The 55,626-nt window shown below is 72.7% G+C and carries 54 protein-coding genes and 1 pseudogene (2 of these 55 only partly in view); 21 read left to right on the forward strand and 34 right to left on the reverse strand.

The window, feature by feature from the left end; all coding sequences use genetic code 11:
• Positions 1–1,826, forward strand: the 3' portion of a protein-coding gene (locus ACWEPF_RS18240) for an Hsp70 family protein (protein WP_452173373.1). It extends 229 nt beyond the left edge of the window; the window shows 1,826 of its 2,055 coding nt (coding positions 230–2,055); the start codon falls outside the window, past its left edge; its stop codon occupies positions 1,824–1,826.
• 498 nt (positions 1,827–2,324) lie between these two features.
• On the forward strand, positions 2,325–2,639 hold the full coding sequence (locus ACWEPF_RS18245; RefSeq protein ID WP_452173374.1) for a DUF3040 domain-containing protein: 315 nt from the start codon (positions 2,325–2,327) through the stop codon (positions 2,637–2,639).
• Between the two features lie 23 nt (positions 2,640–2,662).
• Here ACWEPF_RS18245 and ACWEPF_RS18250 read toward each other — a convergent pair whose 3' ends face one another.
• Entirely contained in the window at positions 2,663–3,466 is an 804-nt protein-coding gene (locus ACWEPF_RS18250; protein ID WP_452173375.1) for a SigB/SigF/SigG family RNA polymerase sigma factor, read from the reverse strand.
• Positions 3,467–3,704: 238 nt separating this feature from the next.
• Between ACWEPF_RS18250 and ACWEPF_RS18255 the strand changes: the two genes are divergently transcribed.
• Both ACWEPF_RS18255 and ACWEPF_RS18260 read left to right on the forward strand, forming a co-directional pair.
• Positions 3,705–4,118 carry an ATP-binding protein gene (locus ACWEPF_RS18255; protein WP_452173376.1) on the forward strand — a complete coding sequence of 138 codons (414 nt, stop codon included), beginning with the start codon at positions 3,705–3,707 and terminating at the stop codon, positions 4,116–4,118.
• Positions 4,119–4,125: 7 nt separating this feature from the next.
• Entirely contained in the window at positions 4,126–4,614 is a 489-nt protein-coding gene (locus ACWEPF_RS18260) for a DUF6328 family protein (RefSeq protein ID WP_452173377.1), read from the forward strand.
• A gap of 18 nt (positions 4,615–4,632) precedes the next feature.
• Here ACWEPF_RS18260 and ACWEPF_RS18265 read toward each other — a convergent pair whose 3' ends face one another.
• Positions 4,633–5,826 (reverse strand): carboxylate-amine ligase, encoded by a 1,194-nt coding sequence (locus tag ACWEPF_RS18265; RefSeq protein ID WP_452173378.1) that lies wholly within the window; start codon positions 5,824–5,826, stop codon positions 4,633–4,635.
• Positions 5,827–6,415: 589 nt separating this feature from the next.
• Between ACWEPF_RS18265 and ACWEPF_RS18270 the strand changes: the two genes are divergently transcribed.
• Positions 6,416–6,643, forward strand: coding sequence for a DUF6296 family protein (locus ACWEPF_RS18270; protein ID WP_452173379.1), 228 nt, complete (start codon positions 6,416–6,418; stop codon positions 6,641–6,643).
• Positions 6,644–6,703: 60 nt separating this feature from the next.
• Positions 6,704–6,859: a DUF6131 family protein gene (locus tag ACWEPF_RS18275; RefSeq protein ID WP_452173380.1), complete on the forward strand. Its 156-nt coding sequence runs from the start codon at positions 6,704–6,706 to the stop codon at positions 6,857–6,859.
• A gap of 87 nt (positions 6,860–6,946) precedes the next feature.
• On the opposite strand, the gene ACWEPF_RS18280 is transcribed toward ACWEPF_RS18275, so the two are convergent.
• Positions 6,947–7,129 carry a DUF6479 family protein gene (locus tag ACWEPF_RS18280; protein WP_345290305.1) on the reverse strand — a complete coding sequence of 61 codons (183 nt, stop codon included), beginning with the start codon at positions 7,127–7,129 and terminating at the stop codon, positions 6,947–6,949.
• A 151-nt stretch (positions 7,130–7,280) separates the two neighbouring features.
• Between ACWEPF_RS18280 and ACWEPF_RS18285 the strand changes: the two are divergent.
• From ACWEPF_RS18285 to ACWEPF_RS18295, 3 genes and pseudogenes are all read left to right on the forward strand, one after another.
• A pseudogene (locus tag ACWEPF_RS18285) lies at positions 7,281–7,612 on the forward strand (SDR family oxidoreductase); the annotation flags it as partial.
• Positions 7,613–7,762: 150 nt separating this feature from the next.
• On the forward strand, positions 7,763–7,918 hold the full coding sequence (locus tag ACWEPF_RS18290) for a hypothetical protein (protein WP_452173381.1): 156 nt from the start codon (positions 7,763–7,765) through the stop codon (positions 7,916–7,918).
• Between the two features lie 56 nt (positions 7,919–7,974).
• Complete coding sequence (locus ACWEPF_RS18295) at positions 7,975–8,298, forward strand: plasmid stabilization protein (protein ID WP_345280470.1); 324 nt, start codon at positions 7,975–7,977, stop codon at positions 8,296–8,298.
• A gap of 203 nt (positions 8,299–8,501) precedes the next feature.
• Here ACWEPF_RS18295 and ACWEPF_RS18300 read toward each other — a convergent pair whose 3' ends face one another.
• The 4 genes from ACWEPF_RS18300 to ACWEPF_RS18315 form a co-directional block, all read right to left on the reverse strand.
• Positions 8,502–8,900 (reverse strand): STAS domain-containing protein, encoded by a 399-nt coding sequence (locus ACWEPF_RS18300; RefSeq protein ID WP_452173382.1) that lies wholly within the window; start codon positions 8,898–8,900, stop codon positions 8,502–8,504.
• A 111-nt stretch (positions 8,901–9,011) separates the two neighbouring features.
• Positions 9,012–9,386 (reverse strand): helix-turn-helix transcriptional regulator, encoded by a 375-nt coding sequence (locus ACWEPF_RS18305; protein WP_452173383.1) that lies wholly within the window; start codon positions 9,384–9,386, stop codon positions 9,012–9,014.
• Between the two features lie 146 nt (positions 9,387–9,532).
• Positions 9,533–9,706, reverse strand: coding sequence for a CsbD family protein (locus ACWEPF_RS18310; RefSeq protein WP_452173384.1), 174 nt, complete (start codon positions 9,704–9,706; stop codon positions 9,533–9,535).
• Between the two features lie 65 nt (positions 9,707–9,771).
• Positions 9,772–10,137 (reverse strand): PRC-barrel domain-containing protein, encoded by a 366-nt coding sequence (locus ACWEPF_RS18315; RefSeq protein ID WP_345290309.1) that lies wholly within the window; start codon positions 10,135–10,137, stop codon positions 9,772–9,774.
• A gap of 283 nt (positions 10,138–10,420) precedes the next feature.
• Between ACWEPF_RS18315 and ACWEPF_RS18320 the strand changes: the two genes are divergently transcribed.
• Positions 10,421–11,635, forward strand: a complete 1,215-nt coding sequence (locus ACWEPF_RS18320) for a PP2C family protein-serine/threonine phosphatase (RefSeq protein ID WP_452173385.1) — start codon at positions 10,421–10,423, stop codon at positions 11,633–11,635.
• 58 nt (positions 11,636–11,693) lie between these two features.
• Here ACWEPF_RS18320 and ACWEPF_RS18325 read toward each other — a convergent pair whose 3' ends face one another.
• Together ACWEPF_RS18325 and fusA are read right to left on the reverse strand one after the other, a co-directional pair.
• A complete protein-coding gene (locus ACWEPF_RS18325; RefSeq protein ID WP_345290311.1) occupies positions 11,694–12,290 on the reverse strand; it encodes a TetR/AcrR family transcriptional regulator in 597 nt (198 codons plus the stop codon).
• Positions 12,291–12,434: 144 nt separating this feature from the next.
• Positions 12,435–14,567 carry an elongation factor G gene (gene fusA / locus ACWEPF_RS18330; RefSeq protein ID WP_452173386.1) on the reverse strand — a complete coding sequence of 711 codons (2,133 nt, stop codon included), beginning with the start codon at positions 14,565–14,567 and terminating at the stop codon, positions 12,435–12,437.
• A 234-nt stretch (positions 14,568–14,801) separates the two neighbouring features.
• On the opposite strand from fusA, the gene ACWEPF_RS18335 reads away from it, so the two are divergent.
• Positions 14,802–15,305: an FBP domain-containing protein gene (locus ACWEPF_RS18335; protein WP_452173387.1), complete on the forward strand. Its 504-nt coding sequence runs from the start codon at positions 14,802–14,804 to the stop codon at positions 15,303–15,305.
• A 53-nt stretch (positions 15,306–15,358) separates the two neighbouring features.
• Here ACWEPF_RS18335 and ACWEPF_RS18340 read toward each other — a convergent pair whose 3' ends face one another.
• The 11 genes from ACWEPF_RS18340 to ACWEPF_RS18390 all read right to left on the reverse strand — a co-directional run bounded on the left by ACWEPF_RS18340 (position 15,359) and on the right by ACWEPF_RS18390 (position 26,588).
• Complete coding sequence (locus tag ACWEPF_RS18340) at positions 15,359–16,402, reverse strand: PEP/pyruvate-binding domain-containing protein (protein ID WP_452173388.1); 1,044 nt, start codon at positions 16,400–16,402, stop codon at positions 15,359–15,361.
• Between the two features lie 136 nt (positions 16,403–16,538).
• Complete coding sequence (locus ACWEPF_RS18345) at positions 16,539–17,315, reverse strand: class I SAM-dependent methyltransferase (RefSeq protein WP_452173389.1); 777 nt, start codon at positions 17,313–17,315, stop codon at positions 16,539–16,541.
• A 62-nt stretch (positions 17,316–17,377) separates the two neighbouring features.
• Entirely contained in the window at positions 17,378–18,364 is a 987-nt protein-coding gene (locus ACWEPF_RS18350; RefSeq protein ID WP_452173390.1) for an aldo/keto reductase, read from the reverse strand.
• On the reverse strand, positions 18,361–19,992 hold the full coding sequence (locus ACWEPF_RS18355) for a GMC oxidoreductase (protein WP_452173391.1): 1,632 nt from the start codon (positions 19,990–19,992) through the stop codon (positions 18,361–18,363). Before ACWEPF_RS18355 ends, ACWEPF_RS18350 begins: the two co-directional genes overlap by 4 nt.
• A 17-nt stretch (positions 19,993–20,009) precedes the next feature.
• Positions 20,010–21,182: an acyl-CoA dehydrogenase family protein gene (locus tag ACWEPF_RS18360; protein ID WP_452173392.1), complete on the reverse strand. Its 1,173-nt coding sequence runs from the start codon at positions 21,180–21,182 to the stop codon at positions 20,010–20,012.
• Positions 21,179–21,913, reverse strand: a complete 735-nt coding sequence (locus tag ACWEPF_RS18365; protein WP_452173393.1) for a 4'-phosphopantetheinyl transferase family protein — start codon at positions 21,911–21,913, stop codon at positions 21,179–21,181. Before ACWEPF_RS18365 ends, ACWEPF_RS18360 begins: the two co-directional genes overlap by 4 nt.
• Positions 21,910–22,644 (reverse strand): class II aldolase/adducin family protein, encoded by a 735-nt coding sequence (locus ACWEPF_RS18370; RefSeq protein WP_452173394.1) that lies wholly within the window; start codon positions 22,642–22,644, stop codon positions 21,910–21,912. The genes ACWEPF_RS18365 and ACWEPF_RS18370 overlap by 4 nt, the downstream gene beginning before the upstream one ends.
• On the reverse strand, positions 22,641–23,390 hold the full coding sequence (locus ACWEPF_RS18375) for a dihydrodipicolinate reductase C-terminal domain-containing protein (RefSeq protein ID WP_452173395.1): 750 nt from the start codon (positions 23,388–23,390) through the stop codon (positions 22,641–22,643). The genes ACWEPF_RS18370 and ACWEPF_RS18375 overlap by 4 nt, the downstream gene beginning before the upstream one ends.
• Positions 23,383–23,652, reverse strand: coding sequence for a hypothetical protein (locus tag ACWEPF_RS18380; protein ID WP_452173396.1), 270 nt, complete (start codon positions 23,650–23,652; stop codon positions 23,383–23,385). Before ACWEPF_RS18380 ends, ACWEPF_RS18375 begins: the two co-directional genes overlap by 8 nt.
• Positions 23,653–23,675: 23 nt before the next feature.
• The gene (locus ACWEPF_RS18385) at positions 23,676–25,112 is read right to left on the reverse strand and encodes a class I adenylate-forming enzyme family protein (RefSeq protein ID WP_452173397.1); all 1,437 of its coding nucleotides are present in this window, start codon (positions 25,110–25,112) and stop codon (positions 23,676–23,678) included.
• 3 nt (positions 25,113–25,115) lie between these two features.
• Entirely contained in the window at positions 25,116–26,588 is a 1,473-nt protein-coding gene (locus ACWEPF_RS18390) for a nitroreductase family protein (protein WP_452173398.1), read from the reverse strand.
• Between the two features lie 285 nt (positions 26,589–26,873).
• Here ACWEPF_RS18390 and ACWEPF_RS18395 point away from each other — a divergent pair, with 285 nt between their 5' ends.
• Both ACWEPF_RS18395 and ACWEPF_RS18400 read left to right on the forward strand, forming a co-directional pair.
• The gene (locus ACWEPF_RS18395; protein ID WP_452173399.1) at positions 26,874–27,698 is read left to right on the forward strand and encodes a helix-turn-helix transcriptional regulator; all 825 of its coding nucleotides are present in this window, start codon (positions 26,874–26,876) and stop codon (positions 27,696–27,698) included.
• Between the two features lie 286 nt (positions 27,699–27,984).
• Entirely contained in the window at positions 27,985–29,352 is a 1,368-nt protein-coding gene (locus ACWEPF_RS18400; protein ID WP_452173400.1) for an aminotransferase class V-fold PLP-dependent enzyme, read from the forward strand.
• A gap of 199 nt (positions 29,353–29,551) precedes the next feature.
• Here ACWEPF_RS18400 and ACWEPF_RS18405 read toward each other — a convergent pair whose 3' ends face one another.
• From ACWEPF_RS18405 to rfbB, 9 genes are all read right to left on the reverse strand, one after another.
• The gene (locus tag ACWEPF_RS18405) at positions 29,552–30,691 is read right to left on the reverse strand and encodes a ThiF family adenylyltransferase (protein ID WP_452173401.1); all 1,140 of its coding nucleotides are present in this window, start codon (positions 30,689–30,691) and stop codon (positions 29,552–29,554) included.
• Positions 30,692–30,723: 32 nt separating this feature from the next.
• Positions 30,724–31,770, reverse strand: a complete 1,047-nt coding sequence (locus tag ACWEPF_RS18410) for a ketoacyl-ACP synthase III family protein (RefSeq protein WP_452173402.1) — start codon at positions 31,768–31,770, stop codon at positions 30,724–30,726.
• Between the two features lie 57 nt (positions 31,771–31,827).
• On the reverse strand, positions 31,828–32,595 hold the full coding sequence (locus tag ACWEPF_RS18415; RefSeq protein ID WP_452173403.1) for an SDR family NAD(P)-dependent oxidoreductase: 768 nt from the start codon (positions 32,593–32,595) through the stop codon (positions 31,828–31,830).
• Between the two features lie 73 nt (positions 32,596–32,668).
• On the reverse strand, positions 32,669–34,396 hold the full coding sequence (locus ACWEPF_RS18420; protein WP_452173404.1) for an FAD-dependent monooxygenase: 1,728 nt from the start codon (positions 34,394–34,396) through the stop codon (positions 32,669–32,671).
• Between the two features lie 108 nt (positions 34,397–34,504).
• Entirely contained in the window at positions 34,505–34,942 is a 438-nt protein-coding gene (locus ACWEPF_RS18425) for a VOC family protein (protein ID WP_345290330.1), read from the reverse strand.
• A 4-nt stretch (positions 34,943–34,946) separates the two neighbouring features.
• A complete protein-coding gene (locus tag ACWEPF_RS18430) occupies positions 34,947–36,071 on the reverse strand; it encodes a nucleotide disphospho-sugar-binding domain-containing protein (protein ID WP_452173405.1) in 1,125 nt (374 codons plus the stop codon).
• Positions 36,072–36,136: 65 nt separating this feature from the next.
• A complete protein-coding gene (locus ACWEPF_RS18435; RefSeq protein ID WP_452173406.1) occupies positions 36,137–37,297 on the reverse strand; it encodes an acyltransferase family protein in 1,161 nt (386 codons plus the stop codon).
• Between the two features lie 126 nt (positions 37,298–37,423).
• Entirely contained in the window at positions 37,424–38,293 is an 870-nt protein-coding gene (rfbA, locus tag ACWEPF_RS18440) for a glucose-1-phosphate thymidylyltransferase RfbA (protein ID WP_452173407.1), read from the reverse strand.
• Between the two features lie 64 nt (positions 38,294–38,357).
• Positions 38,358–39,422 (reverse strand): dTDP-glucose 4,6-dehydratase, encoded by a 1,065-nt coding sequence (rfbB, locus tag ACWEPF_RS18445; RefSeq protein ID WP_452173408.1) that lies wholly within the window; start codon positions 39,420–39,422, stop codon positions 38,358–38,360.
• Between the two features lie 724 nt (positions 39,423–40,146).
• Between rfbB and ACWEPF_RS18450 the strand changes: the two genes are divergently transcribed.
• The 5 genes from ACWEPF_RS18450 to ACWEPF_RS18470 all read left to right on the forward strand — a co-directional run bounded on the left by ACWEPF_RS18450 (position 40,147) and on the right by ACWEPF_RS18470 (position 46,392).
• Positions 40,147–40,899: a 2,3-dihydro-2,3-dihydroxybenzoate dehydrogenase gene (locus tag ACWEPF_RS18450; RefSeq protein ID WP_452173409.1), complete on the forward strand. Its 753-nt coding sequence runs from the start codon at positions 40,147–40,149 to the stop codon at positions 40,897–40,899.
• A gap of 73 nt (positions 40,900–40,972) precedes the next feature.
• Positions 40,973–41,632, forward strand: a complete 660-nt coding sequence (locus ACWEPF_RS18455; protein WP_452173410.1) for an isochorismatase family protein — start codon at positions 40,973–40,975, stop codon at positions 41,630–41,632.
• A gap of 3 nt (positions 41,633–41,635) precedes the next feature.
• On the forward strand, positions 41,636–43,615 hold the full coding sequence (locus tag ACWEPF_RS18460) for an anthranilate synthase family protein (RefSeq protein WP_452173411.1): 1,980 nt from the start codon (positions 41,636–41,638) through the stop codon (positions 43,613–43,615).
• Between the two features lie 70 nt (positions 43,616–43,685).
• Complete coding sequence (locus ACWEPF_RS18465) at positions 43,686–44,885, forward strand: FAD-dependent monooxygenase (RefSeq protein ID WP_452173412.1); 1,200 nt, start codon at positions 43,686–43,688, stop codon at positions 44,883–44,885.
• A 52-nt stretch (positions 44,886–44,937) separates the two neighbouring features.
• Positions 44,938–46,392, forward strand: coding sequence for an NDP-hexose 2,3-dehydratase family protein (locus tag ACWEPF_RS18470; RefSeq protein WP_452173413.1), 1,455 nt, complete (start codon positions 44,938–44,940; stop codon positions 46,390–46,392).
• Between the two features lie 70 nt (positions 46,393–46,462).
• Here ACWEPF_RS18470 and ACWEPF_RS18475 read toward each other — a convergent pair whose 3' ends face one another.
• From ACWEPF_RS18475 to ACWEPF_RS18485, 3 genes are read right to left on the reverse strand one after another with little or no spacing between them, the layout of a single operon-like run.
• A complete protein-coding gene (locus tag ACWEPF_RS18475) occupies positions 46,463–47,122 on the reverse strand; it encodes a dTDP-4-dehydrorhamnose 3,5-epimerase family protein (protein WP_452173414.1) in 660 nt (219 codons plus the stop codon).
• Positions 47,123–47,129: 7 nt separating this feature from the next.
• Positions 47,130–48,404 (reverse strand): activator-dependent family glycosyltransferase, encoded by a 1,275-nt coding sequence (locus ACWEPF_RS18480; RefSeq protein ID WP_452173415.1) that lies wholly within the window; start codon positions 48,402–48,404, stop codon positions 47,130–47,132.
• A gap of 13 nt (positions 48,405–48,417) precedes the next feature.
• Positions 48,418–49,596, reverse strand: a complete 1,179-nt coding sequence (locus ACWEPF_RS18485; protein ID WP_452173416.1) for a cytochrome P450 — start codon at positions 49,594–49,596, stop codon at positions 48,418–48,420.
• Between the two features lie 459 nt (positions 49,597–50,055).
• On the opposite strand from ACWEPF_RS18485, the gene ACWEPF_RS18490 reads away from it, so the two are divergent.
• Both ACWEPF_RS18490 and ACWEPF_RS18495 read left to right on the forward strand, forming a co-directional pair.
• On the forward strand, positions 50,056–51,000 hold the full coding sequence (locus ACWEPF_RS18490; RefSeq protein ID WP_452173417.1) for a thiamine pyrophosphate-dependent dehydrogenase E1 component subunit alpha: 945 nt from the start codon (positions 50,056–50,058) through the stop codon (positions 50,998–51,000).
• A 35-nt stretch (positions 51,001–51,035) separates the two neighbouring features.
• Positions 51,036–52,073: an alpha-ketoacid dehydrogenase subunit beta gene (locus ACWEPF_RS18495; protein ID WP_452173418.1), complete on the forward strand. Its 1,038-nt coding sequence runs from the start codon at positions 51,036–51,038 to the stop codon at positions 52,071–52,073.
• Between the two features lie 120 nt (positions 52,074–52,193).
• Here ACWEPF_RS18495 and ACWEPF_RS18500 read toward each other — a convergent pair whose 3' ends face one another.
• The gene (locus ACWEPF_RS18500; RefSeq protein ID WP_452173419.1) at positions 52,194–53,054 is read right to left on the reverse strand and encodes an AfsR/SARP family transcriptional regulator; all 861 of its coding nucleotides are present in this window, start codon (positions 53,052–53,054) and stop codon (positions 52,194–52,196) included.
• Between the two features lie 320 nt (positions 53,055–53,374).
• Here ACWEPF_RS18500 and ACWEPF_RS18505 point away from each other — a divergent pair, with 320 nt between their 5' ends.
• A complete protein-coding gene (locus ACWEPF_RS18505; RefSeq protein ID WP_452173420.1) occupies positions 53,375–54,817 on the forward strand; it encodes a DHA2 family efflux MFS transporter permease subunit in 1,443 nt (480 codons plus the stop codon).
• Positions 54,818–54,905: 88 nt separating this feature from the next.
• Here ACWEPF_RS18505 and ACWEPF_RS18510 read toward each other — a convergent pair whose 3' ends face one another.
• Positions 54,906–55,626, reverse strand: the 3' portion of a protein-coding gene (locus ACWEPF_RS18510; protein ID WP_452173429.1) for an aldo/keto reductase. 53 nt of this gene lie beyond the right edge of the window; the window shows 721 of its 774 coding nt (coding positions 54–774); the start codon falls outside the window, past its right edge — the gene reads right to left on this strand; the stop codon is at positions 54,906–54,908.

A 55,626-nucleotide genomic window follows, 5' to 3' on the forward strand; every position in this document is an offset into this window, starting at 1 on the left:
GAATGCTCGCGTCCCGCCCTCGCGGCCAGGACGGGGAGCAGCGCATGGCAGGGGTGCTCACGGAGGAGCACGAGGTCTGGCTCGGCGATGAGCCGTTCCGCAGCACCGCCGTGGCTGCCGCCCTCTTCGATCAGATGCGTGTCGGCGTCAGGCGGAACCTGCGCGAGATGGATGATGCGGTCGTCACCGTGCCAGCCAACGCCACTGGGGCGGCCCGCTACCGGACCCGTGCCGCTGCACGCCTTTCGGGCATCAAGGTGAAGGCGTTGATCAACGAGCCGACTGCGGCCGCGATCAGCTACGCGCACGAATACCCCGGTGAGGGTTGCTTCCTGGTTTTCGACTGGGGCGGCGGCACCATCGACGTCACCATCCTCGAGCACTATGACGGCATCTTCGACGAGATCGCCTCGCGGGGTATCACGGCGCTGGGTGGCCTGGAGTTTGACGAGGAACTCGCCAAACTGGTGCTGACCAAGCTCGGCACCGACCCCGGACGTCTGACCAGAGCCGATGCTCGTCGGTGGCGCCGACACGTCGAGCTCACGAAGATTGCTCTTTCGCAGCCCGGCGTCGAGGAGGTCCTGTTCGACCCTCCAGGCACTCTGCCGCCAGTTGTCATTCACCGGGAGGAGTTCGAGCAGGCCGTCCAGCACCTGGTCCGCCGAGCCTTGCGACCGTTGCGTGAATGCATGGCCGATGTCGGCTTGCAGCCCGACATGCTGGACGCGGTCCTGATGATCGGTGGCACCTCGCAGATTCCTCTGGTCCGTCAGGAGGTTGAACGCACGCTGGGACGTGCTGTGGTGGATCCGGCACTATGCCACCCCATGACCGCCGTCGCCCGAGGTGCTGCTATCACCGCTGCGGAGATCGACGGGTTGGTGCCCGAGACCACGATCTCCGTCGCCACCAGCCACGACCTCGGTCTGGCTTTCGAGGCTGGCGGTCGACGAGGCTTCGCGACCGTGATACCCCGGTACTCGACGCTTCCGGCGCGCGGCAGTCGCAGTGCTCTGCCCTCGGTCCGTGGAGCTTCCAAGGTCGTCCTGGAGATCATCGAGGGTGACGGCCAGCGCGTCGCCGATGACGAGCGCACATTCCTCCTCGCGCGCCTTGAGCTACCGGTCCCGCAGCCCCGGGCCGACCCGACCGACAACGTCTTTGACGTCGACTACCGATACGACCGGGACGGCATTCTCAAGGTCAGCGCCATTGCCCGCCACAGTGGCCAGAAGATCTTCGACAGCGAACTGGATTGCTTCGGACCGGATGGCACTCCGATCGCGCAGGGCTTGGATCGGGAGCTGGAACGGCTGCAGCGCCGAGTCACCGAACCTCTGGCGACCGCTACGGCCTCAGCGCCGCGCGGCACCAGCTTGCCAGTTCATCCGTCGACGCCGCTTGATGCAGAGTCAGAGATCAACTCGCCCCGGCTGACAATCGTCGTCGATGGGCGGGGGATCATGACGGCTCACCGTGGTTCGGGGCAACGCGCACCGAGCTTCCGTCAGTTGGGCACCGCCTTGGCCGCGATCCGGAAGCGGTTCCCCGACCGTCGGACGGTGACGGTGGTCGGGACTGACATTGTTGATGCTGTTGATTACCAGGAACGTGACCTCTTGGACCGAGCGATCGAGGACGGTACCGTGATCTCCGCGACCTCGACCTCACCACACGCGGTGCTGAACGTAGCCGATCAGTTGCAGGCGCCCGTGATCTCCATGGAGGATCTGCGTCGCTATCGTCTGCCCTACCCGTGGCTGGCGGAACAGGACCGCTTCGTGCGCATCGCACGGGTGGAGCGGGAGTGGATCTTCACGTAGTCAGAGAGGTCGGGCCGCCTCCGTGCAACGAAGGGCTGGGCTGACCTGGCAGTGACCCTGACTGATAGCAACCTGTCTCGACGACGACATCAGTCGGCAAGCGGCATCAACGATGACTCGTCGGCAATGGGCACTGACAATTCACAGAAATAGAACAGAAATACGAATACAACTCGCCTGACGCCGATCCGATTCACTTCGACGAATGCCCGACAGGAGAGCTGCCGAAAGCGGAATTCCCCCCTGACCGCAACCCACAACAGCGCGGCGGCGACCGGCCACATCCCCCGCCGACACTGATCACTCGTGCTGATGACACGGATTCAAGTCCAGTGACGACGAAGGCCCTTGACCGTACGACTGTCCGGCCAACTATTGTGAACATTTGTTCGCATCATGGGATGGGAACCACCCGAACGGTCCGCAGGACGGCATGTCTGCCACGTCCTGGGGAAGACGCCTGGCTACGCGGCTGCCGGTGCGGTGAGGTGAGCGCAGATGAGCGCGAGGTTCTCCGGGTGGGAGAAGAAGATGCTGGTCGACATCGAGGCCGGGCTGCGCCAGGACCGGAAACTGGAGCGTCGGCTGCGGACGTGGCGGGCCGGGCCGTGCTGGTCGGTGTGGTGCAGCGTCCGCATGACCGTGGTCCTGGCCTTGGCGTTGCTCGTGGCATCGGTGGGCGCGTTCGTGGCGGCCGGGGCGCTGGGTCAGGGCGGACTCGTGCCGGCCGGCGCGCTGGCCGCTGTCGGTGTGGTGTGGGCGGCGCGCCGGGCCGTCACCCTGCGGGGGCTGCGTCGTCACCAGCGCACCTGAGCCCGGCGGGTGGCCGGGCGGCCTCACCCGGTGAGGGCGGCGCGCAGGTCGGTGAGGGTGTGGCTGAGGAGGCGGGAGACGTGCATCTGGGAGAGGCCGAGGCGGCGGCCTATCTCGGCCTGGGTGAGGTCGCCGGTGAAGCGCAGGGCAAGAACGGCCCGTTCGCGTTCGGGCAGGGTGGCGATCAGCGGCTTGAGGGACTGGATGTCGTCGACGGTGACGAAGGACGGGTCCTCGTGGCCGAGGCGCCGGTCGAGCGGCCCGGGGTGCTCGTCTTCGTCGTCGCCGGGGGTGTGGGCGTCGAGTGAGCCGGCGGTGCGGGCGACGGCGACCGCGATGCCGTCGGCGACGCCCTGCTCGGTCAGGCCGGTGCGTGCGGCGAGTTCGGCGTTGTCGGGCGGGCGGCCGAGGGTCTGCTCGAGTTCGTCGGTGGCCTGGGCGACCGCGAGCCGGGCTTCCTGGAGGCTGCGGGGGACGTGAACGGCCCAGGTGGTGTCGCGGAAGAAGCGGCGCATCTCCCCGAGCACGGTGGGCAGCGCGAAGGTGGCGAACTCGACGCCCCGTTCAGGGTCGAAGCGGTCGATGGCCTTGATCAGTCCGACCATGCCGGTCTGGAGGATGTCCTCCGTCGGTTCGTGGCTGCTGCGGAAGCGGCGCGCGGCGAAGCGGACCAGGGACATGTTGAGCTCGATCAGGGTGCCGCGGACGTAGGAGTACGTCTCGCTGCCCGGTTCGGCCTCGGCCAGTCGGCGGAACAGCTCCCTGGACAGCTCGCGGGCGTCACCGGTGCTCACCGTGCTCGGGTTCGCGATCATCTCGGGTGCCATCAGGTCTTCCTTCCGCAGACCCCCGTTCTTGCTCCTGCCCGGTTGGGCTGCGGGGAATCACCACAGGCCCGATGATGTGCCTACCTGGTGGCCGCTCCGGGGGATGGACCGCGCCCGTCCGGGCAGGCGCACGGCAGGGAGTGATCGCGGCAGAGGCCAGAGCGGGGTGAGGTGAGAGCAGGTGGCTTCGGATCCCACGGCTTCGTCCCGGCCGGCCGGAACGCCTTCGGTGCGTCCGGTGGAGGTCGATCTGGCGGCGGAACCGCACCCGGTCATGGTGGCGCGCCGTACGGTGCGCGGTGCCCTGGCCGTCGCCTCGGTGCCCGAGCCGGTCTGCGAGGACGCGGTGCTGGTGACCGGTGAACTGGTCGCCAACGCCGCACTGCACGGTGGCGGGCCCGGCCTGCTGAGACTGACGGTGCTGGACGACGGGGCGCTGCGCATCGAGGTGAGCGACTCCGGCCCGGGCCTTCCGCACCGCAGACCTCCCTCCCTCGGGCGGCCGGGCGGGCACGGCCTGCAGGTGGTCCAGCTGCTCAGCCGCAGCTGGGGCACCCAGCCCCTGGCGGGCGGCAAGACGGTGTGGGCCGAGATCCCGGGTGACGCCCCGCAGGCGCCGGGCGGGCCGCCGAAGGCAGGTGAGGGCGGGTGAGGTTGCGGTGAAGGAGCAGCCGGGCGGCCGTGACGGCGGGCGCGACGAGACGGCGGAGGAGCGGGCGGACCGCCGGTGGGACGAGCTGCTCCAGGAGGTGCGGATCGCCCAGACCGGTGCCCAGATCATGTTCGGCTTCCTGCTCACCGTGGCCTTCACCCCGCGCTTCGCCACCATCGACGGATTCGAGCGGGCCCTGTACGCGACGGTGGTCACCCTCGGGGCGTTCGCCGTCGGGGCACTGATCGCCCCGGCTTCCTACCACCGGCTGCTGGCCGGCGAGCACGTCAAGGCTCGGATGGTCGACGCCGCCGCCCGCCTGGTCTCGCTCGGTCTGGTGCTGCTGGCCGTCACGGTCTGCGCGGCCCTGGTCCTGCTGCTCAGGGTGGCCGGGCTGGGCTGGGCCGCCTGGGCGATCGCCGGGGGCGTGGCGGCCTGGTTCGCGCTGTGCTGGGTGCTGCTGCCGGTGAGCGTGCTGGGCCGCAAGGGCCGGTGAGCACCGGGCGGCCGCCTCTCAGGCGCGGCCGGTGAAGGCGTCAGCGAGGAGGTCCACCACGTCTTCGGCGCGGCCGCGTCGGCCGAGTGCTGCGCGTTGCCGCTCGGCGCCCGTGCCCTCGCGCAGTGTCCGCTCCAGCAGGGCGGTGACCGTGGTCAGGTCTCCGGCGGCGGCGAGCCCGGGGCCGGCGTACTCGACCAGGCGGTCCAGCAGGTGCCGTTGGTGCGTCGTCCTGCCTGACTGCGGGTCGAGGCCCTCGCCCGCGAGACCGGCGCGGGCCGCGCAGCCGTGCGCGGCCCGCAGCAGGGCGTCGGACACGGCCGGGACCGGGCGGCCCTCCAGGACGTCGCGGCGCAGCCGGGCGACCAGGCCGCGGGTGAGGCCGGCGAGCAGCACGGTGGTGTCCGGGTCGGCGCTGACGTCGGCGATCCGCACCTCCAGGGTGGGCACGTGCTCGGAGGGGCGGGCGTACCAGTAGATCATCCGGCGGTCGAGCAGCAGGCGGGAGCTCACCAGGGAGTCGGCGAGGGCCTCGTAGGCCGCGGCGTCGAGGACGGGGGTGGGGCCGACGGTGGGCCAGTGGGCCCAGCAGAGCGCGCGCCAGCTGGCGTGGCCGGTGTCCTTGCCCTGGCAGACGGGCGAGTTGGCGGCCAGGGCCTGCAGGGCCGGCAGCCAGGGCCGCAGGTGGGCGCCGAGCAGCAGGGCCTCGGGCTTGTCGCGGACGCCGAGGTGGATGTGGCAGCCGCACACGGTGCCCGTGCGGTGGTCCGCGACGGAGCCGAAGTGACGGGCCATCAGGCGGTAGCGCGGGGTGTCGGTGACCGGGACCGGGGTGGTGGCGGCGAGCGGGGCACAGCCCGAGCCGATGACGTGGCAGCCCGAGTCGGCGGCGGCCTGTGCCACCGAGTCGCGCAGCCGCAGCAGTTGGGCGCGGAGGTCGGGCAGGGTGAGGACCGGTTCGGTGCAGACCTCGATCTGGCAGGTGTAGAACTCGGCTTGGAGCAGCGCACCCAGTCCGTGCTCGCCGGCCAGCACCTCCGGGGCCCGGGCGACCGGGGCCCGGGAGTCCGGGTCGACGAGCAGGAACTCCTCCTCGACGCCGAGGGTGGGCACCATTGCCGCGCCGGCGCGGCGCCGGGGAGAGTCCGCCGGCTGCGGGGGACGGTCGGGTACCGGGTCGGCGCGGAGCCGGGTGCGGGCTTGCACGGCCACGGTGAGCCTCCGGGGACGAGCCGCGCGGGCGGACCTGGTCTGCTCCGCGGCCGCCCTGGTGGCCGGGTGGAAAGGAGTGACAGGCAGCGGTTGCCCGGGCTGCGCGGTGACAAACACTGGCCGCCGGTCTCGGGGAGCGCTGCCTGCCCGCCGGGGATGTCGGGGCGGGATGGCGGCCGACCTTGGAATCACGCACCAGCGCGGGGCGAGCGGGCACCTGCCAGGTCCAGCCCTGGACGACCCGCGCCGGTCGCGGGCGGAACCACCGACGGGCCCTTCGGGCGGAACCGCCCCGGAGGGGTGAAGGCTCGGACACTCGCCGGCTGATTGCCGCAGCCGAAGCCGGGCAGGTTGTGACCGGACCGCTTTCCCCTCCGAGAGGGGGTCCGACCATGTCCAAGCCGGCCAACACGGCACGAACCGCGAGCTCGGCCTCGCGTGCCCCGCACGGGCACCGGCCGGTGCACCGCCTCCCACCTCGGGGGCACGCCCGTCCCCCCGGTGCCGCACGGTGGTGGGAAGCGCCCTCGCGCCTCCTCGCCGCGCTCGCGACCACCGGTGGCCGACCGTCGCACGGTCGGTGAGGGCCGTGGACGTCCCGACGCGTTACGTGATCACCCTGCCGGGCCTGCCTGGCTCGCACCGCCCTCAGGAGGCGGTGATCGTCCACGCCACCGGCGAGATGAGCGAGTGGGGCCGGCCCGTCTTCGCGGCCGGGGCCTTGCGGGTCGACATCGCGGACGGCATCGCCCACGTGCTGGCCACCGCTACCGGGCCGAACGGCCACACCTGCCTGCCCGCCACTCCCCTGCTCTGACGGCGGACGGCACCACACAGCGGGGGAACGGACACAAGTCCTCGACCGGAGAAGGCAACCATGATCCTCCTTGGAGTGCTCCTGCTCATCGTCGGATTCGTCACCGGCATCTCGATCCTGTGGACGATCGGCCTGGTGCTCGTCGTCATCGGCCTGGTGCTGTGGATCGCCGGAGCCCTGGGCCACGCGGTCGGCGGCCGCAACCACTACTGGTGAATCCTTCTCCCGGAACACCCCGGACGCTGACGCACCTGCTCAGGTCCGCCACCCGTACGTAACGGGTGGCGGACCTGAGCAGGTGCGTCAGCGTCGGCCACCCCGCCGGTGCAGGCCGGTGGGCGGCGGTTCACGGTCCTTGCGACGCTGGCCGAGGACGAAGGCGGAGAGGATCACGACGACGATCAGCACGCCGGCCAGGATCAGCCACAGCGCGCTGCCGCCGGCTCCGGCGAGCTGGGTCTGCAGTGCGAAGTCCTTGATGTCCATGCCTGGCGCGTTTCCGGATCGACGACGAGGAAACATCGGCGCACGGTCGTCCGGCCGGCATCCGCTCCGCCCTGCCCGGGGTGAACCCCGCCCCGGCCGGGCAGGCGCCCGGCGGCCCGTTTCCGACAGCGTTGGCGAGGCAGTGCCGTGAACCGCCTCGGTCCAGGCGTACCGGCCCGAACCGCACCTGCTGGACTACGCCGCCAGCAAGGGCGCGATCGTCACCTTCACCCAGGGCCTGGCCCGTGAGCTCGCCCCCGGGGCGTGCGGGTCAACGCGGTGGCACCCGGCCCGGTCTGGACCCCTCTCGTCCCCGCCACCCTGCCGCCCGACCACGTCGCCGCCTTCGGCGAGCAGTCACCGCTCGGCCGACCCGCCCAACCCGCCGAGCTCGCACCGGTGTACGTCTTCCTCGCCTCCACCGGGGCGAGTTACCTGACTGGCGGGGTCGTGAACGCCACCGGCGGAGTCGCGCTCCCCTGACCGGACGTCAGCAGTCCGGTGCCGGGCGGATCGTCCGGGCGTTCGGGGCAGGGCAGCGGGCATGACACCGCCCGTGCCGGGCAGGCGCTCCATGGAGCCGGTCCGCCCGTGGGCCGGCCGGCGACCGGGAGGAGCAGAGCCACCAGAGCGATGGACTTCGAGCCCGAGGGCACGGCCGAGCGGGCCGCCGACGTGCTCGGGACGGTCGACCGCCGGGGGAAGGGTGACCTGCGCCGGTTCGAGACCTCCATCGAGGACCGCGGCACGGCCACCGAGGCCTGGCGCGGCCGCATCAGCCCCAACTGACAACCGGTACGGGCAGCACCAACACCGGCGGCCCGGACGGAACCTGAGGAGGCGTCATGCCGCGAGGATCCAGCCCCAAGCGCGAGCGCCAGTACGAGCACATCAAGGAGAGCCTGCGGGAGCGCGGGGAGAGCGAGGAGCAGGCGGAGGAGATCGCCGCCCGCACCGTCAACAAGGAACGCGCCCGGCACGGCGAGTCCAAGACCGCCAGCCGCTCCTCCACCCACGACATCTCCTCCGCCCGCCGCGGCGGACTGCGCTCCCACAGCGGTGCCAAGGGCCCGACCTACGACCAGCTGTACAACGAGGCCCGGCAGCGCAACATCAAGGGCCGCTCCACGATGAACAAGAAGCAGCTCGAACACGCCCTCGGACGCTGACCCGGGAACGACGGTGGAAGGGCCGCTCTCCGGGGTCAGAGGTCCGCGAGCGGACGGTAGGCGGCGGTGAGGCCGAGGTCCGTGATCCGCCCCAGCGGTGCGCAGCCCGCCGGAGCAGCCGGGATCAGCGGTTGGCACGGCCGACTCCGGGGATGCGGTCGCTCGCGCGCGGCATTCACCACGACGGGAGCGGGGCGCGGCCCTCACTCCTCCTGGCCGTGGGCGAGGGCGGCTTCGACGGTCTCGGTGATGGTGAACACGTCCGTGGTGCCGGTGGCCCAGAGCAGCCGGGTGATGCGCTCGCCGACCCCGGCGACCACGAGGTCGACTCCGGCGGTGGCAGCGGCCGTGCGGGTTTTCAGCAGGGCGTTGAGGCCGGCCGAGTCGCAGTAGCCGACCCCGCTCATGTCGACGACCAGGCGGGACGGCCGGGCCTCCAGGGCCCGGGTGAGGACGTCCTCCAACGCGGCCCCCTCGTCCAGGTCGATCTCCCCGGCCAGGTGCACGACCGTGGCGCCGTCGGCGGTGCTGTCCTCGGTGATCGTCAACTGGAGCGGCGGGGACCAGCCCTCGGAGTGCGGGGTGATGTGCGAGGGGTCCATCAGCGCGCTCCCCTCAAGGGACGAGTCGGCGCCGTGCCGGGGCCGGGCCGTGCTCCACCGGATCGGCCCGGGCAGGGTCCGCCCGTGTGCTGCCGGGCCCGCCGGGCGAGGTCAGAGGTGCTCGTCACGCTCATCTCGGTCACCACCGGGAGGGAGAGGGAGCCGGACCGGAGCAGAAGAACCACCGTGGCCGGAATCGTCGAACAGCTCCAGCAGTCCGGCGATCTCGTGACGTGCCTCGGCGGGATGACGGAAGGTCATGTGCCGGACGACGTCGTAGTGGTTGCGCCGCCCGTGGCGGACCCGGGTCAGGTAGCCGGCCGTCTCCAGGTCGGACACCACGGACTGCACCGCCCGCTCGGTGAGGCCGCACGTGGCGGCCAGATCCCGCAACCGCACCTCCGGGTCGCGCGAGACCGTCAGCAGCACCCGTGCGTGCTGGGTCAGGAACGTCCAGCTGGTACGGGGCTCACGCCTGTCCGCCACCCCTCAAGTGTGCACCCGCATTCCGGCATGGCAACTCCGGAGTGCGGGGACGCCGGGCGGCTCCTGGAACCACAGCGCGGCACCGGGACGGTCACGGGGCCCGCCACCATCCGAGCGAGGATGGTGGCGGGCCCCGTGACGGCGGGTCAGCGCTTGAAGGCGTCCTTCACGTGCTCGCCCGCCTGCTTGAGGTCACCCTTGGCCTGGTCGACCTTGCCCTCAGCCTCCAGGCGCTCGTTCCCCGACGCCCTGCCGGTGGCCTCCTTGACCTTGCCCTTCGCCTTCTCCGCTACGTTCTTGACCTTGTCGCTCGCGCTCATGCCGTCCTCCGTTCCGTCGGAGCGGTCCCGTACCGCCGCCGTCCCTCGCCTCCGATGACCGGTCGTCAGAAGACCGGACCGCCGTAGAAGGGGCCGTAGTAGCCGGCGTACCGCTCGCGGTAGTCGGTGTCGTCCTCGTGCTTGTGGGGGTCGAACTCGGGGCCGTCCTTGATCTCGTCCTTGGTCCGGTCGACGTGGACCACCTCGTTCCCGAGGTCCACCCGGGAGACGGTCCCGGCGGGCAGCAGGACGTGCCTGCCGAAGATCCACGGCCCGGTGTCCACCACCAGGTAGTTCGACTCGGCCTCCTCGGAGAGCCGGTCGATCTTGCCGATGTGGCCGTCGGTCGCCTCGACCTTGAAGCCCACCAGGTCGGCTCCGGAGACGTGGCCGGAGTCGGCACGGAACGCCCAGATGTCGACGGTTCCCATCGTGTTGCCTCCCATCTCGCCGCACCGCGGACGGTCTCCCGCAGTGCGTCCTCGGGCCGCGCCTGCCCCGTGACCGCCGAACCCATGCCTGTCGACCTGAACCTGCTGCCCGGCGTGACGACCCATCAGGGCGAGGGCGACGACACTTCTCCGGGCTCAACACTCTGCTGCAGGCCCGCGCACGCGCCGACCGCCAGGGAACCTTGCCGCACGGTCGGGCGGCGGCCGCTGATCGGCTCCACACTCGAAGCGGAAGGTTCCGTCGCGACAGGTGGGTGCCGGAATGTCCGGACGATGGCAGTCAGCGCTGGCCCGGTTCCTGGAGCGTTCGCACTCCCTGGCGCCCCAGGACGTGGCCGCGCTCGTCGAGGAGACCGCGCGCCACCTGGGTCTGGACTCCGCGACCGTCCTCCTCGCCGACGTCCAACAGGAGCGACTGGTGCCCCTGCCGGGTCGGTCCGCCGTCGTGAACCCCGAGGAGCAGGAGATCGACGGCTCGGTGGCCGGGCGGGCCTACCGGACCGTGACGCCGCAGGTGTCGCCGCACGCTCCCGGGGTGGCACACGTGCCGCTGCTCGACGGGATCACCCGCCTCGGCGTGCTGCGGGTGACCGCCGACCGTCTCACCCCGGAGCGGCTGGAGGCCGCCACCGGGCTCGCCGCGGTGGTCGCGGTGGTCGTGGTGTCGAAGAGCGCCTTCAGCGACGAGTACGCCCGGACGGTCCGGACCAGGCGGATGACCACCGCCGCCGAGATGGTGTGGGCGTTCCTGCCGCCGCAGACCATCGGCACCGAGCAGGTGACCTCCACCGCCGTGGTCGAACCGGCCTACGAAGTCGGCGGCGACGCCTTCGACCACGGACTCGACGACGGCCACCTCCACCTGACCGTGGTCGACGCCATGGGCCACGACCTGGCGGCCGGACTCTCCTCCGCCGTCGCCCTCGCCGGCGGCCGGGCGACCCGTCGCACCGCCGGCACCCTCACCGACATCACCGACCGCATCGACGCCGACCTCGACCAGTGGCTGCCGGGCCGACTCCTGACCGGGATCTTCGCGCGCCTCGACCTCACCTCCGGACAGCTCAGCTGGATCAACGCCGGCCACCCACCACCGCTGCTGATCCGTGCCAACCACGTCGTGGCCGACGCTCTGGCCCCTCCCGGTGAACTGCCCCTGGGCCTCGGCCCCGGCTACCGGGCCACCCGAACCGTCCACCAGGCCCAGCTCGAACCCGGCGACCGCATCCTGATCCACACCGACGGCGTCACCGAAGCCCGCTCCCGCACCGGCGAACGCTACGGCGAACAGCAGCTCACCGACCTCGTCACCCGCTCCCTGGCCGCCGACGAACCGGCCCCCGAAGCCCTGCGCCGCCTCATCCGCGCCGTCCTCGACCACCACCACGACCCACTGGACGACGACGCCACGATCCTGCTCGCCGAATGGCACCCCACCCGAGCCGTACCGCGCGAAGACGGCCTCCGGCCTGCGTGAACGCTGGTCGGGACGGCAGGATTCGACGGTGCGGCCTCTTGGGCACGAGACCGGGCCGCTACGCCTCCGGCTCGGGACGGCGGGCGCGGGGCCAGCGCTCGAGCATCTGCTGCATCGACACGACGACCTTGGTCCAGGAGTCGTTGATGTCGTGCGGGTGCCCGAACCCTCCGCTGGACTCGATGTCGATGAAGCCGTGGAAGGCGCTGCGCATCATCCGGACCGCGTCGGTCAGGTCCGGTTCGCGCAGGTCGTAGGCGCGCAGCACCGAGTAGGTCAGTCCGGTGCTGTGGGTGAACCCGCCGGTGTCGGCGGGCAGGAGGGTGTCCGCCGAGAACTGGGTCGCCGCGTAGCGGCCGGGGTGGCGCAGCGCGTAGCCCCGGTAGGCGTGGGCGAAGGCGGTGAGGCGGTCACCGGGCGAGGACCGGCCCGCGATGGACTCGGCGAGGCGGCTGCTCAGTTCCTCGGCCGCCAGCGAAGCCACCCGGGCGCGCATTTCGTGCAGGCCCCCGATGTGGGAGTAGAGGCTGGCGTCCTTGACTCCGAAGCCGCGTGCGAGCGCCGAGATGGTGACGTTCGCGAAGCCGACGCTGTCGGCCAGGTCGGCCGCGGCGTGGACGATGCGGCTGGTGGTCAGGCCGACGCGTGCACCCAATTCGTTCGCTCCTCAAGCATGACCGGCCCGACGCGGACGGTAGGGCGGGACGACGGAAGGCTTCCGGTTCGGCGGGGTGACGGTGAAGCACCGCGTCCCGCACCGCCGGGGGCGATGGTGCGGGACGCAGGCTACACCGGTGGCTCACTCGCCCCGGAGCTTGGCGATGATCCCCTCGGCGATGGCGCGCGGGACCTCCGCATAGCCGTGGAACTGCATGCTGTAGCTGGCCCGGCCGGAGGTCTTGCCGCGCAGGTCGCCGACGTAGCCGAACATCTCGGACAGCGGCACCATGGCCTGCACCAGGCGCGCGCCGGCGCGCTCGTCCATGGCCTGGATCTGGCCGCGGCGGGAGTTGATGTCGCCGATGACCTCGCCCAGGTAGTCCTCGGGGGTGGTGACCTCGACGGCCATGATCGGCTCCAGGAGCGCGGGGTGGGCCATCCGGGCGGCCTCCTTGAAGGCCTGCGAACCGGCGATCTTGAAGGCGAGTTCGGAGGAGTCGACCTCGTGGTAGCCGCCGTCGAGCAGGGTGACGCGGATGCCGGTCATCTCGTAGCCGGCCAGGACGCCGAACTTCATCGCCTCGCGGCAGCCGGCGTCGACGGAGGGGATGTACTCCTTGGGCACCCGCCCGCCGGTCACCTTGTTGACGAACTCGTAGGTGGCCTCCGCGCCGTCCTCGAGGGGCTCGATCGCGATCTGGATCTTGGCGAACTGGCCGGACCCGCCGGTCTGCTTCTTGTGGGTGTAGTCGACGCGCTCGACGGCCTTGCGGATGGTCTCGCGGTAGGCGACCTGCGGCTTGCCGACGTTGGCCTCGACCCGGAACTCCCGCTTCATGCGGTCGACCAGCACCTCCAGGTGCAACTCCCCCATGCCTCCGATGACGGTCTGCCCGGTCTCCTCGTCCGCGTGGACCTGGAAGGAGGGGTCCTCCTCGGCCAGGCGCTGGATCGCCACGCTGAGCTTCTCCTGGTCGCCCTTCGACTTGGGCTCGATGGCGACCTCGATGACAGGCCTGGGGAAGTCCATCGACTCCAGGACGACCGGCTGCCGCTCGTCGCACAGGGTCTCGCCGGTGACGGTCTGCTTGAGGCCCATGACGGCCACGATGTCGCCGGCCCCGGCCGCGTCGATCTCGGTGCGCTTGTTGGCGTGCATCCGGTAGACCTTGCCGATGCGCTCCCGACGGCCCTTGACCGGGTTCAGCACCGAACTGCCGGAGGCCAGCCGGCCGGAGTAGATCCGGACGAAGGTGAGCTTGCCCAGGTGCGGGTCCGACATGATCTTGAACGCCAGGGCGGAGAGCGGCTCGTCGTCGCTGGGCTCGCGCCGCAGGACCTCCTCCGGGTCGGCGACCGCGTGGCCCTCCACCGCGCCGATGTCCAGGGGCGAGGGCAGGTAGCGGGCCACCGCGTCCAGGAGTGGTTGGACGCCCTTGTTCTTGAACGCCGAACCGCAGAACACCGGCGTGACGGTGCTGCTGCCGCCCGCCCCGGTGGAGGCGATCGTGATGCGCCGGACCGCGGCGTCCAGCTGTGCCACGGTGGGCTCGGTGCCCTCCAGGTACAGCTCCATGATCTGCTCGTCGTTCTCCGCGACGGCCTCGATCAGCCGGCCGCGCCACAGGCCGGCGGCCTCGGCGTGCTCGGCCGGGATGTCGAGCACGTCGTACATCTCGCCCTTGGCCGCGTCCGGGGACCAGAGCAGGGCCTTCATCCGCACCAGGTCGATCACGCCCCGGAAGTCGGCCTCGGCGCCGATCGGGAGCTGCATCACCAGGGGGTGCGCCCCCAGCCGGTCGGAGATCATGTCGACGCAGCGCAGGAAGTCGGCGCCGGTGCGGTCGAGCTTGTTCACGAAGCAGATCCGCGGCACCCCGTAGCGGTCGGCCTGCCGCCACACCGTCTCCGACTGCGGCTCGACACCGGCCACTCCGTCGAACACGGTGACCGCGCCGTCGAGCACCCGCAGGTTGCGCTCCACCTCGATGGTGAAGTCGACGTGCCCGGGGGTGTCGATCAGGTTCACGGTGTGGTCGACGCCGTCCAACTCCCAGTGGCAGGTGGTCGCGGCCGAGGTGATGGTGATCCCTCGTTCCTGCTCCTGCTCCATCCAGTCCATCGTGGCGGCGCCGTCGTGGACCTCGCCGATCTTGTACGACACACCGGTGTAGAAGAGGATCCGCTCGGTGGTCGTCGTCTTGCCTGCGTCGATGTGCGCCATGATCCCGATGTTGCGGACGGCAGCCAGGTCGAGCGAGTTCTCAGCCATGACGATCAGTACTTCCTGCGCGGTGGACGGATGGTCGAGTCGGGCTTCTGCTATGACGCACCGTCAGAGTCCGGCGGAGACAGCCGAGTTCAGGACGGACGGCACCAGGCATGGCGCTCGACGGATGCCGTGAGGGCACCCATGGTGTGAGCGGGGGATCCGCTGGACACGACCCTATACCTAGGATGGATTGGCTTTTGCCTAATATACACAGGGGCGCTATCGTGAGGAAGCATGAAGGCACTGACTGACCCGGAGATCCGCGCATCGTTCGTCAACTGCACCAAGGGGGAAGCGAGCCGGATCGCGCTGCCGCGCCACCTGGACGAACTCCCTTGGGAGGACATGGACTTCATGGGTTGGCGGGACCCCGGAGCCCCCTCCCGGAGCTACATCGTGGCCGAGCACGACGGCCGGCTCGTCGGCGTCGCGCTGCGCTTCGCCCAGCGGACCGTCGGCGCCCACCACGGCTCCATGTGCTCGATCTGCCTGACCACGCATGTCGCCTCGGGCGTATCCCTGATGACGGCCCGTAAGGCGCGCCGGGCCAGCGACGACGAGTACGTGTCGGCCGGCGAGTACTTCTGCAGCGACCTCGCCTGCTCGCTGTACGTCCGGGAGAAGAAGCGCGCGGACGCGTCGGGGATCCGGATGAAGGAGAACCTCAGCACGGAGGAGAAGATCACCCGCACCCGGGCGAACCTGTCGAAGTTCCTGACCAGGGTCGTCACGGCCTAGGAACTGTGGGGCCGGTACGGCTTCGGCCTCCGCCGAACCCGTACCGGCCGCTCTCAGCGGGGCCGGCGCCGCCCGATCCGGGTGACGACCGCCGGGCGGGCCTGGACGAGGTGGATCTCGCCGTCCGCGGTGATGGCGCCCTCGATCTCCTGGGGCCCGCCGAAGTGGCTCTCCAGCCCGCGGGCCAGCCGGGCGATCCGGCGGGCGGTCTGGACGTCGAGCACCGGACGGTGCGCCAGGTCCTCGGGCACCTCGACGACGGTGGTGCCCCCGGTGTCGGCGGGCACCAGTCGGCGGGTCTTGCGCACCGTGCGCAGCTCGACCACCCCGGTGCCGACGTCCACCGAGAAGTGGTCGACGTCCGCGCTCCCTCCCGTCACGCCCTCGCCCAGTCCGTAGGCCGCCGCCAGATGGGCCTGGTCGGCGGTGTCCGGGGCGCTGCGGAGATCGCGGCTGACGGCCACGAAGGACCGCTCGGCCCGTACCAGTCGCTGGATCCCCACCGCCATCCGGGTCGCCGCCGGGTCACCGCCGCGGGCGAAGCGGTCGAGCACCCGCTCGGTGGTGAAGGCCGATGCCCAGCACTGGGACACCCGGTCGACGAGCTCATCGCGCCCGACCGCCGGGAAGCCGCCACCCGGGGCCGGGGCCGCCTCCTCCCCGCCGCCGTGCGCTCCTGCCCGGGCGGGCACCGCACAGGACCGCACCATCACGGTGCCACCGTCGTCGGTCAGGCGGTCGTACGCCTCCAGCAGCGCCGCGGCCAGGCCTTCCGGCACCCCGGCGCCGCGCACCCGGGCACGGGCCCGTGCCGCCCAGGCGGCCAGCTCACCCGAATCCCGCACGGCCGGAGCGCTGATGCCGGTCTCGGCCCGCACCGCGTCGAAGGCCTCGACCGACACGCACACGAACTCCGGCACCCGGTACCCGGCGGCCAGCAGCCGAGCCTGACGCGCGAACTTGTGCCCCACCAGTAGTGGATCGGCGGCCTGCGTCGCGGCCCCGGGGAAGACCAGTCGGTGCGCCGCCGGCGCCGCCGCCCGTCGTCCGCCCCGCGCATCCGCCGTCGCGACCAGTCGCGTCTGTTCCGATATCACCGGTGCCTCCTCCTCACCCGATCGCCGGTGTCGCATGCCGTACCGCACAGCGCGTCGGGTGCCGCCTGCCGTGGCCGGCGGCACCCGACGCGTTTCCGGGGCGGGGGCGTCGACGCCCCCGCGGCCCGCCTCGCCGTCACTGACCCCACTGCAGGTAGATCACCGGCGGCTCACGGCCGGGCAGCTGCTTCAGCGGCGCGAAGTCCAGGCCGAGCACCTCGCGCAGGGCCGTGGTCTCGCCCGGCCACTTGGGGTGGGCGAGTTCGTCGAAGGCCAGGATGCTCCCCTTGGTCAGGTGCGGCTTGATCGCCTCGAGCAGCTCCTTGGTCGGCTGGTACAGGTCCAGGTCGAAGTAGGCCATGGCGATGATCGTCTCGGGATTGTCGGCCAGGTACTGAGGCACCGTCTCGCGGACGTCGCCCTGGACGACGAAGGAGCGCTGGGTGTGGCCGAAGGGCTCGGTGGCCTCGTGGGCGGCGAGCACCTCGCGCAGGTGCTGCACCTCACCGTCGGGCACGGCGAAACGGCCGGGCACGGCACTGGTGCTGACCTTGTCGACCGAGTCGATGTCCTCGGGGAATCCGGTGAAGGTGTCGAAGCCGACGATGCGGCGCAGCGAGTTGTAGGGCTCGTAGATGCTGCGCAGCGCGGTCAGGGTGGCCAGGTGGCGGCCGTGGAGGACACCGAACTCCATGATGGTGCCCGGCACGTCGCCCAGCATGCGGTACAGCTGGTCCATGGACAGCAGGTCGGCCAGCTGGTGGCGGCGCATGTAGACGGCGAGGTTGTCGATCAGGTACTGCGGCGGGATCGGCGTCTCGACGAGCAGCTTGGTCAGGCGCTCGCGGGCGTCGCGGTCCTGGGCCGACTCGTGCGGCACGATCAGCGGGTCGGTGAACTTCTCTGCCGTCATGGGAGGTTGTCCTTTCGAGTGGTGCCGGGCCGACCGGTCCGGCGGATCCGTGGGGGTGGTGGTCAGGAGAGCCATGCGTCGGGGGCGGGGCCGCCCCGTCCGACCGGCGGGAACAGCTGGTCGAGCTCGGACAGGAGGGCCTCGGGCGGCGGTGAGGTGAGGGCGGCGAGCGCACCGTCGATGTGCTGCTCGGTGCGCGGACCGATCACCGCGGCGGTCACCCCGGGCCGGGACAGCGTCCAGGCCAGCGCCGCCTGCGCGGGATCGGTGTCGAAGTCGGCACACAGCTTCTCGTAGGCCTCGATGGTGTCCCGGTGCTCCAGCAGGGCCTCCGCGGCCCGGCCCTGGGCCGACTTGACGGCGTCGTTGTCGCGGATCTTGCGCAACACGCCGCTGAGCAGGCCGCCGTGGAGCGGCGACCAGACCAGCACGCCGAGTCCGTAGGCGGCGGCCGCGGGGATGACCTCCAGCTCGGGGTGGCGGGTGACCAGGTTGTAGACGCACTGCTCGGACACCAGGCCCAGGCCGTTGCGGCGCCGGGCCGCCTCCTGGGCGGAGGCGATGTCCCAGCCGGCGAAGTTCGAGGACCCGACGTAGCGCACCTTGCCCTGGGTGACGAGCAGGTCCATCGCCTGCCAGATCTCGTCCCAGCCGACGGACCGGTCGATGTGGTGCATCTGGTACAGGTCGATGTGGTCCGTGCCCAGTCGGCGCAGCGAGGCCTCGCAGCCGGCGACGATGTTGCGGGCGGACAGGCCCTGGTCGTTGAGGCCGTCGCCCATCGGGTCGCCGACCTTGGTGGCGAGCACCACCTGGTCGCGACGGGCGGGCTGCTTGGCGAGCCAGCGGCCGATGACCTCCTCGGTGTGGCCCTTGTAGACCCGCCAGCCGTAGGTGTTGGCGGTGTCGACGACGTTGATGCCCTGGGCGAGGGCGTGGTCCATCAGCCGGTGCGCCTCGGGTTCCTCCACCCGGCCGCCGAAGTTGACGGTGCCGAGGACCAGTCTGCTGACGCGCAGTCCGGTGCGGCCGAGCCGTGTGTGGATCACGTGGTCTTCCCTTCCGACGGCCCTGACACGACGGCCAGGTCCTGGGTGGTGTCGGGCAGCCGGCGCACCAGGTCGCGCGCGCCGATCACCGCCAGTGCGACGCTGGTGAGCGTGGGGTTGCAGGCCGTGGGCGTCGGGATCACCCCGTTGCCCGCCAGGTAGAGGTTCTCCAGGCCCCAGACCCGGCAGGCCGGGTCGCAGACGCTGCTGCCGTCGTCGGCGGCGCCCATCCGTACGGTCCCCTGGTAGTGCAGGGAGCTGCCGCCGGGCAGGACCCACGGGCTCTCCCCCGCCAGCGGCCTGCCCACCAGCCCGCTCAGTCGCAGCGCCTCGGCCTGGGCGCGGCGCAGGATGCTGCGGTCCGCTTCGCCCAGGGTGTGACGGATCGTCATGGCCGGCATGCCCAGCCAGTCCTGGTCGGTGTCGCTGAACTCCAGCCGGTTGTCGCGCCGCGGCTCCTGCGCGGTGAACAGGTGGACGGAGAGCAGCGGCTCGGCGGGCGGCTCGCCGGCACCGGGGCGGGCCAGGGTGGCCGGGTCGATCCGGGTGAGCATGCCGTGGAACGGGTACTCCTCGCCGTCGCAGGGGATCCAGGTCACCCCGCTGGCCGCGAGGGTGGAGACCGTGGAGTCCGACATCACCGGCGCCGGGCCCGTCGACTCCGCTGCCACGGCCTCCGCCTCGGGCAGGTCCACCTCGGCCAGCAGCGAGACCTGGGAGTGCTCGTTGAGGTAGCGGCCCAGGGCGGCGGGGCGCACGCCGGAGGCGAAGAGCAGCTGCGGGGTCCGCAGCGGGTCGGCCGCCACCACGACGTGGTCGGCCCGCACCTGGTACGCGGTGCCGTCGGCCCGGTCGCGCAGCCGGACGCCGAGGGCGCGGCCGTCCGCGGTGAGGATCCGCTCGCAGAGCGTGTCGGGGCGCAGTTCGAAGTGCTTGTTCGCGCCGGCGGCCAGGTCGCCGAGGACCACGTCGGTGCCGCAGCGCCGGAGGCCCGCCGGGGTGTTGCGGACTGCCATCGGCATGGGCTGCACCCGCCGCCCGGGGGCGCGGTCCTCGTCCAGGTCCGCGCCGAGCACCTGCCGCAGGTGGGCGGCGAAGGCCGAGCCCTGGAACTGCGTGCTCGAGACGTCGAGCAGTCGCTCGGCGACGGTGAGGGCCTCGTCCAGGACGGCGGGGTCGAGGAACGGGATCCGCTCGGTGCCGTCCGGACGGGGACTGGCACCGAACCAGTGGGATCCCATGCCGCCGACGTTGCAGGCCTGTTGGGCCGCCGGCCATCCGTCGCCGGCGGGCTCGCCGGAGCCCACCGGGATCAGCCCGGGCCGGGTGAGGAGCGCGCGGGCGCGGTCCTCGGGGGTCCGGTGCTGGGCGACGGCCGAGGCTGCCGAGAGCGGGTAGCGGTGCTGGTGCGGGCCCTGGGAGGCGAGGACGGCGCGTTCGCGCTCTCCCGCGTCGGTCAGGTTGGCCAGGTGCGCGCCGGGCGGGTCGGTGACGGCGGGGCCGGCCTCGACCATCAGCACCCGGGCCCGGGGCCGGGCGTCGGTGACGAGGCGGGCGTAGGCCGCCCCGGTGGGGCCGCTGCCGACGATGACGACGTCGACGTGCTCGGTGAAGTGCGGTTCGGACACGGCTGCGGTCCCCTCGGTCACAGCGAACGGGCGATGACGATGCGCTGGATCTGGTTGGTGCCCTCGATGATCTGGAGCAGCTTGGCCTCCCTCATCCAGCGTTCGACCGGGTGGTCCTGGACGTATCCGTAGGCGCCCAGGGCCTGCACGGCATCGGTGGTGACGCGCATCGCGGTATCGGTGGCGAACAGCTTGGCGCGGGCGGCCGCGGCGGTGACGGCGGAGGGCGCGGCCCCCCGGTCGAGGGCCTGGGCGGCCTCGCGGACCAGCGCGCGGGCGGCCGCGACCTGGGTGGACATGTCGGCGAGCATGAAGGCCAGCCCCTGGAAGTCGGCGACGGGGCGCCCGAACTGACGGCGGGTCTTGGCGTAGGCGACCGCGTAGTCCACGGCGGCCGCGGCCAGCCCCACGGCGCAGGCCGCGATGCCCAGGCGGCCGCGGTCGAACAGACCGGAGGCGATCAGGAACCCCTTGCCGGGCCGGCCGATCAGGCGCTCGGCCGGCACCTGCGCGCCGTCCAGGGCGATGGCCGCGGTGGGCGACGAGCGCGTGCCCATCTTCTTCTCCAGGCCCTGCACCACCAGGCCGTGGGTGTCGGCGGCGGTGAGCAGCACGGACAGTCCGCGCGCGCCCTCGCCCCCGGTGCGGCAGAAGATGTTGTAGAAGTCGGCCTGACCGGCGTGGCTGATCCAGGACTTGGTGCCCTGGAGCGTGTAGGCGTCCTGCGAGCGGTCCAGGCGGGCGGTGCAGGCCAGCGCCGAGATGTCGGAGCCGGCCTCGGCCTCGGAGATGCAGTTGGCGCCGAGCCGCCGGCCGCCCAGCATGTCCGGCAGCCACCGCTCGCGCTGGCGGTCGGTGCCGTAGGCGGCCAGCGGGTAGCAGGACAGGACGTGGATGTTGACCGACTGGGCGACGGCGAGCCAGCGCCGGGCGAGGATCTCCAGCACGGTGAGGTACTCCTCGTGGCCCAGGCCGCCGCCGCCGTACTCGGCGGGGTAGGGCAGGCTGAGCAGCCCGGCCCGGCCGAGGGTGTCGAGGATCTCCCGCGGGAAGTGCGACTGCGCCTCGAAACTGTCGGCGTTGGGGGCGAGTTCCTTGTCCGCCAGCTCCTCGGCCAGGACCAGGAGCTCGCGCACCTCCTCCTTGGTCGCTGCACGGGGTCCGTCGGCGACGAGGGGTAGATCGGTCATCGGGTCGGCGCCTCTCGGTGAGGATGGGTGTCGTGGACGGTACGGCGGGGGCCGGGGGTGCCGGCCGGCAGCGCGATGCGCAGGCGGACCCGGTGGGCGGGTCCGTCGAAGGCGAGGGCCGCGGCGCAGCCGCCCAGCGGGGGCAGCGTGCGCCAGGCGAAGTCCCGGCCGTGGCCGCGCCGGGCCAGCAACGGCCCGGGGAACCGGCCCGGGGAACGGGTCAGACCGCGTCCGGTGGCCTTGGCGTGCGCCTCGAGGATCGTCCAGCGCCGGGCCAGGGCGGTGGGACGGCGGTCGGGCTCCAGGGCGGCCAGTTCGCGCTGCTGCTCGGGTGTGCAGCAGCGCCGCAGCAGGCCGTCGGTGACCGGGACCGGTGCCTGGAGGTCGATGCCGACGGCGCGGCCGACGGCGACGGCGACGGCGACGGTCCCGCCGCTGTGGGACAGGCTGATGCCGGTCGTCGGCCGGTCCGCCAGCACGGGCTTGCCGCGGTCGGTCAGGACGATCCGGCTGGCGGCGGCCCCCGCTTCGAGGGTGTGGCCCAGAGCCCACCGCAGCAGTCCGCGCCCGGCGGTGAACTCCCGGGCCCGGTGCGGCGGGTAGGCCGCCGCACCGGTCCGTTCGACCGCGCTGAGCAGGTGCCCGTAGCGGTCCGCGGCGGTGGCGACGTCGCAGACGGCCACCAGGATGCCGGAGGTGGCGTGGCCGCTCACCACGTGCTGATGTCTCACCACGTGCTGATGTCCGGCCAGCTGCGCCGGACCCGGCGCACGGCGTGGTCCCAGTAGGAGCGCACCGACAGGTCGGCGTAGACGAAGTCGCGCTTGAGGGCGACGTCCGTGTCGCTCGACCAGCTGTAGGGGACGCCGGTCTGTTCGGCGAGCAGTTGCAGCCGGCAGGCGCGCTCGAGGACCTGGGCGAACACGGCCGCGTGCCGCACGCTCCGGCCGATCACCACCGAGCCGTGGTTGCGCAGCAGGACGCCGTTGCCGTCGCCGAGCGCGTGCGCGATGGCCTCGCCGGTCTCCTGGTCCAGGACCGTGTTGCTGGTCAGGGTGAACAGGCCCAGGGCGTCGACGAAGTGCGCGCCGTCGTGCGAGACGGGTCGCAGCGTCAGGTCCGTGGCGCCGAACACCAGGGTGTGCGGGGCGTGGCTGTGCACGATGCCGTTGACGTCCGGGCGGGCGCGGTAGATCGCTTGGTGCAGCGGGAGTTCCGGTGGGGCCAGCGGATCGACGGGAGCCGCCGGGTCGGTGTCGGCCGCCACGATCTGGCCGGGACCCGCCTCGTCGAACCCCACCAGGGCGTTCTTGATGTAGAAGGTGTCCGAGCCGGGCATCCGCGCGGAGATCTGCCCCTGGTTGAAGTCGTCGTGCCCGTCCAGGGAGAGCATCCGGGCGCCCAGGGCGATCTGCTCGGCCATCCGGGTCGGCACCCGGGCTCCGGTCGTGGTCGCCGTCACCGGACCCCCTCCGCTCGGCCGGTGGCGCGCTCCATGGCGGCCACCATGTCGTCGAACACCTCGTGGACGGTGTAGCTGCCGGGGGTGTGGCCCACGGCCCAGGTCGCGACCCCGATGGCGCCGGCCGCGGCCGCCCGGAGCGAGCCGACGTGATGGCTGATCACCAGGCTCTGCTCCGGCCAGCCCAGGCTGACGGTGTGGTCGCTGACGGCGGGCCCGTGGCGCAGCGAGGCCACGTCGGCGGGGTCGGCCCCGGTCTGCCGGGTCCACTCCCGGGCCAGCAACTCGGCCGTGGCGCTGGGCCGGTGGGCCTTGGTGACCGGGTGGCGCTCCAGCACGGCGGCCTCGGGCACGGCGCCGTCGATGCCGGCCCGCGCCATCGTCGTCACCACCTGCGCGACGCCGCGCAGGGCGCGGGTCTGCAGGTAGTTGCCCAGCGACAGGTTGGCGGCCAGCACCACCGGCACCCCGGCGGCCAGGTCTCGCAGTCGCCGCACCTGGACCTCGGGCAGCGCGGAGACGCACTCGACCAGCGGCAGTCCGAACTCGGCGCACAGGTCGGCGACCTGGCCGGTGACGGCCGGGGCGGAGCAGTCGATGACGACGTCGGCCGCGGGGCCTCGGCGCCAGGTGTCCACGGCGCGGGGCTCGTAGACCCGTACGGAGTGCCCCTCGGCCTGGGCGAGTCCGCCGACCGCCGCGGCGAGCCGGCCGGTGCCGACGATCCCCAGGACCGGCTCAGACATCGCCGGACTCCAACTGCTGACAGACCAGGTCGACGATGCTGTCGATGGTCTCGAAGCGCTCGCTGTCCTCCTCCGGGTCCAGGTAGACACCGAGCTCGTTCTCCACGGTGTCGATCATCCGGATGTAGGCGAGGGACGAGTAACTGACGGCCGGTAGCGACCAGTTGGCGGCGGCGAGGGCCTGCTCGGTCAGATCGCCCTCGGCGGCGCCGAGCACGATGCGCACGATGCGCGGACGGATCTGGTTCGAGGACACGGGCATGACGGCGTTCTCCTGGCGGGTCGTCACTGGGGCTGGCCAGTGGTGATGAACAGGCCGCGCAGCTGGGCCATGGCGGGTTTGCCGGTGGAGCCGCGGGGGATCTGGGGCACGACGCGGATGAGACTGGGGACCTTGTAGGCGGAGATGCGCTCGGCCAGCCGGCGGCGCCCCTCGGCCGGGTCGAAGCCGGGTTCGGCGGTGATCACGGCAGCCAGTGCGCTGCCGCCGTGCCGGTCGGGGGTCTCCAGGACGACCGCGTCGGTGACGCCGGGGACGTCGAGGAGGGCCTGGGTGACCTCGAGGGCGTCGATCTTGCGCCCGCCGACGTTGATCTTCTGACTGGTGCGTCCGGTGAGCACCAGGCTGCCGTCGCGGAGGTAGCCGGTGTCGCCGGTGTGGTAGAAGCCGTCCTGGTCGATGTGGCCCTCCAGTACGCCGGGCGCGTTGAGGTAGCGGGTGCCCATGGACTGGCTGTGCACCTGCACCACCTCGGGTGCGGCGGCGGTGCCGGCCCGCAGGCGCACGCCGGGCAGCGGCTGGCCCAGGCCCGGATCGGTCAGCGGGTCCGCGGCGAAGGTCAGCGGGCCCGCCTCCGCCACCCCGAAGTAGTTCTGCAGCGGCACGCCGGTGCGCGCCGTGAACTCGCTCCGGGTGTCGGGGCGCAGCGGCGCCGCCGAGGAGACCGCCATCCTCAGGTTCGGCGGTGCGGCGCCGTCGGCGGGGCGGCGGACCAGCGACTCGTAGAGCGCCGGGAAGCCGACCAGCCGGGTGGCGGCGGTGCTCGCGAGCAGCCGCGACACCGCGCCGCCGGTGGGCAGTCCGCTGCCCAGGTGCAGGTCGGCGCCGACCAGGAAGGCGGAGAGCAGCGAGGTGTTGAAGGCCAGGCCGTTGGAGAGGGAGGCGAAGCACAGGATGCTGTCGCCGCCCGAGAGGCCGGTGCCCTCGGCCCAGTTCGCCGCGGCCCGGTGCACCGCGGTGCCGGCGAACTCGATGCAGTTGGGACGGCCGGTGGAGCCGGAGGTGAACCGGCACACCTCGGTCAGGTCGTGCAGCGCGGGTGCTTCCTCCCGGGCGGGCAGGCCGGTCGCCAGCAGCGACCCCAGCGTGCCGCGCGGGGTGCCGACCTCGGGCGCGGCCGCGGCCTCGTCCTGGAGCAGCAGGTCGAGCCCGCAGTCCTGCCGGATGAGCTGCACCTCGCGCGGGCCGCTGGCCCGGTCGATCAGGAAGGGCACGCTGCCGGCCTTGAGGACGGCCAGGTAGGCGACCAGGTAGGCGACCGAGTTGCCGGACTGGATGGCGACCCGGTGCCGCTCGCCGGGGCCGAGCAGGGCGCGCAGCCGGGTGGCCTGCTCGTCGGCGGCCCGGTCCAACTCCCGGTACGTGAGCCGGGTGTGACGGTCCGTCACCTGTGCCCGGCCGCCGCCGTCGCGCAGGGCCTTGGTCATGATGTCGGCGAGCATCGGTCAGCGTCCCCCGTGGGCGTAGGCGCCCTGTAGGCGGTCGGTCTTCCGGGTGGCGGCGCCGCGCGGCCCGAGCATCGCGACGTAGAGGACCTCGTCCTGATCGGTCAGCCCGGCGAGGCGGTGCCAGGCCGCGGCGTCGAAGCCACCGATGGTGGTGATCGCCACGTCGGCGTCGGTGGCGCCCAGGTAGAGCAGGTGGGCCAGGGCCCCGGCGCGCAGCAGCGCGTGGTCGATCCCGGCCATGCCGTGCCGGAAGACCTGCTCCCGGCGGCCGTGGAAGACGACGGCGGCGGCCGTGTGACGCAGGTGCTCCTGCCCCATGCAGATCCGCACCAGGTCGTCGTCACTGCTCGTGGCGCGACCGCGGGGTGCGGCGTCCTCGGTACCGGCGCGCAGGACGCGGTAGGCGCCGGGGGCCAGACCGTCCACCCGGCGGGCGACCAGCGTGGCGCCGAAGCCGTCCGCGGGCGGCAGGTCGGTGGGCAGCGGGGTGCTCATGGCGGCCAGCGCCCGCCGCAGCGCGTCGGCCGGCACCGGGCCGGGCCCGAAGTCCTTGGCGGAGCGCCGGACGGCGGCGAGCCGGGCCAACCGGGCCAGCTGGGCCGGCTGCGGCGGCGCGGCCGCCTCGGTGCCGTCCAGCAGGCTGAGCGGCGGGGTGCCCGAGGACGCGGTCGGCCCTTCGTGGCGGAATTCGGCCAGCTGTTGCCAACATCGGTACTCGAAGTGCTCGGGCCGCCGGGGCGAGCGGCGGGTGTCCCGGTGGTCGGTGCAGCTCCAGGCGCCGGGCTCGGGCGACCGGTGGCCGGCCGGGCCGTCCAGCAGCAGCACGCTGTGCGGCAGGAGGTAGTCGTCCCCCAGGCCGAGCAGGGTGTTCAGCGGGCCGGTCGCGGCACCGGTCAGCCACTGCGCCCGGCGGTGTCCGGCCGCGGCCAGGCACAGCAGGTGGGTGCCCAGGTGCGCGGTGTCCAACTGGGCGTACAGATAGCCGCGTTCGTCGTACTTGCGGATGGACAGCCAGGGCCGCACCACGAGCAGCACCAGGCTGGCGTCAGGGCCCGGCAGCGCGAGGCCGCCGTCGCACAGCGCCTTGTCCACCTCCTCGCCTGCGTGGGTGAGGTAGCAGGTGCGCCGGGCCACGTCCACGGAGAACACCCGCGGCCCGTCCGGACCGCTGGTGACCACCCGCAGCTCGTAGGGCTGCAGCGCGCCGGCCGAGGGGGCGCTGTGACCGCCGGTGGCGGAGCCTTGCGCGGAGGCCTCGAACAGGGCCAGGGCGGCGTGCAGTTCGGCGGGTACGGCCATCGGCCGCGGGCGCGGCGTGCCGTCGGGGGCGGCGACCAGCGCCATCCGCCGCCACAGGCGCTGCGCGGTCTGCTCGGCCCGCTCGGTGCCGAGCCCGCCGGCCGGGTCGGCCAGGGCCCCCAGGGGGTGCCCTGCGGCCCGGTCGCACACCAGAGAGTCTCGATCGTTCACCGGTTTCGCTTCTCCTTTCCTGCCAAGACGGAGCGGCGTCAGCACCTGCGGCTGCCACTGACGGACGAGTCGCGCCAAGGTGGTTCCTTACGCAGAGTGAGCACTGCCGAAGACGGGGAACGGGATTTCCAATTAATCCGGTGAAATAATCTTGCCAGAGGCGATCACGGCCGTGTAGACCATTTAGTGGCCTGGAGCGGCCATGGCCGCCGGGGGACATGCCAGCAGGGAGGCCGCGAGGTGCCGGTACAACAGGATGAAATGGCGGGGAATGCCGTGGGAACGTTGTCGGAGCTACTCGAAAGGCAGCAGCGGGCGCTGGTCAGCGCGGCGGACTGCGCCCGGCTGCTGGAGTCCCACGTGTCCGCGCTGGCCGTGCACCGCGCCGCGGTCCCGGCCGGCCACACCGGCGACCCGGTGGAGGTCCACGACCCGGCGCGGGCCCATGAGCTGCTCGACGCCGCGGTGGCGCTGGCCCGCGGTCAGATCCGCCTGATCCAGCCGTCGGTCATCGCCCGCCACCTGGTCATCGACCGCCTGGGCGGCGACTGGCGGGAGCGCGGGTCGCGGGTCGGCGTGCGCACCATCCACCAGAGCGGCCTGTTGCAGAACGCCACGGCCGTCTCCCACCTGGAGAAGCTCTCCCGGCGCGGGGTCCAGATCCGGGTGGCGCCGCTGCTGCCGTTCCGGCTGGTCGTCGTCGACGACGAGATGGCGCTGGTGTGCCTGCCGGACTCTACGCTGCTGGTGCGCCAGCCGGCCCTGCTGCAGGTCCTCATCCGGATCTTCGAGTACTGCTGGGACGACGCGCGCGACCTGCGCACCGGCGCGGCGGAGGACGACGGGCCGTGCCCGGAGGACCGGCCGGTCGGCACCCGGGCCCCGGTGAGCCTGACCGAGCAGCAGCTGGTCATCCTGCGGCTGTGGGCCAAGGGCCGCCAGGACCTGGAGATCGCGCGCGAACTGAACGTCTCCCCGCGCACCCTGCGCCGCACGGTGTCCTCGTTGCTGCGCCGACTGGGCGTGAGCAGCCGCTTCGAGGCCGGCGTCATCGCCGCGCGGACCCACCAGCTGCTGCCCGACCCGGATCCGCTGCCCCCGCACTCCTGACACCCGGCGGCCAGGGCTGCGCACCGGGCCCTGGCCGTCAGCGGCCAACTTGCCCCCTGCCGCGCGCGGCGCGCGCTTGGCAGAATCGAGCGGTACGGGCTGCCGCGGCCCCCGACCGGGCCGGTGCTCCGGCCCGCTGCCCTGCGTGCACGGCGTGCCGTCGACCGCCGCGCATCCCCTTCTCCAGTGCCCCGCCCGCCGGCGCGACCGCCGGATGCGCCCACCCGGTCGCACCCGCCCGCCCGCGCCCCGGCCACCCCCATCCGCCCTCCCCCGGGAGTCCGCCATGCGTGTTGCCCGCAACGCCCCGCCCATCGACGCCGCCACGGCGCCGCCCCTGCCCGTCCTGGGAACGGACGTCATGGTGCCGCTCGTCACCGGCGACGACGTGCCCTACGCGGCCCTCGACTACGCGGCCAGTGCCCCGGCCCTGCGCAGCGTCTGGGAGGAGGTGTGCGGGTACGTGCCGTACTACGGCAGCGTGCACCGCGGCGCCGGCTACCTCTCGCAGCTGTCGACCGACCTGTACGAGGCCAGCCGCGTCACCGTGCACGAGTTCCTCGGCTGTCGCGCCGACGACGAGGTCGTCTTCACCCGCTCCACCACCGACTCGCTCAACCTGCTGGCCTCGGTGCTCCCGGCCGGCACCCAGGTCTACGTCTTCGAGACCGAGCACCACGCCGCGCTGCTGCCCTGGCGCGGCGCCGAGGTCACCGTCCTGCCCGCGCCGGCGTCGCGCCAGCAGGCGGTCGAGACCGTGGCCGAGGCGCTGGCGGGCCGCGACCCGCACCGGCCGGGCCTGGTGTGCGTCACCGGCGCCTCCAACGTGACCGGCGAGCTGTGGCCGATCGCCGAGATCACCGAGGTGGCCCATGCCGCCGGGGTGCGCGTGGTGGTGGACGCCGCGCAGCTGGTACCGCACCGCCCGGTGGACCTCGCCGAGCTGGGCGCGGACTACATCGCCTTCTCCGGCCACAAGATGTACGCGCCGTTCGGCGCCGGCGTGCTCGCCGGCCGCCCCGACTGGCTGGCCGCCGCCGAGCCCTACCTGGCGGGCGGCGGCGCCAGCCGGCTCGTCGTGCACGGCGAGCAGGGCCTGTCGGTCCAGTGGCAGCAGGGCAGCGCGCGGCACGAGGCCGGCTCGCCCAACGTCATCGGCGTGTACGCGGTGGCGGCGGCCTGCCGGGCGCTGAGCGCCGCGGGGTTCGAGACGCTGGTCGCCCGCGAGGAGGCGCTGCTGGAGCGGACGCTGACCGCGCTGGCCGGCATCCCCGAGGTGCGGGTGCTCTCCCTGCTGGGCCGGACCAGCCCCCGGGTGGGGGTGATCGGCCTCGTCGTCGACGGCTGGAACAGCTCCCACCTGGCGGCGGCGCTCTCCGCCGAGCACGGCATCGGGGTGCGCGACGGCATGTTCTGCGCCCACCCGATGGTGCGCCGCCTGCTGGGCGCCGACCCGGACCAGCCCCAGGAGTGCGCCGCCCCGGAGCCGGCCGGGCCGGGCGAGCGGCCCGCCAACGCGGTGCGGATGAGCTTCGGGGCGGGGACGCCCGTGGAGCACCTGGACCGGTTCGTCGCAGCGCTGGCGGACCTGGTCGCGAACGGCGCCCGCTGGACCTACCGGACCGAGGGCGGCCGCTGCGTTCCGGTGCGCTGACGGGAACGCCGAGATGTGCGCCCGCATTGCCCGAGGAATTCGGGTGCGCGGGCGCACATTTCTTTTCGGAAAGCGACTGGTTCGCGTCGGCCGATTTCCGCCGGGAATATTGTTTGGGTAGGCCGAAGGGAGGCCGCCCGGGCGGGGTCCGGGCGGCCACGAACCAGGAAGTCGATTACGGAGCGTAGTCTCCCCGGGGTCAGTAGGTCGGCAGCGACGGGTCGATCCGCTCGGCCCAGGCGACGATGCCGCCGCCCAGGTGCGCGGTGTCCAGACGGCCGGCCCGCCTGGCCACCGCCAGCACCTCGGCGGAGCGGATCCCGGACCGGCACAGGAACACGATCCTGCGGTCGGTGGGCAGCCGCTGGACCGCGTCACCGTCCAGGAACTCGTCCTTGGGGACGAGCACCGAGCCGGGCAGGCTCACGAAGGCGTACTCGTCGGGCTCGCGCACGTCCACCAGGGCGATCGGCTCGTCACCGTCGAGCAGTTCCTTCAGCTCCTCCACCGACAGGGTCGACTCGCGTGCCGCCACGGCGGCCTGCGGCGACAGCAGCCCGAAGAACGGCTCCGCCGCGGTCGGTTCGGTCGGCCGGTCGGTGCGCGGATCGCGGCGCAGCGGCACGGTCACGCAGGTGGCGGCCATCGCGTCGTACTTCATCACCCGGCCCACCAGCGGCTCGCCGGCGCCGGTGAGCAGCTTGAGGGCCTCGGTGGCCATGGTCACCGCCAGCCAGGACCCCACCGCCCGCAGCGCGCCGGACATGCCGCGGAAGTAGGGGGCGGGAGGCTCCGGGAACAGGTCCCGGAGGGTGGCGCCGTGGACGTCCCAGAAGACCGCCACCCGCCCGCCGGTGGCGTCCATGGACCCCCACACGTAGGGCTTGCCGGCCTGCGCGCAGACGTCGTCGGCCAGTTGACAGCGGGCCGGGTCCTCACCGGCGCAGACCACCACGTCGTAGCCGGCGACCAGGTCCGCCGCGGTGGTCACGTCGAAGCGGCCCTCGACGACGGTGCGCACCGCCGGGTGGGTGGTGGCCAGGGCCCGGGCCCAGGCGTCGGCGCGGGTGGCCGGCTGGTCGGCCACGATGCCCAGGTAGCGGTCCCACGGGTTGAGCGGGGAACCGTCGCTGATGCCGATGGTGCCCACGCCCCAGTCGGCGAGGTGGGCGATCAGCGGTGCGCCGATCTCGTCCGCGCCGATGACCAGCACCCGGGCGGCGGCGAGCCGGCGCTGCGCCGTCATGCCGTGGCCGGCCAGGATCACCTGGTGCGCGTGCCGCCGGGCCTCGTCCTCGGACAGGTCGGCAGCGGGCTCCGCGAGCGGGGGGAAGGGCATGTGTGCTCCTGTCTCGGAAGGATGACGGTCCGTCAGGACGCTTCGGCGGCGGCCCAGTCGGGCACGTGCAGGATCTCCAGCACCGCGGCGCCCCAGTTGAAGCCGTAACCGGCCCCGGCCAGCAACACGCGGTCGCCTGCGGCCAGTTGACCGGTGCGCAGCAGGTGGTCGAGGGCGGCGGCCTGGTCCCCGGAGCCGAGGTGGCTGATCTCGCGGCCGAACTCCCAGGTGGTGCGCTCGCGCTCGACGCCCATCTCGGCGAGCATGCCCCACCAGCGCACCGTCTGGCCGTTGTTGGGCATGACGAAGCGCCGGATGTCGTCGGCCTCGCACTTGGCCTCCGCCAGTGCCTGCTGGAGGCAGCCGCTGATGCCGTCGGCGATCCTCAGCGAGATCTCCTCCAGGTCGCTCAGGTGGCGGCGCATGAAGTCGGCCTTCCGCCCGCGCATGTTGAGCGGCTTGTCGCCCGCGGCCGGGGCGTCCTTGAGGCTCCGGCCGCGGTACATGCCCTCCAGCGAGGGGTCCGAGGTGAGCACGCAGGAGACGACGCGGGCGAACCCCGGTCGCCTGGTGAGCAGCATGGCGGTGCCGCCGTCGGCCATCACCGTGCCGCTCTCGGTGCGGAACCGGTCGAAGCCGGGGAGGCAGAACCGCTCGCCGGTGGTGATCAGGACGGCGGCGGTGTCCTCGCAGGCGGCCAGGAAGGCCGAGGCGAGCGAGAGGGCGGCCAGCCCCCCGTTGGACTTCTGGTCGACCTCGACGGCCGGGGCGCCGCCACCGATGGTGTGGTGCTGGATGTAGGAGGACGGGGTCCACATGTCCTGGCCCTGGAAGTACGCGCTGGCGTGCAGCAGCAGCCGGACGTCCGCCGGGTCTGCCTCGGAGCGTTCCAGCGCCTGGCGCACGGCCGCGACCGCGAGGTCGGGGGCGTGGTCGTCCTCGGAGACGGTCACGCCCAGCAGGCCGTTGGCGATGTGCTCGGACGCGGCGTACCGGCCGTCGGCTGCCGCCTCGGCGAGGTCGAGCCTGCGACCGAGCCGTACACCGATGCTGTCGAGGTAGATGTCGTTGGCGAGCATGTCCAGACCTTCCGTCGGCGGTGGGGGCGATGGGACGGGGCGTTCAGTGGTGGGGCGTCACAGGTAGGCACCCCCGGTGGCCTTCAGGCACTCGCCGGTCACCCAGCGGGACTGCTCGGAGGCCAGGAACGCGACGACGTCGGCGACGTCGCCCGGCTGGCCGAGCCGGCCGAAGACCGTCCTGGCCGCCGCCTCCGCGGCCTCCTCGGGGTGTTCGCGCAGCCTGGCGCGGTGCAGGTCGGTCTCGATCAGTCCGGGGGCGACCGTGTTGACGGTGATGCCGGAGGGTCCGAGCTGCGCGGCGAGCGAGCGGCTGAACGCCTCCAGCGCGCCCTTGCTCATGGCGTAGCCCAGGACGTGCGGGTGGGCGACCTGATGGGCCACGGAGGACACGTTGACGATCCGGCCGCCCTCGCCCATCAGCGGCAGGAGCCGCTGGGTGATGAAGAGCGGGGACTTGACGTTGATCTCGAGCACCCGGTCGAGGTCCTGGGGCGTGATGGTGGTGATGTCGGCGCGGCAGCCGATGCCCGCGTTGTTGACCAGGACGTCCAGCCGGGCCGCGCCGGTGTGCTCGCGCAGGCCCGCCTCGACGCCGGCGGCCAGGGTCTCGACGGCGCCCGGGGTGCCCAGTTCGGCCCGCACCGGGAAGGCGTTGCCGCCGGCGGAGCGCACCGCGGCCACGGCCCGGGCGGCGGAGTCGTCGTCGCGTCCGTAGTGGACGGCCACCGTCGCGCCCATGGCGCCCAGGCGTTCGGCGATGGCCCGTCCGATGCCCCGGCCGGCGCCGGTGACCAGCGCGGTCCGCGGTGCGGGACCACTCATGGCTTTCCCCTTCGAAGAGTCGTACGTGGCACGGATGAAGAGCACTGCCCGGCCGGGGACCGGCGGGTGGCCGTCACGCGGGCCGGCCGCTCCCGCGCGGTGCTCGCGCGCGGTCCAGGAGCGCGGTCAGGACGTCCGCCAGCTCGGCCTCGGGATCGGCCGCCGGCGCCCGGGTCCGCCAGCCGACGAAGCCGTCGGGGCGGACCAGCAGTGCGCCGCCGTCCTCGATGCCGACGGCGGCCGCCCAACTCGGGACGGACTCCGCGGCCGCCTCGACGAGGTGGGCGTCGACCGGGACGCCGAGCCGGGACGCCACCTCGGCCGCTGCCTTCGGCCATGCCGCTCCGTCCGGTCCGGCGAGCAGCGTGAAGCGGTAGTCGACCAGGTCCAGCGTGGAGCGCGTCCGCCCGCCCGGAGCCAGCCAGTGGTGCGGCAGCCGGGAGCCGGGCGAGCCGTCCAGGTCGGGCTCGACGTCCTCCGTGGAGGGCAGCGGCGCGACCGGGCCGATCACCGCGCCGGAGTCGTAGCGGTAGCCGAGGTGGATCACCGGTGCGTTGACCGCGCCGGCCGAGGCGCGGTGCCGGCGGCCCTGCTCCCCGGTCTGCCAGTGCAGGGACGGGTCCTCCAGCCGCAGCATCGACTGCTCGAGCGCGGTGGCGGCGACCGGGCGGCGCTCGTGCTCGTAGCTGTCCAGCAGGGCCTCTCCGGCCTGTCCGCCCAGCACGTGGGCCAGCTTCCAGGCCAGGTTGTGGGCGTCGGCCGCACCGGTGTTCATGCCGAAGGCACCGACCGGGGGAATGACGTGGGCGGCGTCCCCGGCGAGGAAGACCCGACCGTCCCGGAACCGGTCGGCGAGCGCCCCGCGCACCTGCCAGGGCAGGATGCTCACCACCTCGAGGGGCAGGTCCTCGCGGCCGACGGCGGCCCTGATCCGCTCGGCGCACCGCTGCGGGGTGAAGTCGTCCGGGGTGAGGCCCGCGTCCCGCGGATAGCGGAAGGCGTAGATCCACTCGCGGTCGCCGTCGACGGGCAGCAGGCCGCCCGCCGCCTCGGGGGTGGTGATGTCGCAGACGGTGAACGGCCGGCCGCCGGTGAACTCGCCGAGGTCCGCGTGGAAGAGCACGCTGATCAGCGGGTCGCCGATGACGCCCGGGCCGCTGGTGCCGATGCCCAGGCTCTCGCGGACGCCACTGCGGGCGCCGTCCGCGGCCACCAGGTAGCGAGCCCGGACCTCGACGGGGCCGTCGGGGCCGGTCAGCTGCGCGGTGACCCGTGCGTCGTCCTGGGCGAAGGCGACCATCTCGGTACCGAACTCGATCCGCGCACCCGCGCCGCGCGCCGCGGCGGCGATCACCTTGTCCAGGCGGCCCTGGGGGCAGGTGCCGCGCAGGTGGCGCGGCGTCACGTCGCGGAACGCGTCGGTGCGGGGCGGGGCCTGTGCGGACAGGGCCTCCAGGTCGGCCTCCGCCAGGGTGGGGGTGGCGAACATCTGGAGGTCACCGCCCCGCATGTCCATGCACTCGGCGTCGACGGCGTCGGCGATGCCGGCCGTGTGCAGCAGTTCCACGGTGCGCGGCCCGATGCCCATGGCCCGCGGGTGCGCCAGCGGTGCCGGGTGCCGCTCGGCGACGAGGGTGCGCACCCCCGTGCGGGCGAGGAACAGGGCGGTGAAGAGACCCACCGTACTTCCCCCGACCACCAGCACGTCGGTGTCCAGGGCCTCGGTGGCCGGGGTCCCCTCGTGCGGGGTCCCCTCGTCCGGGGTCCCCTCGTCCGGGGCATCGATGTCGCTGCTCAGCATTGCTTCGGCTCTCCTCGTCCGGGCCGGCACGGGTCTTGCGGGATCGACAACGACAGGCGGATGCCGCCCCGGTCACGGCCGGGGCGGCACGGTGCGGAGCGGCGCCGGTCAGGCGTCGAAGGGCGGCATCGCCGGGCCCCCGGGGTCCCAGGCGGCCAGGAAGCGGTCCTGCCGGGAGACGTCCATCATCTCCAGGCTCACGCCCAGGCTCTCCAGCCGGTGGTAGCTGTAGGGACGCCCCAGCGGGCAGGCGTCGAACTCCGGGACGAAGCCGTCCTCGGACAGCCGGGCCGCACTCTTCGTCACATCGGCGGTCCAGAGGCCCAGATGGTGGCAGCGGGCCCCCAGGCTGGAGTCCCAGGGGCTGCCGGGCGGGCCCTGCACCAGCTCGGTGTAGGGCGCCCCGCCGCGGGTGAAGGCCAGGCGGTACTCCCACGGCCCGAGCGAGTCCTCCAGGATGCCGGACCACTGGGCGCCGACGGTCCGGGTGAGGTCCGCCATCGCCGCCTCGATGTCGGGGACCACGAAGCACACGTGATAGAACACCGCGTCACACCAGCTTCTCGATCAGGCCGAGCACCTCTTGGGGGGTCGGCATGGCGTTGGCCTCCTCGGCCAAGTCCCGGGCGCGCTCCCGGTAGTGATGGTTCGTCAGCAGGTCGCACGCCGCGTCCGCCAGCGCCTCGGGGGTGTCGTCGCCGGGCAGGATCACCCGGGCCGCGCCGTAGGCCGCCAGCCGCTGCGAAGGAGCCACCAGCTTGGGCATGTTGGGGACCACCAGCTGGGGGATGCCGTACACCATGCCGGTCAGGGCGGTGCCACCGCCGGCGTGGTGGACCAGCAGGTCGCAGGAGCGGGCGACGGTGTCGAACGGCAGCCAGCCGACCCGCATGCCGGTGGCCTCGCTCAGCTGCCCGGCCACCGCCGGCGGCGCACTGACCAGGATCTCGGCGTCCAACCTCTTGAGCCCGACCGCCAGTTGAACCAGGTAGTCGAAGAAGTAGCCGGGCGCGGTCTTGGTGCCCGCGGTGACCGCGATCCGGGGCGCGGAGCCCTTGCTGTACATCCACGGTTCGAGCGGCGGCTGCAGGTTGCAGGGGATCCAGCGCATGGACGTCCCCTGGAGTGCCTCGGGGTCGCGCACGCTGGGCGGGCACACGTCGATCCACAGGTCGCTGCCGGGGATGCCCGCCAGGCCGAGCGCGTCGAGTTCGGGGCGCATCTCCACCGCTGCGGCCTCGTCCACGACCAGCGGCTCGCCGGAGTCCCAGGAGTGCCGCACGAACGGCACGCCGATCCTGGCGGCCAGGACCGCCGCCGAGTAGTGCAGGGTGCCACCGACGACCACGTCGGGCCGCCAGCGGCGGGCCAGCTCGAGCAGCGGCTCCTGGTAGGCGGCGGCCATCCGGCCGAAGGCATGGCCGATGGCCCGGATCGCCAGGTCGGGGTCCTCGGGCATCGCCAGCGGAGTGCCGGCGCGGTCGTGGTAGATGTGGTGCCGGATCGGCACGTCGGACACGCAGACGGCAGGCAGCCCGGCTCCGGTGACGGACTCCATCGTCTCCTCGTTGGAGGCGACCAGTACCTCGTGCCCGGCGTTCCGGGCCGCCGTCGCCAGGGGGGTGAGTGCGTACACCGTGGCCGGGCTGCCGCCGGTGACAAAGAGCATGCGCATGACACAGGCCTCGCTGGAATGGTGGGGGCGGGAATTGCGGGTACGGGCGTGCCGGCCGTCGCGGCTCAGCGGCCCAGGGAACTGCCGGCCTCCGCCGGGACGACGGGGCGCGGCCGCGGACGGCCGAACCACCGCACCAGGGGCGTCTCGAACCACCGGTGGATCGCCAGGGCCAGCGCCAGGCTCACCACGAGGGTGAGCAGTGACACCACCACGCCCTGGCCCGTCGACGGCGCGCGTTGCGCGCGGACCAGCAGCTCGCCGGCGTACTCCAGGACGATGCCGTGGATCAGGTAGAAGGCGAACGAGGCCTCCCCCAGCCGACGCATCACGGGCGCCGCGAGCGGCGTGCCGGCGCCGGCGCTGTCCGCCTGGGCCAGGGAGGCGACGAACAGGGCCAGCGGCACCACGGTCACCGCGGCCACCGTGAACAGCATGGGCGTGTAGAGCCCCAGCACGTACGCGGCCACCACGAGCAGCCCGGTCCAGGCGGGACGCGGCGCGATCCACCGGCCGGACTGGACGATGCGCGCCATCAGGATGCCGAGGGCGAACTCCAGCAGCCGGACCGGCGGGAAGATGTAGACGAGCCACAGCCGTTCGATCGACACGCCGTCCAGCCAGGACCCGGTCACAGGCAGGGTCTGACCGGCCGGCAGCAGGGCGGCGACCAGCGGCATCAGCATCACGGCGGCCGCGACACCGCCCGCCCACCACCACAGCCGCCGGGCGGGAATCCGGCGCAGCAACGGGAGCAGCACCGGGAAGAGCACGTAGAAGAGCAGCTCGCAGGAGAGCGACCAGCTCGCCCCGTTGACGCTCAGGAAGACCATCGGGTCCGAGGACCAGGCCTGGAGCAGCAGCAGGTTGAGCAGCGCGGTGCCCAGCGGCGTGAAGGCCGACGCGTAGACGGCCATCGCCAGGGCGTAGGTGAGCAGGTGGTTGGGGAAGATCTTCACCAGTCGGCGCCGCAGGACGCCGCCGTAGGTGTCCGCGGGCCGGACCGACCAGGTCAGTACGAAGCCGCTGAGGACGAAGAAGAACGAGACCCCGATCGTACCGGCGGTCTTGGTGGCCGCCATCAGCCCGGTGGCCGGCGCGGAACCGGCCACAAAGAATCCACTGGTCGCCAGATGGCAGAAAAATACCAGTCCGGCGGCCAGGAACCGCGCACCGGTGAGGGAATCGAGGCGCCGTCTTCCCGAGGCGCCCACCACTTCCTGCATGGGTAATCCTTCGTTTTCATTGTCGAGCCGTCGGTCCGGGAATTCGAGGCGGCGGGTACACATGCGTCGTCAACCGGTCCGCTATTCCACGGAAAGGCGGGCCGGTTTTCTGGAAAGGGCGGCGGGTCAGGATTTCAGGAGGGAACGGACGTGCCGGCCGTACATGGTTCCGGGCGGGAGCCCTTCGGCGAGCCTGGCCAATTGCCTCCGGTCGATGTAACCCATCCGGTAGGCCGTCTCCTCCAGGCAGGCGATTTGCATTCCCTGCCGCTTCTGGAGGACCTGGACGTACTGGCTCGCCTCCAGGAGGCTGTCGTGGGTGCCGGCGTCGAGCCAGGCGATGCCCCGGCCGAGCTGGACGATCCGCCCGCGCCCCTGCTCGACCAGCAGCCGGTTGATGTCGGTGATCTCCAGCTCCCCGCGGGCGGACGGGGTGATCTTCTCGGCGTAGCTGAGGGCGTCGTTGCTGTACATGTAGAGGCCGGTGACCGCGATGTTGGAGGGCGGATCGGCCGGCTTCTCCACGATGTCGACCAGTTCGCCGCCCCGCCCGAGGACGGCCACGCCGTAGCGCTCGGGGTCGGAGACGGGATAGCCGAAGACGGCGCAGCCGTCCAGGGTCCGGGCCGCCTCGCGCAGCTGGCCGGGCAGGCCCTGCCCGTAGAAGATGTTGTCCCCGAGGATGAGGCAGACGTCCTCGTCGCCGGCGAACTCCCGGCCGATCACGAGGGCTTCGCCGATCCCGCGGGGCTCGTCCTGGACCGCGTACTGCAGGTCCAGGCCCAGGTGGCGGCCGTCGCCCAGCAGCGAGCGGAAGGCTTCCAGGTGGGCCGCGCTGCTGATGATCAGAATCTCCCGCATGCCGGCCAGCATCAGCACCGACAGCGGGTAGTAGACCAGCGGCTTGTCGTAAACCGGCAGCAGCTGCTTGGAGTTGATGAGAGTCAGCGGCAGCAGCCGGCTGCCGGAGCCCCCGGCCAGCAGTATTCCGCGCATGGGAGGAGTGGTTCCTTAGCTCGGGGCGGAAGGACGCGGTCTGCCGCGGTCCGTCCCGCCGGGCTCATGGCAGGGTGGCCCGCGCGGCGGCGCCGGGACGACCCGCCGGTTCCGGCAGCAGGGGGCGCCACCACTGCGGGTTGTCCTGGTACCAGCGGGCCGTGGCGGAGAGGCCGGTGCCGAGCGGCACGCGCGCCCGGTAGCCCAGCTCCTCGCGGGCCTTGCGGTCGTCGAGCGAGTAGCGCAGGTCGTGGCCCTTGCGGTCGGCCACCTCGCGCACCAGCGACCAGTCGGCACCGCCGACGGCCAGCAGCCGCTCGGCGAGCTGACGGTTGGTCAGTTCGGTGCCGCCACCCAGGTTGTAGACCTCGCCGGCCCGTCCCCGGGTGCGCACCAGCTCGATGCCCCGGCAGTGGTCCGTCACGTGCAGCCAGTCGCGCACGTTGCGCCCGTCGCCGTACAGCGGCACGGTCAGGCCGTCGATGATGCGGGTGAGGAAGAGCGGGATGACCTTCTCCGGGTACTGCATCGGCCCGTAGTTGTTGGAGCAGCGGGTGATGCTGGCGTCGAGCCCGTGGGTGCGCCGGTAGGCGAGGACCAGCAAGTCGGAGGAGGCCTTGGAGGCGGCATAGGGCGAGTTCGGGCTCAGTGGACTCGACTCGTCCCACGACCCGCTCGCGATCGACCCGTAGACCTCGTCGGTCGACACGTGCACGAAGCGGCTCACGCCGTGGCGCAGCGCGGCGTCCAGCAGTGTCTGGGTGCCCAGCACATTGGTGCGCACGAAGGCGCCGCTGTCCTCGATGGAGCGGTCCACGTGGGACTCCGCCGCGAAGTGCACGACCTCGTCGGCGTCCCGCATGACCTCGTCCACCACGGCCGGGTCGCAGATGTCACCCCGGCGGAACCGCAGCCGCGGATCGGCGGCGAGGTCGCTCAGGTTGGCTCGGTTTCCCGCGTAGGTGAGCTTGTCCAGAACTGTCACGGAGAGCCGCTCGGATCCGGAAAGCAATAGCCGCACGTAATGGGATCCGATAAACCCGGCACCACCTGTGACGACGATGCGGCGATGCGGTCCGGCTGACCCTTTCCCGCCCGACCTCAACGGTGGCGGTAACTCCACGTTCATACGGTACCCCCATCAGGCAGTAGGGAGGTCAGATGTGGTGCGTCCCGAACCTAATACCTCTAGACGCGGTTTGTAAACCCGCCAACGGAGGCGCTCGGGGCGACTCCCCGCGACGGCCCGCCCCATAATTTGGCCATACGATAGAAAACGGACACATCGGGACAATTAGAGCTCTTGACCACCGTGCATCACGCTCTATAGGTTGCAAATCGCTGTGGACTTCGCCGGCGTCCGCTCGCACACGAATTCACCAGAGATTCCACAGGACCTTCACGCAGTCAACCGGCCCGACGCGGCCGGGAATCCCGGACTCACCCCACCCTCGCGCCCGCTCCACCCCGACGGCCCGGCCGACCGGGACGGCCGAGGACGGCAGGGGACGGTGGGCCGCCCGCGCGACCCCCGCAGGCGGGTGGCCCGCGTCCTGACCTTCGGCGCAGGGCCCGCCACCAAGGGGATTATGGCATGGTCACGTCATTCACGTCGGGATGACCGGGTTGCCGCAGGCGAACCCGCCGACCCGCTCCCGCCCCGCTGCCCCGACCACCTGGACGAGCGTCCCCGCAGCACGACCGCGCGCCCCGGCCCGCCCCGGCGCCGGTCCGTCGGGGTGCCCGCTCCCGCCCGCCCCCGCCCGACGCTCACGCCCCACCAACCAGCAGCCGTATCCGCCCCGCGATGGGAGACGATCATAGACAGGGAACACGCCGGCAAGGTCGCGCTGGTGACCGGCGCCGCAGGAGGCATCGGCCGATGCGTCGCGCGCACCCTGGCCCGTTCGGGTGCCCAGGTGGCCGCTCTGGACCTGGGCGGAGACGCCCTCGAGGCACTGCAGCGCGACGTCGCCGCCGAGGGTCTGTCCGTGACGGCCTTCGCCGCGGACGTGACCTCCACGAGCGCGGTCGAGGAGACCGTCGCCGCCGTCGAGAAGGAGCTCGGTCCCGTCGAACTGCTGGTCAACGCCGCCGGCGTGCTGCGGGCCCGCTCGGCGCTGTCGCTCACCGAGGAGGACTGGGAGCACACCTTCGCCGTCAACGCCGGCGGGGTCTACCGCGTGTCCAGGGCCGTCGCGCACCGCATGGTCGAGAACGACATCCGCGGCGCGATCGTCACCGTCGCCTCCAACGCCGCCGGAGTCCCCCGGATGGGCATGGCCGCCTACGGGGCCTCCAAGGCCGCGGCCATCGCCTACACCAAGTCCCTCGGCCTGGAGCTGGCGCAACACGGCATCCGCTGCAACGTGGTGTGCCCCGGCTCGACCGACACCGCGATGCTGCGCTCCCTGTGGACCGACGAGTCCGGCCCGGCCGACTCCCTCAACGGCGTGCTGGAGCAGTACCGCGTGGGAATCCCGCTGGGCCGCTTCGCCACCCCGCAGAACGTCGCCGACGCCGTCGCGTTCCTGCTCTCCGACCGAGCCGGCCAGATCACCCTGCACGACCTGTACGTCGACGGCGGTGCCGCGCTCGGCCGCTGACGCTCACCCGGCCGGCCCCGCCCCGCCCCGCAGCGGCCGCGCCGCGCCGCCCCACCTCCTGGAGGACACCCCCATGGCCATCCCTGGCATCGCCCCCTACCCCCTGCCCACCGAGCGGTCACTGCCCGCCAACACCGCCCCGTGGATCCCCGACCCGCGCCGCGCCGCCCTGCTCGTGCACGACATGCAGCGCTACTTCGTGGCGCCCTTCACGACCGGCCACGAACCCGTCACCGGACTGCTGAGCAACAGCCGACGCCTGGTCGAACGATGTCGGCAGTCGGGCATGCCCGTCACCTACACCGCGCAGCCGGGCGGCATGAGCGACCAACAGCGCGGTCTGCTCAAGGACTTCTGGGGCCCCGGCATGCGCACCAGCCCGGAGGACCGCCGGATCGTCGACGACGTGGCCCCCGACGACGACGGCAAAATCTTCACCAAATGGCGCTACAGCGCCTTCCACGGCAACGACCTGCTCGACCACCTGCGCGCCGCCGGGCGCGACCAGCTCGTCATCTGCGGCGTCTACGCCCACGTGGGCTGCCTGATGACGGCCGTCGACGCCTTCACCCACGACATCGAGACGTTCCTGGTCGCGGACGCCGTCGCGGACTTCTCCGCCGAACGGCACGCCTGGGCGCTGGAGTACGCGGCGGCCCGCTGCGCCGTCGTCATGACCACCGATCAGCTGCTGGAGCACGTCGGGCAGCCCGGACTCGTCGGGCAGGTCTGACCCATGGTCCCCGACCGGAGCGGATTCGCCGGGCTCCTCGAACGCGTCCTCGGCCCCTGCCCGCCCGCCTTCGCGCTGCTGCACCGCCCCGACGCGGTCGGCCACCGCGTCGAACTGCTCACCGGCGACATCACCGAGGTCCAGCGGATCGCCGACGTCCCGCTGCCGCCACTCGGCCAGGGCCCGCCCGGACCGCGCCACGAGAGCCTGGTGCTGTTGCCCTACCGGCAGTTACGCGAACGGGACTTCGCCTGCCACGACGACGGGACCCCGCTGCTCGCCATGACCGTCGCGGAGCAGCACACCTGCCCGCTGGACCGGGCCCTCGAGCTGCTGCCCGACGAACCCGCCGACCTCACCGACCCGGGCTTCGACATCGACGACGACGAGTACGCCTCGATCGTCCGGCGGGTGCTCACCGAGGAGATCGGCACCGGGGCGGGGGCCAACTTCGTGATCAAGCGGGCCTTCACCGCCCGCATCCACAACTGGTCCACCCGCACCGCGCTGAGCCTGTTCCGCCGGCTCCTGCGGGGCGAGCGCGGCGCCTACTGGACCTTCCTCGTCCACACCGGGGAGCGCACCCTCGTCGGTGCCACCCCCGAGCGCCACGTCAGTCTCTTCGACCGGACCGTCGTGATGAACCCGATCAGCGGCACCCTGCGCCACCCGCCGCAGGGCCCCACCCTGACCGAGGTGCTGGAATTCCTCGCCGATCCCAAGGAGGCCGGCGAGCTGTACATGGTCGTGGACGAGGAACTCAAGATGATGGCCCGGATCTGCGAGGGCGGCGGACGGGTCGTGGGCCCCTACCTCAAGCAGATGGCCACCCTCGCACACACCGAGTACCTGATCCAGGGTCACAGTTCCCACGACGTGCGGGAGATCCTGCGCGAGACGATGTTCGCCCCCACCGTGATCGGCAGCCCGCTGGAGAACGCCTGCCGGGTCATCCACAGCCACGAACCGCGCGGACGCGGCTACTACAGCGGTGCCGCCGCGCTGATCAGCCGTGACATCAACGGCGGCCGGTCGCTGGACTCCGCCATCCTGCTGCGCACCGCCGACATCACCGCCGGGCGCCTCGAACTGGGCGTCGGCGCCACCCTGGTACGCGACTCCGACCCGCTCTCCGAGGCCGCCGAGACCCATGCCAAGGCCCGCGGCATGCTCCGTGCCCTCGGCGCCGCGCCGACCGGCCCCGAGACCGCCGCGCCCGGCGACCTCAACGACCACCCGCGCGTCCGCCGAGCCCTCACCGCCCGCAACAGCCGCCTGGCCGCGTTCTGGCTCGACCCGGCGCTCCGGCCGGCCGAATCGCCGGACCCGCGGGTGGCGGAGGGCAAGCGGGCCCTGATCGTCGATGCCGAGGACACCTTCACCGGCATGATCGCCCAGCAGCTCCGGACCCTCGGGCTGACGGTCGACGTGCGCCGCTTCGACCAGGACCACTCCGCCGACGGCTACGACCTCGTGGTGATGGGACCGGGCCCGGGCGACCCGTGCGACACCGGCGACCCCCGCATCACCACCCTGCGCGGCACCATCGCGCGGCTGCTGGCGGACGGCACCCCCTTCCTCGCCGTCTGCCTCAGCCACCAGGTCCTGGGCACCCTCCTCGACCTGCCCGTCGTCCGGCGCAGCCGCCCCAACCAGGGCGTGCAGAAGGAGATCGACTTCTTCGGCCGCCGGGTGCTGGTGGGCTTCTACAACACCTTCGCCCTGCACACCACCGACGACGTGCTGCACCACGACGCGCTCCCCGGTCCCGTCGCGGTCTGCCGCGATCCCGGGACCGGCCAGGTGCACGGCCTGCGCGGGCCGGCCTTCGCGTCGCTCCAGTTCCACGCCGAGTCCGTGCTCAGCCGCGACGGCCTGACCGTCCTGGCCGACCTGGTCGCCGGCCTGACCGGAGACCTGACCGGAGACCGACCGGAGCGCCGGGCCGGCGGATCCGCCCGCCTGACCGGAGCCGTCGGCTGACCGGTCCGGTCCAGCTCGCACACACCACAACTGACGCACCGTCATTTCCGCACGAACACAGGGGACCCACGTGCCACATGTCGTCGTAGCCGGCGGGGGGATCGGCGGACTGGCGACCGCCCTCGCCCTCGCCCAGGCCGGCCACACCGTCGAAGTCCTGGAACGCAAGGGTGAGTTCACCGAGCTCGGCGCCGGAATCCAGCTGGCCCCCAACGCCTTCCGCGCCCTGGCGCGGCTCGGCCTGGCGGAGCCGGTCGGCGCCGCGGCCGTCCACGTCGACGCCCTGCGGCTCCTGGACGGCCGCTCCGGCGCTCCGCTGGCGGTCCTGCCGCTGGACCACGCCTACCGGGCACGCTTCGGCCTGCCCTACGCCGTCGTCCACCGCAGCGACCTGTACCGGCCGCTCCTGGACGCCTGCCGGGCGCACCGACACATCACCCTGCACGCCGGAGTGGAGGTCACCGGCTACCGGGGCGGGCCGGACCAGGTGCGCGCCCTGACCGCCCTGGGTCCGGACCGCACCGGCGACGCCCTGATCGGCGCGGACGGCATCCACTCGGCCGTACGCGCCCAGCTGGTGGGCGACGGCCCGCCCCGGGTCTCGGGCCACACGATCCACCGCGCGATCGTGCCGATGGCGGCGGTGCCCGCCGAGCTCCGCTCGAACACGGTCACCCTCTGGGCCGGCCCCGGCTGGCACTTCGTGCACTATCCCGTCGCCGGCGGCAGCCACCTCAACCTCGCCATCACCCGGGACGACGGCGCCCGCGACGCGGTGGCCGGCCTGCCCACGGAGCGGGAGCGGGTGCTCGCCCGGTTCCCCGGCCTGCACCCCGACGGCCGCCGCCTGCTGGAACTGGGCCGCGACTGGCGCACCTGGGTGCTGTGCGACCGCGACTCCACCACGACCTGGACCGACGGGCGCACCGCGGTCCTCGGGGACGCGGCGCACCCGATGCTCCAGTACGCCGCCCAGGGCGCCTGCACGGCCCTGGAGGACGCGGTGGTGCTCGGAGATCTGCTGCGGAACTGCCCGTCCTCCCGACTCGCCGACCGGCTGCGCGAGTTCGCGTCGCTGCGGCAGGAGCGCACCGCACGGGTCCAGGACGTGTCGCGCTGGATGGGCCGCGAGGTCTACCACCCGTCGGGCGGCGCGGCGGAGGCCCGCGACGCGCTGCTCGCCGGCATGTCCGCGGAGGACCTGATGGACGCCGTCGACTGGCTCCACGCCCACGACGCCGGGGGTGCCACCGCCCCCGCGGCACAGTGAGCCGCCGCCTCACCACCACCCACCTGGCCGATGACTGGACGCAGGAGACCGGATGAATACAACTCCCTTCGATGCCACGACGATTGACGAGCAGCGGGTGAGAGGCCTGGCGCGCTCCGCGGCGGCCCGGGCCGGCGGGCTGACGACCACGGCGGACTTCCACCGGTGGTTCGCGGCGTGCGCCGAGCGCCTGCACACCGAGGTGGAGCCGATCGCGCTCGACGAACTGGTCGGCTGGCACACCGTCCCGGAGACCGGGAACCTCGTCCACGACAGCGGGCGGTTCTTCTCGATCGAAGGCCTGCGGGTGGAGCACCCGGACGGTCCGGTGCCGCACTGGAGCCAGCCCGTCATCAACCAGCCGGAGACCGGCATCCTGGGCATCCTGATGAGCGAGTTCAACGGCGTCCCGCACTTCCTGATGCAGGCGAAGGTGGAGCCCGGCAACTGCGACGGGCCCCAGCTGTCGCCCACCGTGCAGGCCACCCGCAGCAACTTCACCCGCGCCCACCGGGGCCGCGACGTCCCGTACGTGGAGTACTTCCGCGACGCGGCGCGGCACACCCTGCTGGCCGACGTACGCCAGTCCGAGCAGGGCGCGTGGTTCTACCGCAAGCGCAACCGCAACATGATCGTCGAGGTGCGCGAGCCGGTCGCGGTGCGCGAGGGCTTCACCTGGCTGACGCTCGGTCAGCTCCACGAACTGCTCGCCGTGGACGACCTGGTGAACATGGACTCGCGCGCCGCGCTGGCCTGCCTGCCACTGGCCGGGCCCGGCACCGAGACCCTCGGCTCCCCCGGGGACGCGTTCGGCTCCGCGCTGCTGCGGTCCTGCGCGGCCGGCCCCGACGAGGGCCGCCACACCGGCGCGGAGATCGCCCACTGGATCACCGAGGCCCGCAGCACCACGGACCTGCGGGCCCGGCTGGTGCCGCTCCGCCAGGTCGACGAGTGGCACTCGGCCGAGGGCCGGATCAGCCACCGGACAGGCGCGTTCTTCGACGTCATGGGCGTACGGGTCAGGGCCCGGGGCCGCGAGGTGGACGAGTGGACCCAGCCGTTGATCGCCGCGACCGGGCCCGGCGTGATCGCCTTCCTGGTCCGGGAGATCGACGGCGTCCTGCACGTCCTGGTCCAGGCGAGCGCCGAGGCCGGGCACAACGACGTCGTCGAACTGGCCCCCACCGTCCAGTGCACCCCGCGGAACTACGCCCACCTGCCCGCCGAGGCCCGCCCGCGCTTCCTCGACGAGGTGCTCGGCGCCGACCCGCGGCGGATCCGCTTCGACACCACCCTCTCGGAGGAGGGCGGACGGTTCTACCACACCCGCAACCGCTACCTGATCGTCGAGGCGGAGCCGGACTGGTCGGCGGAGCACCCGGACCACCGGTGGCTGACGGTGCGCCAGCTCACCGAACTGCTGCGGCACAGCTACTACCTCAACGTGGAGGCGCGCGGCCTGCTGGCCTGTCTGCGGAGCCTGCTCGCCGCACCCGCGGCCGGCTGAACGGACCGTGCCCGGGGGCCGGCCCGCGCGGCAGCGCGCGAGCCGGCCCCCGGGCACGGTGCGGGGCTCCTCAGAGCGCCTGGTCGAGCTCGAGGCTGGTGCGGTAGTCCGGCAGGAGCCCCAGGCGGACGGCCTGCGCCAGGGTCGGGGCCGCCCGGTCCCGCTCGGACAGGACCGGCGCCACGCCCTGGTCGTACGGCAGTGCCAGGTCCGGATCCAGCGGGGAGACCGCGAGCTCGTTGGCGGGCACGTACCCGCCCGACATCAGGTAGACCATCGTGGTGGCGTCCTCCAGCGCCACGAACGCGTGCCCCACGCCGACCGGCACGTAGACCGACCGCAGTTCCTCCCCGCCGAGCACGACGCTGTCCCAGCTGCCGAAGGTCGGCGATCCCACCCGCAGGTCCACCACGAAGTCCAGCGCCCGCCCACCGGTGCAGTGCACGAACTTGGCCATGCCGGGCGGTGTCGCGGTGTAGTGCACTCCGCGGACCACGCCCCGGTGCGAGCGGCTCTGGCTGGTCTGGACGACCGGGAACGGGTGGCCGACCGCCTCCTCGAAGGCCGCCAGCCGGAAGGAGTCCACGAACAGCCCGCGGTCGTCGGGGAACACGGTGGGAGTGAACTCGAAGGCACCCGCGACGCCCAGCTCACGGACGCCGGCTCCGCCCGGACGTGCCGCCCCCGGAGCCTCGGCGGTGGCGGCCGTCCCGTGCCGGTCGACGGTCATGCCGCGCTCACCGGCCCCACTCGGCGACGACGCGTTCCAGCATCGGCACCACCTCGGCCGGGGAGGGCTGCGCCAGCAGGTCGGCCCGGATCAGCGCGGCGCCGGCGGCCAGCGCCGGATCGTCCACCAGGCGGGCCACGCAGTCCCGGATCTCCTGCGGAGTGGCGGTGTCGGCCGAGAGGCACAGTCCGCCGCCCAGCTTCTCCTGCCGCTGCCCGGCCAGCATGGTGTCGTAGCCGTGGCCGAGGATGAGCTGCGGCACCCCGTGGTAGGCGGAGGTCAGCCGCGAACCGAAGCCACCGTGGTGCACGATCGCCTGACAGGTGGGCAGCAGGTCGTGCAGCGGCACGAAGCCCACGGGCCGCGCGTTCGCCGGCAGTTCGCCCATCGTGGCAGCCTCCTCGGCGCCGAGGGTGACGACCACCTCGATGTCGAGGTCGGCCAGCCCCCGCAGGATCTCGCCCACCGTGGTGCCGGTGTTCTCGATCTCGTTGGACGTGCCTAGCGTCAGGCAGACCCGGCGGCGGTCGGTGGGCTCGCGCAGCCACTCCGGCACCACGCACCGCCCGTTGTAGGGCACGTAGCGCATGCCGATGGTGTCGAAGCCGACCTCCAACTCGGTGCCGGGGACGGTGGTGGCGATGGTGAGACCGCCGACCCGCAGCCGCTCGCTCCAGGTCCCGCCGAAGCGGCCCACCGCCTCCTCCAGCCACTCGCGGGTCGGGTCCTCGCGCTGGTCGGGGTCTCGCTGCCGGTACAGCCGCACGAACTCCTCCCGGGCGCGGCCGAGGAAGTCCAGGCCGTAGAGGAAGCGCGCGTGCGGGATGCCGAGGGCCTCGGCCACCACCGCGCCGCCCATCGTGAGCTGTTCCCAGATCACCAGGTCGGGCTGCCAGTGGCGGGCGTAGTCCATCACGTCGTCGAGGAACGGGTCGTTGCTGATGCCGGCGAGCAGCGCGGAGACCAGGATCTTCTCCTGTCCCAGCAGGCCCTCCCAGCTCCAGGCCCGCTCGTCGGTCCAGGACCAGTCGAAGGTGCGCAGGAAGTCGGAGGCGCCTCGGCCCATCAACTGCCCGTACAGGTCGGGCTCGTAGGGGTCGTCGCGGTACCAGCCGGACTTCCCGGCCGGCACCATGGTCAGCCCGGCGCCGGTGGCCGTGTCCGTGAGGTCCGGGTGACCGGCCACCCGGACCTCGTGACCGGCCGAGCGCAGCGCCCAGGCCAGCGACACCATCGGGTGGAAGTGCGTGGGGTGAGGCATGCTCACGAAGAGGATCTTCATGTCTTCTCCTGGCTCAGCTCAGGGGTGTGCGGGCGGCGAAGGACAGCAGCGACCGGGACACCGGGGCGGCCGCGCGCCGCGCCCGCGCCTCGGTCCCGTCCGGCCGCGGGCGCAGGACGGCGAGCCGGCTCAGCCCCTCCCGCGCGCTCGCCGCGGCGAAGGACAGCACCCGGGTGCCCGGCGCACCGGGCAGCAGGACCCGCGCGGCTCGCGCCGCCTCGACGGGATCGGACCGGTCGGGGGCGGCCGCCGCGAACCGGTCGGGGTCGTACCGGTCGGGGTCGGTGAACGCCTCGGCGTCGCGGTTGGCGGCTCCGAGCAGGATCACCACCTCCTCCCCCGGTTCGATCCGCTGTCCGGCGAGCTCGCACGGCGCCTGCGCGACGAGGGTGCGCAGCTGCACCGGGCCGGCCCAGCGCAGCGTCTCCGCCACCGCCCGCGCGGCCCCTTCCGGCTCGGCACGCAGCCGCGCCCACAGGGCCTCCAGGTCCTGCCGGGGCGTCGCCTCGGGGTAGCGCACCAGGGTGTTGACCACCAGGTCGGTCGCCATCCGCACGCCGACCGCCGCCAGCAGCAGCCGCTCCTCGGACCCACCGACCGCCGGCAGGGCCCGCAGGGCGGTCACGCCGCGGGCGATGCGCCGGGTGTCGGCCAGGTTCTGCGGATAGCACGAGGCGTCGAGCAGCCCGCCGGTCAGCTCGACCGCCGCGCTCAACTCCAGCCGTCCTTCGGCGTCCAGTCCCCAGGCCAGGGCCAGCGCCTCCACGGCGGCGGCCCGCGCGACGGCCACCACGTCCCACCCGCCGTCCCCGCCGGTGGTGGCGGGGACGGCCGCCAGCGCGCGGTGCCAGGCCTGTTCGACGTCGATCACCGGGTCGTCGCCGCCGTCGGCGGGCACCCGGTCCTGCGGCGTGCCGTCCGCGGCGCTCGGGCCGAAGCCGTCCAGGAGCGGCCTTTCGCACAGGGCCGGCTCGGCGGCCGCGCGGCTCGCCACGGCGTGACGCGCCGTCACCCAGGCGCCGGTGGCGCTGCGGCCGAGCGGCCGTTCGGCGAGCCGGCGCCAGTACTCGCGCGGATCGGTGTCGAGCCCGCGCAGCAGAGCCGCGCAGGGATCTCCCTGGGCTGCCGCGAGCCAGACAAGGCCTTGTTGCAGCTGGATTCGGCGCCCCAGTCCGGGGTCGGTGAGCAGCACGAGCGGAAATCCTCCTGGTCCAGGCGCTCCATCGGGCGGCGGCGGGACTCGGCCCACCGCTCCCCGTACATCCTCGGCCCGGGCGGCTGAGCACCGGTCGAGCGGTGCTGGACCGCCCCGCGCGACCACCGGCCCACCGCCCCGAACAGCCGGTCCGCACCCGGGAGTTCGGGCCGACTCAGCACGAATCAACCGGCTCTCCATCGAGTGCCGCAATACTGGCCGAGCGACGGACCGATCGTGCGGCACCGGTACCAGGACGGCGAGGACCGCCGGAGGCCGGGTGCCGCGATCCCGCTGTGGCAGCGCGGCCCGTAACGACGGCCGACCGGGCCGGGCGGACCGCACAGGAGGACCTCACGCGCAACGACTGCGTGGTGGACCGCGGCGTCGCACTTCGCCTACTCAGGGACTGGGACTTCAACCATGGCGTCTGATCGTGCCCGACTGGTTCGCGACATGGTACGGATCCGTGTCGTGGAGGAGACGCTGGCCGACTACTACCGCGACGAGCAGGAGATCCGCACGCCCGTGCACTTCTCCATCGGCCAGGAGGCCAGCGCGGTCGGAGTGTGCGCGGCCACGACTCCGCAGGACTGGGTGTACACCAGTCACCGCTCCCACGCTCCGTACCTCGCCAAGGGCGGCGACCTGGACGCGCTGGTCGCCGAGCTCTACGGCCGGCAGGACGGCTGCTCCCACGGCCGGGGCGGCTCGATGCACGTGATCGACCGGGCGGCGGGCTTCGCCGGCTCGGCCGCGATCCTCGGGGAGATGATCCCGGTGGCCGTGGGCACCGCCTGGGCGTTCGCCCGCAACGGCGAGGCGCGGGTCGCCCTGACGTACTTCGGCGACGGGGCCACCGAGGAGGGGGTCTTCGCCGAGTCGCTCAACTTCGCGGCCGTGCACCGGACCCCGGTGGTGTTCGTCTGCGAGAACAACCTGTACTCGGCCTGCTCGCCGCTGTCGGCCAGGCAGCCCGCCGGCACGTCGATCACCGGTCGCTCCGAGGCGGCCGGAGTGCCGGCCGAACTGGTCGACGGCAACGACGTGTTCGCCGTCCACGCCGCGGCGCAGCGGGCGGTGGCGCACGCGCGCGAGGGCCACGGACCGTTCCTGCTGGAGTTGTCGACCTACCGCTGGCGCGCCCACGTCGGCCCCGACTGGGACCACGACTACGGGTACCGGTCCAAGGAGGAGGTCGACGAGTGGAGGGCCCGGTGCCCGATCGTGAGCGCCACGGCGGCGCTGCGCGCCGAGGAGCCGGACATCGACGCCGCGGTGGCCGACTGGCGCACCCGGTTCGAGCGGGAGATCCACCGGTCGGTGGACCGGGCCAAGGCACTGCCGTTCCCCTCGGTCGACGGCCTGCTCGACGGCGCCTACCTGCCCCTGGCCCGCTGACCGTCGACACCCGACGGGAGAAGGAGACACCACACATGCGCAAGCTGACCTACGGGCAGGCCATCAGCGAGGCCACCGTCCAGTGCATGCTGCAGGACGATCGGATCTTCGTCGCCGGCGAAGGCGTGGACGACGTCAACGGCACGTTCGGGACCACCAAGGAGGCGTTCGCCAGGTTCGGCGCCGGCCGGGTGATCGACATGCCCAACGCGGAGAACGCCACCGCGGGCTTCGCCATCGGGGCGGCCGCGGCCGGCTTCCGTCCGCTGCTGGTGCACATCCGCGCCGACTTCATGTTCCTGGCCCTCGATCCACTGGTGAACCTGGCGGCCAAGTGGCGCTACACCTACGGCGGCGACAAGGGCGGTGTGCCGGTGGTCACCCGTGGCGTGGTCGGCCGTGGCTGGGGCCAGGGCGCCACCCACTCGCAGAGCCCGCACGCCACCTTCGCGCACTACCCGGGACTGCACGTGGCCACCCCGGCCTCGCCGGCCGACGCCAAGGGCCTGCTGGTCCAGGCCCTGACCGGGGACACCCCGGTGGTGCTGATCGAGAACCGCAACCTGTACTCGCTCACCGGCGAGGTGCCCACCGAGGCCGTCCCGATCCCCTTCGGCGTGGGACGGATCGCCCGCCCGGGCCGGGACGTCACCGTGGTCGCGGCCTCCCTCATGGTCCACGAGGCCGAACGCGCCGCCGAGCAGCTCGCACTGCGCGGGATCAGCGTCGAGGTCGTCGACGTGCGCAGCCTGCGGCCGCTGGACGACGAGATCATCTGCTCCTCCGTGGCCAAGACCGGTCGGCTCGTCGTCGCCGACACCAGCTGGTCCCGGTACGGCTTCGCCGCGGAGGTGGCCGCCGTGGTCGCCGAGAACGTGCCGCAGGCCCTGCTCGCCCCGGTGCGCCGGATCACGCTGCCCGACAGCCCGGCGCCGGTGTCCCAACCTCTCGAGGAGGCCTACCACCCCGGTGCCGACGCCATCGCGGACGCCTGTCTGGCGGTCTGCGGAGAGGCGCGGGGGGACCTTCCCGGGCTGATCGACGTCGCGGCCGGCTTCCAGGGACCGTTCTGAGCCGGCCCTCGAATCCCTCGGGGCCGGCACCACCCCCGGGTGCCGGCTCCGAGTACCGACAACGACTCGGCCCGGGGCGGTGGTTCGCCCCGGGCCGAGTCGTTGTCGTGCGAGCGGCGGTCAGGCCGCCGCGAACGCCAGCCGGGTCCGGTCGTCCGCCGGCAGGACGTCGAGTGCGGGATCGGCGGAGAGCATCGCCTGGTACAGCGTCCGTACCCGGCGGGACGGCTCGACACCCAGCGCCTCCACCAGCCGGCGGCGCAGGCTCTGGAACGTCTCCATCGCCCGGCTCTGCCGGCCGGCGCGGTACAGCGCGGTCATGAACTGCGCGTGCAGGTTCTCGTTGAGCGGATGACGCCTGGTCAAGGAGGCCAGCTCGTCCAGGAGTTGGGAGTGGCATCCGAGCCGCAGCCAGGCGTCGATCCGCTCCTCCACGACGCCCAGGCGGCTCTCCTCGAGCCGGGCCAGTTCCGGGCTCAGCACCGCACCGGGCTGCACGTCGGCCAGCGCCGGTCCGCGCCACAGCCCCAGCGCGGCGTCGTAGGCACGGGCCGCGGCCACCGCGTCCCCGCGGGCGGCCGCCGAACGCGCGGAGGTCAGCAGCTTCCGGTACGCCGTCACGTCCACCGAGTCCGGCGACACGCTGAGCAGATACCCGCCGGGCTTGGTCACCAGGATGTCCTTGGCCGCGCAGGTCGCGTCGGGACCGAGCGCCTTGGTCATCAGGCGCCGCAGCTGAAGGATGTAGGTGTGCAGCGTCGGCAGCGCGCTGCGGGGCGCGTCCGCGTCGGACCAGATCTCGTCCATGAGGGTCGACGCCGTGAGCAACCGATCGGCGTTCAGGGCCATCAGGGCGAGCAGCTGACGCGGCTTGTTCGCGGTGGGAACGATGGACGTTCCGCCCAGCCGGGCACTCAGCGGCCCCAGCACCCGGATGTCACACGATTCCACCGCCACCGCCGTGTCGTTCTCGGCCCGCATATGGGACGCACCCCCTGTAGTCGTTGTCCTGACTGCCAACCTCGATACCCTTGGCTCGTGCCTAATATACATAGGAACCGTGCCCGCACCAGGGGTGCCGCGCCCCGCATCCGGTGAACGGGATCGACCTGGCCTAAATGTCCTAGGTTCTGGTCAAGAGGTGCTAGGTTGTCGTCGGCGAGACGACCGGGCGGTGACGGAATGGGGCGTTCGCGGCTTGACGATCGATCAGATCCCTTACGGTGTCCGGCAATCGAGGCCGAACAGGCCACCCACCCACATCCATCGCACAGGCAGCGCGACACACGAAAGGCACCCTGATGGCTGAAGAGGTCACCACCACCAAGACGGAGAGCGAGCCGCTGCCGGCGCCCGCCCCGCCGCAGGCCCTCGGCGGCCCGCTGATCCGCGCGGCACTCGTGCTCGCCCTCGGCGCGTTCGTCGCCCTCATGGACACCACGATCGTGGGCGTGGCGCTGCACTCCTTCACGGAGCACTTCAACGCCAGCCTGGCGGACGTGCAGTGGGTCTCCACCGCCTACCTGCTGGCGATGTCCGCGGTCATCCCGGTTACCGGCTGGGCGGCCCAGCGATTCGGCGCCGCGGCGTGCTGGACCGCCTCCCTGGCCCTCTTCCTGGCCGGCTCGGTCCTGTGCGGCCTGTCCTGGTCGCTGGGCGCCCTCATCGTGTTCCGGGCGGTCCAGGGCCTCGGGGCCGGCATGCTGTTCCCCCTGATGCGCATCCTGGTCGTCCAGCTGGCCGGCCCGCAGCGGATGGGCCGGATGATGTCCCTGATCGCCATCCCCATCCTGGTCGCCCCCATCGCCGGGCCGGTGATCGGCGGCGCCGTCGTCCAGGACCTGTCCTGGCGCTGGGTCTTCTACCTGAACGTGCCGGTCTGCCTGGCCGTGACCGTCCTGTCCCCGATGCTCATCCCCAACGTCAAGGGAGAGCCGCCGGGCCGGCTGGACATCAGCGGCCTGCTCACCATCAGCATCGGCCTGACCGCCGGGATCTACGGCTTCAGCCGGCTGGGCGAGGGCCGCTCCTTCGGCGACCCCCAGGTCCTCCTCCCCCTGCTGGCGGCGCTCCTGCTCCTGGTCGCGCACGGCGTGCTGGCCCGCCGCAACCGGGGGGCCGCGATCGTGGACTTCAGCCTGTTCCGGGACCGCAACTTCACCGCCTCCACCACCGTCTCGCTGCTCAACAACTTCGGCCTCTACGGAGCCGTCGTCCTGGTGCCCATGTTCTTCCAGCAGGCCGGTGGCAAGAGCCCGCTCGCCGCGGGGACCATCATGATCGCGCAGGGCTTCGGCGCGGCCGTCGCCGTCCTCCTGGTCGGAAAGGTCATCGACACCAAGAGCAACCCGCGCGCGCTGGTCCTCGCCGGCCTGCTGCTGGTCGCCATCGGCCTCACCGCGTTCGGCCTGGCCGACAGTGCCGACCCCGGTGTCGTGCTGCTCGCCGCGCTGTTCGTCCAGGGCATCGGCCTGGCACTGGCCGCCTCGCCCGTCATGGTGACCCTCTACCACTCGATCCCGCCGACCGGCGTGGCCGCCGCCACCACCGTCAACGCCGTCTCCCAGCAGCTCGGTGCGGCCATCGGCACCACGGTCATCGCCCTGCTGCTGCAGCACTCGCTCGCCGACGGCGCCAGCGTGATCCCGGCCTTCCACACCGTGTTCTGGGCGGCCCTGGGATTCGTGGTCCTGACCGCCCTGCCCGCGGCGCTGCTGCCCTCCGGCCCGGCCAAGCGGGCCTGATCCACCGCTCGCGGCGCCCCCGCGAGCAGCACGTGCGGACACCCCGCCGGAACCACGTCCGGCGGGGTGTCCGTGTTCGCTCACCGGTTCACTTGGGCGTGCCCCAGGGCTTGGCCTCCTCGAGCGCCGCGAGCACGGCCATGTCGTCCTCGTCGAGGGCGAAGCCGAAGACCTCGATGTTCTGCGCGATCCGCTCCGGGTGGGCGGACTTGGGCACCACCACGTTGCCCAGCTGCAGGCTCCAGCGCAGGCACACCTGCGCCGCGCTCCTGCCGTGCTTGCGGGCGACCGCCGCGATGTCCGGGTGATCCATGATCCCGTGCCCGCTGCCCAGCGGTGACCAGGCCTCGGTGACGATGCCGCGCTCGGCGTGCAGGGCCCGCGCCTCGGCCCGCTGGTGCCGGGGGTGCAACTCGATCTGGTTGACGGCCGGAACCACGCCGCACTCCTCGGCGAGCCGGTCCAGCTGCTCCCGCAGGAAGTTCGACACCCCGATCGCCCGGGCCCGCCCGTCCGCGTGGATCCTCTCCAGCGCCCGGTAGGTGTCGACGTAGAGGTCCTTGGCCGGCACCGGCCAGTGGATCAGGTACAGGTCCACGAAGTCCAGCCCGAGCCGCTCCAGCGACCTGTCGAACGCGCGCAGCGTCGAGTCGTACCCGTGATCGGCGTTCCAGACCTTCGTCGTGACGAACACCTCCTCGCGCCCGAGCCCCGACTCGGCGATCCCCCGGCCCGTCCCCGCCTCGTTGTGGTACTCCGACGCCGTGTCGAACTTCCGGTACCCCGCCTCCACGGCCGTCGCCACCGCG

Source organism: Kitasatospora sp. NPDC004289, assembly GCF_053602875.1.

Excerpts from the sequence above, each read along its gene's own strand:
- ACWEPF_RS18415 (WP_452173403.1), bottom strand. The coding sequence starts at position 32,595 with ATGAGTGGTCCCGCACCGCGGACCGCGCTGGTCACCGGCGCCGGCCGG.
- ACWEPF_RS18385 (WP_452173397.1), bottom strand. The coding sequence starts at position 25,112 with ATGCTCGCCGACATCATGACCAAGGCCCTGCGCGACGGCGGCGGCCGG.
- ACWEPF_RS18380 (WP_452173396.1), bottom strand. The coding sequence starts at position 23,652 with ATGCCCGTGTCCTCGAACCAGATCCGTCCGCGCATCGTGCGCATCGTG.
- ACWEPF_RS18495 (WP_452173418.1), top strand. The coding sequence starts at position 51,036 with ATGCGCAAGCTGACCTACGGGCAGGCCATCAGCGAGGCCACCGTCCAG.
- ACWEPF_RS18295 (WP_345280470.1), top strand. The coding sequence starts at position 7,975 with ATGCCGCGAGGATCCAGCCCCAAGCGCGAGCGCCAGTACGAGCACATC.
- ACWEPF_RS18335 (WP_452173387.1), top strand. The coding sequence starts at position 14,802 with ATGAAGGCACTGACTGACCCGGAGATCCGCGCATCGTTCGTCAACTGC.
- ACWEPF_RS18505 (WP_452173420.1), top strand. The coding sequence starts at position 53,375 with ATGGCTGAAGAGGTCACCACCACCAAGACGGAGAGCGAGCCGCTGCCG.
- ACWEPF_RS18430 (WP_452173405.1), bottom strand. The coding sequence starts at position 36,071 with ATGCGCATGCTCTTTGTCACCGGCGGCAGCCCGGCCACGGTGTACGCA.
- ACWEPF_RS18490 (WP_452173417.1), top strand. The coding sequence starts at position 50,056 with ATGGTACGGATCCGTGTCGTGGAGGAGACGCTGGCCGACTACTACCGC.
- ACWEPF_RS18420 (WP_452173404.1), bottom strand. The coding sequence starts at position 34,396 with ATGCTGAGCAGCGACATCGATGCCCCGGACGAGGGGACCCCGGACGAG.
- ACWEPF_RS18405 (WP_452173401.1), bottom strand. The coding sequence starts at position 30,691 with ATGCCCTTCCCCCCGCTCGCGGAGCCCGCTGCCGACCTGTCCGAGGAC.
- ACWEPF_RS18480 (WP_452173415.1), bottom strand. The coding sequence starts at position 48,404 with ATGAAGATCCTCTTCGTGAGCATGCCTCACCCCACGCACTTCCACCCG.
- ACWEPF_RS18320 (WP_452173385.1), top strand. The coding sequence starts at position 10,421 with ATGTCCGGACGATGGCAGTCAGCGCTGGCCCGGTTCCTGGAGCGTTCG.
- ACWEPF_RS18500 (WP_452173419.1), bottom strand. The coding sequence starts at position 53,054 with ATGCGGGCCGAGAACGACACGGCGGTGGCGGTGGAATCGTGTGACATC.
- ACWEPF_RS18290 (WP_452173381.1), top strand. The coding sequence starts at position 7,763 with ATGGACTTCGAGCCCGAGGGCACGGCCGAGCGGGCCGCCGACGTGCTC.
- ACWEPF_RS18245 (WP_452173374.1), top strand. The coding sequence starts at position 2,325 with ATGAGCGCGAGGTTCTCCGGGTGGGAGAAGAAGATGCTGGTCGACATC.
- ACWEPF_RS18300 (WP_452173382.1), bottom strand. The coding sequence starts at position 8,900 with ATGGACCCCTCGCACATCACCCCGCACTCCGAGGGCTGGTCCCCGCCG.
- ACWEPF_RS18400 (WP_452173400.1), top strand. The coding sequence starts at position 27,985 with ATGCGTGTTGCCCGCAACGCCCCGCCCATCGACGCCGCCACGGCGCCG.
- ACWEPF_RS18345 (WP_452173389.1), bottom strand. The coding sequence starts at position 17,315 with ATGACGGCAGAGAAGTTCACCGACCCGCTGATCGTGCCGCACGAGTCG.
- ACWEPF_RS18310 (WP_452173384.1), bottom strand. The coding sequence starts at position 9,706 with ATGAGCGCGAGCGACAAGGTCAAGAACGTAGCGGAGAAGGCGAAGGGC.
- rfbB (WP_452173408.1), bottom strand. The coding sequence starts at position 39,422 with ATGAACGTGGAGTTACCGCCACCGTTGAGGTCGGGCGGGAAAGGGTCA.
- ACWEPF_RS18475 (WP_452173414.1), bottom strand. The coding sequence starts at position 47,122 with ATGACCGTCGACCGGCACGGGACGGCCGCCACCGCCGAGGCTCCGGGG.
- ACWEPF_RS18410 (WP_452173402.1), bottom strand. The coding sequence starts at position 31,770 with ATGCTCGCCAACGACATCTACCTCGACAGCATCGGTGTACGGCTCGGT.
- ACWEPF_RS18375 (WP_452173395.1), bottom strand. The coding sequence starts at position 23,390 with ATGTCTGAGCCGGTCCTGGGGATCGTCGGCACCGGCCGGCTCGCCGCG.
- rfbA (WP_452173407.1), bottom strand. The coding sequence starts at position 38,293 with ATGCGCGGAATACTGCTGGCCGGGGGCTCCGGCAGCCGGCTGCTGCCG.
- ACWEPF_RS18315 (WP_345290309.1), bottom strand. The coding sequence starts at position 10,137 with ATGGGAACCGTCGACATCTGGGCGTTCCGTGCCGACTCCGGCCACGTC.
- ACWEPF_RS18275 (WP_452173380.1), top strand. The coding sequence starts at position 6,704 with ATGATCCTCCTTGGAGTGCTCCTGCTCATCGTCGGATTCGTCACCGGC.
- ACWEPF_RS18280 (WP_345290305.1), bottom strand. The coding sequence starts at position 7,129 with ATGGACATCAAGGACTTCGCACTGCAGACCCAGCTCGCCGGAGCCGGC.
- ACWEPF_RS18470 (WP_452173413.1), top strand. The coding sequence starts at position 44,938 with ATGAATACAACTCCCTTCGATGCCACGACGATTGACGAGCAGCGGGTG.
- ACWEPF_RS18435 (WP_452173406.1), bottom strand. The coding sequence starts at position 37,297 with ATGCAGGAAGTGGTGGGCGCCTCGGGAAGACGGCGCCTCGATTCCCTC.
- ACWEPF_RS18360 (WP_452173392.1), bottom strand. The coding sequence starts at position 21,182 with ATGACCGATCTACCCCTCGTCGCCGACGGACCCCGTGCAGCGACCAAG.
- ACWEPF_RS18250 (WP_452173375.1), bottom strand. The coding sequence starts at position 3,466 with ATGGCACCCGAGATGATCGCGAACCCGAGCACGGTGAGCACCGGTGAC.
- fusA (WP_452173386.1), bottom strand. The coding sequence starts at position 14,567 with ATGGCTGAGAACTCGCTCGACCTGGCTGCCGTCCGCAACATCGGGATC.
- ACWEPF_RS18460 (WP_452173411.1), top strand. The coding sequence starts at position 41,636 with ATGGTCCCCGACCGGAGCGGATTCGCCGGGCTCCTCGAACGCGTCCTC.
- ACWEPF_RS18455 (WP_452173410.1), top strand. The coding sequence starts at position 40,973 with ATGGCCATCCCTGGCATCGCCCCCTACCCCCTGCCCACCGAGCGGTCA.